Origin of the sequence: Bacteroides sp. NSJ-48 (assembly GCF_014287405.1) — a bacterium.
Taxonomy (GTDB): domain Bacteria; phylum Bacteroidota; class Bacteroidia; order Bacteroidales; family Bacteroidaceae; genus Bacteroides; species Bacteroides stercoris.
The window spans coordinates 1-47,462 of the sequence record NZ_JACOOD010000033.1; the positions used below are offsets into that span (position 1 = coordinate 1).

At 43.8% G+C, this 47,462-nt stretch carries 48 protein-coding genes, 1 tRNA gene and 1 pseudogene; 19 read left to right on the forward strand and 31 right to left on the reverse strand.

Annotation, left to right across the window (positions count from 1 at the left end; genetic code table 11):
* A partial coding sequence (locus H8S52_RS14120) for a transposase (RefSeq protein ID WP_186910056.1) occupies positions 1–571 on the reverse strand: 571 nt, incomplete at its 3' end.
* 352 nt (positions 572–923) lie between these two features.
* Here H8S52_RS14120 and H8S52_RS14125 point away from each other — a divergent pair.
* The 10 genes from H8S52_RS14125 to H8S52_RS14170 all read left to right on the forward strand — a co-directional run bounded on the left by H8S52_RS14125 (position 924) and on the right by H8S52_RS14170 (position 5,690).
* Positions 924–1,106 (forward strand): hypothetical protein, encoded by a 183-nt coding sequence (locus H8S52_RS14125; RefSeq protein ID WP_186910057.1) that lies wholly within the window; start codon positions 924–926, stop codon positions 1,104–1,106.
* Positions 1,103–1,489: a hypothetical protein gene (locus tag H8S52_RS14130; RefSeq protein WP_186910058.1), complete on the forward strand. Its 387-nt coding sequence runs from the start codon at positions 1,103–1,105 to the stop codon at positions 1,487–1,489. The genes H8S52_RS14125 and H8S52_RS14130 overlap by 4 nt, the downstream gene beginning before the upstream one ends.
* Positions 1,490–1,603: 114 nt before the next feature.
* Positions 1,604–2,002 (forward strand): D-Ala-D-Ala carboxypeptidase family metallohydrolase, encoded by a 399-nt coding sequence (locus H8S52_RS14135; RefSeq protein WP_186910059.1) that lies wholly within the window; start codon positions 1,604–1,606, stop codon positions 2,000–2,002.
* A complete protein-coding gene (locus H8S52_RS14140; protein ID WP_186910060.1) occupies positions 1,999–2,460 on the forward strand; it encodes a DUF6808 domain-containing protein in 462 nt (153 codons plus the stop codon). The genes H8S52_RS14135 and H8S52_RS14140 overlap by 4 nt, the downstream gene beginning before the upstream one ends.
* 69 nt (positions 2,461–2,529) lie before the next feature.
* Positions 2,530–3,420, forward strand: a complete 891-nt coding sequence (locus H8S52_RS14145) for an ATP-binding protein (protein WP_186910061.1) — start codon at positions 2,530–2,532, stop codon at positions 3,418–3,420.
* Between the two features lie 12 nt (positions 3,421–3,432).
* Positions 3,433–3,795, forward strand: coding sequence for an STAS-like domain-containing protein (locus H8S52_RS14150; RefSeq protein ID WP_186910062.1), 363 nt, complete (start codon positions 3,433–3,435; stop codon positions 3,793–3,795).
* Between the two features lie 175 nt (positions 3,796–3,970).
* Positions 3,971–4,339 (forward strand): hypothetical protein, encoded by a 369-nt coding sequence (locus H8S52_RS14155; protein ID WP_186910063.1) that lies wholly within the window; start codon positions 3,971–3,973, stop codon positions 4,337–4,339.
* 122 nt (positions 4,340–4,461) lie between these two features.
* The gene (locus H8S52_RS14160; RefSeq protein ID WP_186910064.1) at positions 4,462–4,857 is read left to right on the forward strand and encodes a hypothetical protein; all 396 of its coding nucleotides are present in this window, start codon (positions 4,462–4,464) and stop codon (positions 4,855–4,857) included.
* Positions 4,858–4,904: 47 nt separating this feature from the next.
* Positions 4,905–5,330, forward strand: a complete 426-nt coding sequence (locus tag H8S52_RS14165; RefSeq protein WP_186910065.1) for a GIY-YIG nuclease family protein — start codon at positions 4,905–4,907, stop codon at positions 5,328–5,330.
* A 96-nt stretch (positions 5,331–5,426) separates the two neighbouring features.
* Complete coding sequence (locus H8S52_RS14170) at positions 5,427–5,690, forward strand: hypothetical protein (protein ID WP_255470079.1); 264 nt, start codon at positions 5,427–5,429, stop codon at positions 5,688–5,690.
* Between the two features lie 47 nt (positions 5,691–5,737).
* On the opposite strand, the gene H8S52_RS19990 is transcribed toward H8S52_RS14170, so the two are convergent.
* The 3 genes from H8S52_RS19990 to H8S52_RS14180 all read right to left on the reverse strand — a co-directional run bounded on the left by H8S52_RS19990 (position 5,738) and on the right by H8S52_RS14180 (position 7,004).
* Positions 5,738–6,001 (reverse strand): hypothetical protein, encoded by a 264-nt coding sequence (locus tag H8S52_RS19990; protein WP_255470080.1) that lies wholly within the window; start codon positions 5,999–6,001, stop codon positions 5,738–5,740.
* Positions 6,002–6,324: 323 nt separating this feature from the next.
* A complete protein-coding gene (locus tag H8S52_RS19995) occupies positions 6,325–6,795 on the reverse strand; it encodes a hypothetical protein (RefSeq protein ID WP_255470081.1) in 471 nt (156 codons plus the stop codon).
* 136 nt (positions 6,796–6,931) lie between these two features.
* Positions 6,932–7,004: transfer RNA gene (locus H8S52_RS14180), tRNA-Thr, on the reverse strand.
* Between the two features lie 356 nt (positions 7,005–7,360).
* On the opposite strand from H8S52_RS14180, the gene H8S52_RS14185 reads away from it, so the two are divergent.
* From H8S52_RS14185 to H8S52_RS14195, 3 genes are read left to right on the forward strand one after another with little or no spacing between them, the layout of a single operon-like run.
* A complete protein-coding gene (locus H8S52_RS14185) occupies positions 7,361–9,880 on the forward strand; it encodes an SLBB domain-containing protein (RefSeq protein ID WP_186910066.1) in 2,520 nt (839 codons plus the stop codon).
* Positions 9,881–9,888: 8 nt separating this feature from the next.
* Positions 9,889–10,998, forward strand: coding sequence for a Wzz/FepE/Etk N-terminal domain-containing protein (locus H8S52_RS14190; RefSeq protein WP_186910067.1), 1,110 nt, complete (start codon positions 9,889–9,891; stop codon positions 10,996–10,998).
* Positions 10,995–11,321: a UpxY family transcription antiterminator gene (locus H8S52_RS14195; RefSeq protein WP_186910068.1), complete on the forward strand. Its 327-nt coding sequence runs from the start codon at positions 10,995–10,997 to the stop codon at positions 11,319–11,321. The genes H8S52_RS14190 and H8S52_RS14195 overlap by 4 nt, the downstream gene beginning before the upstream one ends.
* Positions 11,322–11,395: 74 nt before the next feature.
* On the opposite strand, the gene dnaJ is transcribed toward H8S52_RS14195, so the two are convergent.
* A complete protein-coding gene (dnaJ, locus tag H8S52_RS14200) occupies positions 11,396–12,574 on the reverse strand; it encodes a molecular chaperone DnaJ (protein ID WP_186910069.1) in 1,179 nt (392 codons plus the stop codon).
* Between the two features lie 13 nt (positions 12,575–12,587).
* Complete coding sequence (locus H8S52_RS14205; RefSeq protein ID WP_186910070.1) at positions 12,588–13,208, reverse strand: nucleotide exchange factor GrpE; 621 nt, start codon at positions 13,206–13,208, stop codon at positions 12,588–12,590.
* 339 nt (positions 13,209–13,547) lie between these two features.
* Here H8S52_RS14205 and H8S52_RS14210 point away from each other — a divergent pair, with 339 nt between their 5' ends.
* Entirely contained in the window at positions 13,548–15,164 is a 1,617-nt protein-coding gene (locus tag H8S52_RS14210) for an ABC-F family ATP-binding cassette domain-containing protein (RefSeq protein ID WP_005655156.1), read from the forward strand.
* 255 nt (positions 15,165–15,419) lie between these two features.
* On the opposite strand, the gene H8S52_RS14215 is transcribed toward H8S52_RS14210, so the two are convergent.
* On the reverse strand, positions 15,420–16,271 hold the full coding sequence (locus H8S52_RS14215) for a CPBP family intramembrane glutamic endopeptidase (protein ID WP_117907188.1): 852 nt from the start codon (positions 16,269–16,271) through the stop codon (positions 15,420–15,422).
* Between the two features lie 118 nt (positions 16,272–16,389).
* Here H8S52_RS14215 and H8S52_RS14220 point away from each other — a divergent pair, with 118 nt between their 5' ends.
* On the forward strand, positions 16,390–17,436 hold the full coding sequence (locus H8S52_RS14220; protein ID WP_005655158.1) for a leucine-rich repeat domain-containing protein: 1,047 nt from the start codon (positions 16,390–16,392) through the stop codon (positions 17,434–17,436).
* Positions 17,437–17,526: 90 nt separating this feature from the next.
* Here H8S52_RS14220 and H8S52_RS14225 read toward each other — a convergent pair whose 3' ends face one another.
* The gene (locus tag H8S52_RS14225) at positions 17,527–19,659 is read right to left on the reverse strand and encodes a Tex family protein (protein ID WP_186910071.1); all 2,133 of its coding nucleotides are present in this window, start codon (positions 19,657–19,659) and stop codon (positions 17,527–17,529) included.
* A 130-nt stretch (positions 19,660–19,789) separates the two neighbouring features.
* On the opposite strand from H8S52_RS14225, the gene H8S52_RS14230 reads away from it, so the two are divergent.
* Both H8S52_RS14230 and H8S52_RS14235 read left to right on the forward strand, forming a co-directional pair.
* Positions 19,790–21,535, forward strand: a complete 1,746-nt coding sequence (locus H8S52_RS14230; RefSeq protein ID WP_186910072.1) for a bifunctional UDP-sugar hydrolase/5'-nucleotidase — start codon at positions 19,790–19,792, stop codon at positions 21,533–21,535.
* 43 nt (positions 21,536–21,578) lie between these two features.
* Positions 21,579–21,920, forward strand: a complete 342-nt coding sequence (locus tag H8S52_RS14235) for a hypothetical protein (protein ID WP_016661247.1) — start codon at positions 21,579–21,581, stop codon at positions 21,918–21,920.
* On the opposite strand, the gene H8S52_RS14240 is transcribed toward H8S52_RS14235, so the two are convergent.
* Positions 21,902–22,090, reverse strand: coding sequence for a hypothetical protein (locus H8S52_RS14240; protein WP_005655163.1), 189 nt, complete (start codon positions 22,088–22,090; stop codon positions 21,902–21,904). The genes H8S52_RS14235 and H8S52_RS14240 overlap by 19 nt on opposite strands.
* 30 nt (positions 22,091–22,120) lie before the next feature.
* Here H8S52_RS14240 and H8S52_RS14245 point away from each other — a divergent pair.
* Positions 22,121–24,418, forward strand: a pseudogene (locus tag H8S52_RS14245) (TonB-dependent receptor domain-containing protein).
* Between the two features lie 71 nt (positions 24,419–24,489).
* Positions 24,490–25,368 (forward strand): AraC family transcriptional regulator, encoded by an 879-nt coding sequence (locus H8S52_RS14250; protein ID WP_186910073.1) that lies wholly within the window; start codon positions 24,490–24,492, stop codon positions 25,366–25,368.
* A gap of 218 nt (positions 25,369–25,586) precedes the next feature.
* Here H8S52_RS14250 and H8S52_RS14255 read toward each other — a convergent pair whose 3' ends face one another.
* The 22 genes from H8S52_RS14255 to H8S52_RS20180 form a co-directional block, all read right to left on the reverse strand.
* Positions 25,587–26,009 carry a BT0820 family HAD-type phosphatase gene (locus tag H8S52_RS14255; RefSeq protein WP_186910074.1) on the reverse strand — a complete coding sequence of 141 codons (423 nt, stop codon included), beginning with the start codon at positions 26,007–26,009 and terminating at the stop codon, positions 25,587–25,589.
* A 17-nt stretch (positions 26,010–26,026) separates the two neighbouring features.
* Positions 26,027–27,793 carry a hypothetical protein gene (locus H8S52_RS14260; protein ID WP_186910075.1) on the reverse strand — a complete coding sequence of 589 codons (1,767 nt, stop codon included), beginning with the start codon at positions 27,791–27,793 and terminating at the stop codon, positions 26,027–26,029.
* 18 nt (positions 27,794–27,811) lie between these two features.
* On the reverse strand, positions 27,812–30,049 hold the full coding sequence (locus tag H8S52_RS14265; RefSeq protein WP_186910076.1) for a hypothetical protein: 2,238 nt from the start codon (positions 30,047–30,049) through the stop codon (positions 27,812–27,814).
* 8 nt (positions 30,050–30,057) lie between these two features.
* Positions 30,058–30,618 carry a DUF3575 domain-containing protein gene (locus H8S52_RS14270; RefSeq protein WP_060385156.1) on the reverse strand — a complete coding sequence of 187 codons (561 nt, stop codon included), beginning with the start codon at positions 30,616–30,618 and terminating at the stop codon, positions 30,058–30,060.
* A gap of 9 nt (positions 30,619–30,627) precedes the next feature.
* Positions 30,628–31,323: a DUF3575 domain-containing protein gene (locus H8S52_RS14275; RefSeq protein WP_186910077.1), complete on the reverse strand. Its 696-nt coding sequence runs from the start codon at positions 31,321–31,323 to the stop codon at positions 30,628–30,630.
* Between the two features lie 33 nt (positions 31,324–31,356).
* Complete coding sequence (locus H8S52_RS14280) at positions 31,357–31,971, reverse strand: hypothetical protein (protein WP_186910078.1); 615 nt, start codon at positions 31,969–31,971, stop codon at positions 31,357–31,359.
* A gap of 16 nt (positions 31,972–31,987) precedes the next feature.
* Positions 31,988–33,070 carry a GDP-mannose 4,6-dehydratase gene (gene gmd, locus H8S52_RS14285; protein WP_060385154.1) on the reverse strand — a complete coding sequence of 361 codons (1,083 nt, stop codon included), beginning with the start codon at positions 33,068–33,070 and terminating at the stop codon, positions 31,988–31,990.
* Between the two features lie 13 nt (positions 33,071–33,083).
* A complete protein-coding gene (locus H8S52_RS14290; RefSeq protein WP_060385153.1) occupies positions 33,084–33,803 on the reverse strand; it encodes a WecB/TagA/CpsF family glycosyltransferase in 720 nt (239 codons plus the stop codon).
* 178 nt (positions 33,804–33,981) lie between these two features.
* Complete coding sequence (locus H8S52_RS14295; RefSeq protein ID WP_186910079.1) at positions 33,982–35,082, reverse strand: GDP-L-fucose synthase; 1,101 nt, start codon at positions 35,080–35,082, stop codon at positions 33,982–33,984.
* Positions 35,083–35,090: 8 nt separating this feature from the next.
* Positions 35,091–36,383, reverse strand: a complete 1,293-nt coding sequence (locus H8S52_RS14300; RefSeq protein ID WP_186910080.1) for an OmpA family protein — start codon at positions 36,381–36,383, stop codon at positions 35,091–35,093.
* 30 nt (positions 36,384–36,413) lie between these two features.
* The gene (locus H8S52_RS14305; protein WP_186910081.1) at positions 36,414–37,769 is read right to left on the reverse strand and encodes a hypothetical protein; all 1,356 of its coding nucleotides are present in this window, start codon (positions 37,767–37,769) and stop codon (positions 36,414–36,416) included.
* Between the two features lie 71 nt (positions 37,770–37,840).
* Positions 37,841–38,893, reverse strand: a complete 1,053-nt coding sequence (locus tag H8S52_RS14310) for a mannose-1-phosphate guanylyltransferase (protein ID WP_186910082.1) — start codon at positions 38,891–38,893, stop codon at positions 37,841–37,843.
* Positions 38,894–38,931: 38 nt separating this feature from the next.
* Positions 38,932–39,261, reverse strand: coding sequence for a cupin domain-containing protein (locus H8S52_RS14315; RefSeq protein WP_186910083.1), 330 nt, complete (start codon positions 39,259–39,261; stop codon positions 38,932–38,934).
* Positions 39,262–39,278: 17 nt separating this feature from the next.
* Complete coding sequence (locus H8S52_RS14320; protein ID WP_186910084.1) at positions 39,279–40,319, reverse strand: glycosyltransferase family 4 protein; 1,041 nt, start codon at positions 40,317–40,319, stop codon at positions 39,279–39,281.
* Between the two features lie 18 nt (positions 40,320–40,337).
* Positions 40,338–41,312: a hypothetical protein gene (locus tag H8S52_RS14325; protein WP_186910085.1), complete on the reverse strand. Its 975-nt coding sequence runs from the start codon at positions 41,310–41,312 to the stop codon at positions 40,338–40,340.
* 394 nt (positions 41,313–41,706) lie between these two features.
* Positions 41,707–42,312, reverse strand: a complete 606-nt coding sequence (locus H8S52_RS14330; RefSeq protein WP_186910086.1) for an acyltransferase family protein — start codon at positions 42,310–42,312, stop codon at positions 41,707–41,709.
* A 1-nt stretch (position 42,313) separates the two neighbouring features.
* Complete coding sequence (locus H8S52_RS14335) at positions 42,314–43,351, reverse strand: glycosyltransferase (protein WP_186910087.1); 1,038 nt, start codon at positions 43,349–43,351, stop codon at positions 42,314–42,316.
* Positions 43,332–44,615: a hypothetical protein gene (locus H8S52_RS14340; RefSeq protein WP_186910088.1), complete on the reverse strand. Its 1,284-nt coding sequence runs from the start codon at positions 44,613–44,615 to the stop codon at positions 43,332–43,334. The genes H8S52_RS14335 and H8S52_RS14340 overlap by 20 nt, the downstream gene beginning before the upstream one ends.
* Positions 44,608–45,327 (reverse strand): glycosyltransferase family 32 protein, encoded by a 720-nt coding sequence (locus tag H8S52_RS14345; protein WP_186910089.1) that lies wholly within the window; start codon positions 45,325–45,327, stop codon positions 44,608–44,610. Before H8S52_RS14345 ends, H8S52_RS14340 begins: the two co-directional genes overlap by 8 nt.
* A gap of 58 nt (positions 45,328–45,385) precedes the next feature.
* Positions 45,386–46,312, reverse strand: coding sequence for a DUF6625 family protein (locus tag H8S52_RS14350; RefSeq protein WP_186910090.1), 927 nt, complete (start codon positions 46,310–46,312; stop codon positions 45,386–45,388).
* 12 nt (positions 46,313–46,324) lie between these two features.
* A complete protein-coding gene (locus tag H8S52_RS20175; RefSeq protein WP_186910091.1) occupies positions 46,325–46,804 on the reverse strand; it encodes a DUF418 domain-containing protein in 480 nt (159 codons plus the stop codon).
* Positions 46,765–47,343 (reverse strand): acyltransferase family protein, encoded by a 579-nt coding sequence (locus H8S52_RS20180; RefSeq protein WP_222620326.1) that lies wholly within the window; start codon positions 47,341–47,343, stop codon positions 46,765–46,767. The genes H8S52_RS20175 and H8S52_RS20180 overlap by 40 nt, the downstream gene beginning before the upstream one ends.
* Positions 47,344–47,462 lie beyond the last annotated feature (119 nt).

Here is a 47,462-nt window from a genome sequence, read left to right on the forward strand (position 1 = left end):
TGTTCTCTGATGACTTCTCCCGGGCAATGACATCGTCTATCTGCCCTAACAGGACATGTATCTTCTTCATCAGGCGTTCACGGTTCCGCTCAACCGTTTTTCGCCAGACGAAAGTGTACTTGTTGGCTTTGGATTCGAGCTTTGTCCCGTCAATGTATTCCACATTCAGGCTGATGAAGCCTTTGGAAGAGAGAAGAAGTACGGTTTGCGTAAACACCTCGTTGATTTCCTTCTTCACCCGGTTGCGGAAACGGTTGATGGTAATAAAATCCGGTTCCTCATATCCGGCCAGCCAGATATAATGGATGTCACGGTGAAGGAGCTTTTCAATTTTCCGGCAGGAGTAGATGTTGTTCATATAGGCATACAGAATGACCTTGAGCATCATTTTGGGGTGGTAAGGGCTGCGGCCGCATTCCTTATACAGCTTTCTGAAACTTTCAAGATTCAAGCCCTCAACCAGGGCGTCAACCATGCGCACCGGATCGTTTTCTGCAATATCCTCATCAATTCTTTGAGGAAAAAGAACGGTTTGGTTGGGATTGTAAGGACGAAAATGTATCTTTGTCATAGTAAAGAACTTATGCTTAAAGATACAAAATCTTTAGGTAATAACAAAGCCCCAGCTTGTGAAAGTCGGGGCTTTGTGCGTAAAAAAAAGAAGGGGTGCATTTTGACACACCTTCTTTTAGCCGTGTGGTAGAATGTGGGTAGATTTTATAGGTTCTACTGATATTCTACTGCCATAGTTTGGCAACCCTTTCCTGGCAAGATATTCCCTACTCATAAATTTCTTGTTTACTTTCGCTGAAAAGTGATTGTAAATGAGTATATTTATCATGTTTTATTGGTTAACGCCCATGAATGTGTCTTTAACAGGATGCGTTCGTGGGCTTTTTTTGTTTAATTAAAAAAGTTCGTAGATGAAAAAGAAACTAATTGTTTTGGCTGTTGTGGTGGCCGTGATTGTAGGTCTGCTGGCTTATTACCAGTATGTACCGTTTTGGGCAAGCATTGTGAGTATCGGTGCGTTTATTGCCGGCATTCTTCTCGGTTGGAATGCCAAGGGGTGGAGTGATGAACATGTAACGGGGATGAAGGTATGATGGAGGAACTGGATAAACTGTTCAACATCACCGGCGGGATAGTCACTACTATCCTGCTTCCTCTTTTCGGTGTGTTCATGTTCTATGATTCAAAGAAGCGCAAGGCGGTTGCGGAAGCGAGAAAGGCGGAAGCTGACAACATAACCGCTTACGCAGCAGAATGGAAAAAATGCTATGAGGAGGAAAGAACTGTGGAAGCTGAATTGAATACCAAGATTGACAAGCTTTACAAGGAGAAAGAAGAAGACAGACAGCGCATTCATGAGCTTATCAAGAAGAACACTGCACTGGAAATAGAGAAAACAAAGCTGGAAGCCGAGATGGAAGTCAAGCGGTGTGATGTCCGGAAATGTGGAAGGCGGAAGCCACCGAGTGATTATTGATTCGCGGGAAGGAAGGTGTTTCGCAACGGCTCCCTTCCCTTTTTAGCACAAACTTAAAGTTTAAACAAAGGCTTCTGCAAATGTAGTGTATGTTTATATTAAATCAAATGATGTATGAAGTATTTTACGATAAAAGAACTTTGCCGTTCGACAACTGCCGACCGCAAAGGAATTGACAACAGATGTGGCTGTGATATAGAAGCCAATCTGACTGCATTGGTAGATAACGTTCTTGACCCGCTACGCGAATGGTATGGCAAACCTATCGTTGTGAACAGCGGTTACCGTTGTCCGGCATTGAATAAAGCAGTGGACGGTGCGACAACCAGCCAGCACATGAGCGGACAGGCGGCGGACATTGATACCGGAGACAGGCAACAGAATAAGCTACTGTTCGAGCATATCCGCAAGAACCTTCCTTTCGACCAGTTAATTGATGAGAGTAATTTCGCCTGGGTGCATGTGAGTTATCGGGCAGACGGTAGAAACCGGAATCAGGTACTGAAGCTATGAAAAAACTACCCTGGCTATTGGTTGTATTGCTGGCAATCGCTTGTGTGGCGGCGTGGTTTCGTCCGCACGAGCCTTTGCCGGCAGAAATCCGTACCGAAACAAAGATACAGACGGTTGTCAAACTTGATACGATTCTTATTTCTAAATCGATAGCAGTGTTTTGGCAGATATTGCCGAATGACACAGTACGTATAGGCGATACCTTGCTTCATCGCAAACGGGTTGTGTATGAAGATAGCCTGTATCGTGCGGTGGTGAGCGGATATGTAGACCCGCGGCTGGATAGTATGACTGTGTATCCAAGAATGGTTTATCAGGCAGTAACGAATGGCGTCTATCATCCGGTCCCCATTAAGTCGAAGAAGAAGCGTTGGGGATTTGGTTTGCAGGCTGGGTATGGGTATTCGGGTGGTTTTTATGTAGGGGGTGGGGTGAGTTATGATTTATGGCAGTGGTAATATTTGTTGGAATTATACCTCTCATTTCTTTTTTTATTTTTACTTTTACGGCAATTTTACAATCAGAGTATGCCAAGAATAAAAATCGGGACAAGTATCGGTAGTAATTATGAAGGATATGAACAATTGGTATCACTGTATCATCAGATGAAAGAGTATAGTGACACTACTGTTGACTTAGATTTCTCATCAAATCGTTGGTTTGAAGCTAATTTATGTGCAGTTTTGGGGTCGATTGGTCTATTGATGGAAAAAAATAGAGTCAAAATAATTTGTTCTAATATGTCTAATTCTTTAATAGATATATTGACGAGAAATGGGTTTATAGGAAATAATTATTTAGATTCATCAGATAATCACAATGGAACTGTTGTTAGTTTTCAGAGGTTTAAGCATAATCAAGATAGTGCTTTTAACGGTTATATAAAAAGAGAACTTCTCTCAAAATCAGACTTTCCTAAACATAGTGTATTGCTTGGAAAAAAAATAACTGAAAGCATTTTTGAAATTTTTGAAAATGCAAGAACTCATGGAAAATGTGAATTTATCCATACTTGTGGGCAATATTATCCACGTAAAAGCCCTGCTCGGTTGGATATAACAATTGTTGATGTAGGACAAACCATCCATAAGAACGTTAATGATTTTCATTTTCCATCAGAAGAATTTAATGCTTGTAGGGCTATAGATTGGGCTATAAAATATGGGAACACTACAAAAATAGGGAGAACTGGTGGATTAGGATTGAGTCTTATTCTTGAATTTATAAAGCTAAACAATGGGGTAATGCAAATAATATCATCTAATGGATATTGGGAATATCGTGGAAATCGAGTACGGATGAATATATTAAAGAACAATTTTCCAGGAACTATCGTTAATATTGAGTTCAATTTTGATGATAGTTGCTTTTATCAATTAAAAAGTGAGGTTAATTTGACTATGAATGATATATTTTAGTAACTTTGTGCCATGAATATGAAAGAGGAAAATGCTATATTAAAAGTTAATGAGTATACAGTATTGGATATTGCTGTATCTTCTGATGAAGGAGATAAGATTAATCAGCGTATTCATTTGCTATTGGAACGTTACCAGAAAGTAACTATTGATTTTTCTGGTATAACTTTGTTGACTTCTGCTTTTTTAAATGCTGCTATAGGGCAATTATATAATGATTTCAATTCGGAAGAATTAGCATCCCGTTTAATCTTATCTAATGTAAACAAAGAGGATTTGCCATTATTCAAGAAAGTAACAGATAGAGCTAAAGAATATTTTAGGAATGAGCAAGAGTTCTCCATGGCTACAAAAGAAATTTTAAATGAAGAGTAATTGCACAGATATTAGAAATTATTCTCCTAAGAGGATGGATAATTTCTTTTTTGACAATAATATTTGGATATTTTTGTTTTGTCCGATAGGTAACCACGACAAGAATAAACAGAAAATATATTCTTCATTTTTACAATCTGTTCGGTAGGCAAATGCTACCATATGGATAAATAGCTTGGTTATTTCTGAATTTGCGAATGTTAGTATTAAATTGGATTATAATTTATGGAAGAAAAATGAAGTAAAGCAAGTTTCGTTTGAAACGGATTTAGATTACAAACGAGCATATAGAAAAACTGAAAGATATCATGATACAGTTGCAAGCATTTGTGCTGCGATAAATCAAATATTAGCATTGTGTGAAAAATGTACAGATAACTTTAATGCTTTAAATATTCAATCTATTCTTTCTCATTTTATGGATATAGATTTTAACGACAGTTACTATATAGAGTTATGTAGACATTCTTCTTTTAAATTTGTGACAGATGATAAAGATTTTATGAATACTCCCAATGATAATATAATATTAGGCGATTTTTAAAATGATATCATATAAATAATATATTTGTCCCGACTTCCGTCGGGGCTTTTTTATTCACTTTTTATTTGATAATTCTCCCTTGGCTTTGTATTTTTGTGGAGTAACTTTGATTGTATAATACTATGAATAGATTTTTATTAGCTGCTTTCCTTTCTTTTGTTGGGATTGTATTGTTTGCTCAAACTCCGTATAAGACGTATTGTAATCTTATAGGCGATGAAAACTCACTAAAGAAGGGTGTTGTAAGTGTAAGAATTAATTACGGGCAGGAGGATTTGAAAGATAATAAGTTCGTGGATGAAAATGGGAAAGAGATAAAGTTTCGCACAATGGTTTCGGCAATGAATTTCATGTCTAAACTTGGTTGGCAATTGGAGCAAGTGTACAATCGAATTGACCAAGTTGATGGAAGCCCTATAATTATTTGGGTCTTATCGAAAGAGATTATTTCGGAAGAAGAAATAACAAAGGGATTTCAGACAAAACGGATGTATGATGCCTCTCAAGTTCATAAATAATCAAGTAAGGGTGGACTAATGACTGTTATTAAAAGAATAATCAAGAAATGGCAAAATTAGATGAAGTTTTAAAATTAGTGGGATTATACGAAAAGAAGTATCGCCACCCAAATCTTACACCTTTTTTAGTTAGTAGCAAGTATGATTTGTTTCCTGAGGAAGAGAATATGGAAAACTGCTGGCCCCAATGCTACCCATATGTCGATAGATCTGGAGTCTATTTGATAATGGACGGTAATGATAATGTACTATATATAGGTAAATCATCCGTTGCCATTGGCGGAAGGCTTGGAAGTTATTTTTGTTATGATGGTGAAAGAAAATGTCGGGTTAGAAGTCCTTATTGGAGCACGTCACCTAAATATATTGTAGCTATTGCGGTTCCATTTGATTCGGCTTTTGAATGTGCCGCTTTAGAAGAATTCTTATTGGCCAATGTACAGACAACTGATAATTCTGTTTTTCAAAGATAAAAAACAACTTTGTAGAAGGGTTGGCTGAATAGTCGTCCCTTTTCACTATATTTTGCTATCTTTACCCCATGACTTACAAAGAGGCTTTATCATAATTTGGAACGCATTAAGGATACCGCCATTGGTGCACCCGTGAAAGGGCGTTTCATAGAATCATTATTCATCGGTCCTACCGATTGGGAACAAATGACAGACTTTATGAATCTTCGTATCCAGAAAGGAGAAGAAACGGCTTTGACTGAGTTTGACAGTGCCGGCAAGAGTCTTTCTGTATATGGGGTGTCGGTCAATAATGAATTTGACGTGCCGCATTGGGATATGACTATTATGGATAATTGGGAGCTGATGATAGGTAATTGATATGAAAACCCCCCGATATGCTCGAATACCGGGGATTGCGTTTCTTCTTATCCTTTCATCATCATAACATCCGCCCGCATCTCGATGTAATCCTTGTACTTATCTGGGTTGTTTACATAGTCAATGACTCTGTTTATTGCTATCTCCGCTTGCTTCTGCTTGACTTTTGTGTAGTATCTGATTACACCTCTGCTTTTATCCGAATGCCCGAGGCAGTAATCTATAACTCCGTCCGGGATACCAAGTTCAGGGGCAAACTGGGCAAAAGTCTTATGGGCGGAATAGTAACATAGCGTTTGTTTAATGCCCAAATGTTCTTTAAGTTTCTTTATGCAGAGATTGATGTATTTTTGTAAATTAGAGTAAGTATATGAATACCCTAAATCTAATATACCTTTCTTGTTTATATACTTATTTATGATGGGTTATGTATTGGTATTGTTATATTCCCTTTTCCTGTTTTTGAGTGAATTGTTTTAGTTCTTTCGTAAGTAATGGTATCGCCACTTAAATTAATGGAGAGTAAATCTTTTAGATTAATTCCGCAAAGGTAAAAGGATAGTAAAATCATATCTTTTGCCAAGTTTATACGTTTTCCTTCAACTTCTGTATTCTGTATCTTTCTGAATTCATCTCATTTTTTAAAGTGTTCAATAAGTAACGTATTAATGGCGGAAATAGGTATGTCACCTTCTGCTTTTGTGAAGATACGTATAGTTTCCTCATTCATTTTTGCATAACTATTTCGTCCCTCTTCTTTAAATTCTGAAATACGACTTTTCCAAAATTCTATAAAAGATATGTGTGTAGGTTTCTTCTTTGAGATGATAACTTGTTTTATTTGTAAGGCGGTAAGCCATTCTTTGTTTTCGATATTATCATATTTCTCTTTGAATTGAGGAAAGACAAACTCAATTCTTTTGTTCATCGTATTAGCATCTTTACGATAAACAACTTTTCCGTTGTCGAATTCCGCAATATCGTTGATAAGAAATTCAGTTTTGATGTAAGCCCTTTTACTTTCTTGTGATATGCAGACCAATACAGGAAGCCTGCCATCGCTTTCCTTAATGGAATTTAAAACTGTTAATCTGATTGTTGCCATAGCTAAATAATCAAATACAATTCCACTATACATTTTTGAACAAATATATTCGTAGAAATGCTGTTTTTATTCGCACGACGGCTTTAAAAAGGGAAAAACGCTGATTATTTATTTGACAATCAGCGTTTTTGTAGAGAGCCGCTAGCCAGACTTGAACTGGCGACCTACGCGTTACGAATGCGTTGCTCTACCAACTGAGCTATAGCGGCAATGGGTTTTCGATTACGAGGTGCAAAGGTACATCTTTATTTGAATTTGCAAAAAGAATTGCCTGATTTTTTAGAAATATTTCTGTCTGGCATTTTTTCTATATTTGTGTATTTATCGGAAATATTATGGATAAAGCCGTATGGTAAAGACGTTTAACTCTATTGGATGATTGGAAAAGTACCGTTTGGTATAAGTGGTGTTTGTGGCAAAATATCGGTTGTATTGAAGTCCGGAATTAATTCTTTTTCCAAAACTTCAAAAGGAAATAAATGTATATTATGAAAATAATGTATTACCTTTGTCCCCAATTAAAAACATTACTAGATAACTAAAAGATTAATCAAAGATCTTACTTATGCGTAAATTTATACTATTGTGTTTGTTGGTATTTACGGTATCAAGTGTGGTATTTGCCCAACAAATGACGGATGAACAAGTCATTCTGTACGTGCAAGAGGCTCAGAGTCAGGGGAAGACACAACAGGAGATGTTGGTTGAATTGATGAAGAAAGGAGTCACAAAAGAACAAATCCAGAGAATACAGTCTAAATATTCAGGCAAATCGGACGGAAGCTCTGAGGAAAATGCCAATTTCATGGGAGAAGCGAACTCCCGTTTACGTACGCAGAAAACTTACGAGAACAAAAACAAGAATATCTCTCAGAATGAATCAGGCTTGGATAATCTCGGTTCCCAAAAGCAAAGTATTAAAGGGTTGCGGGCGAAATCGGCCCAGCAACGCAACGGATATGGAACGGGGTTGAATAACAATGGACAGCCGGGTTATGGTTATAATGGTCCTAAAAGCGCGGAAGACACTTTTACACAACAGATTTTCGGACATAATATTTTCGATAACGAATATCTGACTTTTGAACCCAATATAAATGTGGCAACGCCCGACAATTATCGTTTGGGGGCGGGCGATGAAGTTATTATTGATGTTTGGGGAGCTTCCCAGACTACGATTCGCGAAAAAATCTCGCCTGAGGGTACTGTGCAAATTGCAAAGTTAGGACCGGTTTATCTGAGTGGAAAGACCGTAGAGGAAGCCAATGATTATTTGAAACGCGAATTTGCCAAGATATATGCCGGTGTTACGGGAGAAACTCCCAATACGCAAATAAATTTGACGTTAGGCGAAATCCGTTCCATTCAGGTGAATGTTATGGGTGAAGTTGTCGTGCCGGGTACTTACACCCTCTCTTCATTCGCATCAGTTTTCCATGCCTTGTATTGGGCCGGCGGAGTAAATAAAATCGGTAGTCTTCGAAGCATAAAAGTTATACGTGACGGAAAGACGGTTGCAGATTTGGACATCTACGATTTTATCATGGAAGGTCGGCTGAAGGATGATATCCGTCTTCAGGACGGTGATGTGATTCTTGTCAATCCTTATCAGACTCTGGTGCAGATATTGGGTAAGGTAAAGCGCCCTATGTATTATGAAATGAAGCCTACGGAAACAATCGGAACGTTGCTGAGATATGCCGGCGGCTTTACGGGCGATGCGTATAAAAAAGCCATCCGTCTTGTACGCAAGAGCGGACGCGAGCATCAGATTTTCAATGTGGACGAAATGGATTATTCGGTATTCCGCCTGGAAGACGGTGATATGCTTACGGTGGATTCCGTTCTCAACCGTTTCAAGAATCGTGTAGAGATTCGCGGTGCTGTTTACCGTGAGGGCTTGTATCAGCTGAGCGGAGAGGTGAATACCGTGAAACAGTTGATAAAGAAAGCGGAAGGTGTACGTGGAGATGCTTTCCTAAATCGTGCCGTAATCAATCGTGAACATGAGGATTTGACGCGCGAGGTTATTTCCATAGATTTGAAAGGCTTGTTGAAAGGTGTGGTTGCGGACATTCCTTTGCAAAAGAATGATATACTTTATATTCCCAGCATTCAGGATCTGAAAGAAGAGCCTACGGTGACTATCCATGGTGAGGTTGCTGATCCGGGTACTTATCTTTATGCCGACAAGATGACCATCGAGGATTTGGTCTTGGAATCGGGTGGCTTGCTTGAAGCGGCTTCTACAACGAAAATAGATGTATCGCGCCGTATTAAATCTCCCAAAAGCACGGATGACAGTAATATTGTAGGCCAGACATTTACCTTTGACCTGAAAGACGGCTTGTTGATAGGAGCGGGGAGCGAGAATTTCTATTTGGAACCTTTTGATGAAGTGTATGTCCGTAAAAGCCCTGCTTATCGCAAGCAGAAAAATGTGGGGATAATAGGAGAGGCATTGTTTACCGGCACTTACGCGTTGTCCAAGAAGAATGAACGTTTGAGCGACCTGGTCGCTAAAGCCGGTGGTGTTACATCCGATGCTTATGTAAGAGGAGCCCGTCTTATCCGTAAAATGTCGGAGGAAGAGCTTCGCAGAAAGGAAGATGCCACCCGCATGGCTATAAAGGTCGGTGCAGATTCAACTACTTTATATGTATATACGGTAGGTATTCATCTGGATGAGGCTTTGAAAAATCCGGGTTCTGATTATGATATGGTCTTGCGCGAGGGGGATGTATTGTTTATTCCTGAATATGTAAGCACAGTGAAAATCAACGGTGCCGTGATGTATCCTAATACCGTACTGTACAAAGAGGGAGAGAACAGCCGTTACTACATCAATCAGGCGGGCGGATATGCTTCGAATGCCAAGAAGCGCAGTGCTTTTGTAGTTTATATGAATGGTACCGTATCCCGCATACGCTCCGGTAGTAAGACGGCAATCGAGCCCGGGTGTGAGATTATCATCCCGACTAAGGATCCGAGTAAGCGTATGAGCGTGGCCGAAATGGTAGGTATGGGTACTTCTATTGCCACTTTGGGCACAATGATTGCTACTTTGGTTAATCTCTTTAAGTGATAAGGACAATGGACGAAGGTAAAATACAAAAGTCTCCGCAAAAACCGGAGGAACAGGAAATTGATTTGATTGAGTTGGCTCAGAAAGTGTGGGCCGAGCGTAAAAAGCTTTATAAGGTATGCGGTATTGCGGCAGTGATTGGCTTGATTGTAGGATTCAGCATTCCTAAAGAGTATTCTACGGAAGTGACATTGGCTCCCGAGAGTGCAAGTAAAATGAATGCCGGAAGTATGGGGGCATTGGCTACTATGGCTGGCATCAACTTAGGCGGTTCTGTCGGAGAAGATGCCCTGTCGCCCGAACTGTACCCCGATATCGTTAAGTCAACTCCTTTTCTGCTGGAGTTGTTTGATGTAAGGGTCAAAGACCAGAAAGGCAAAATAGATACGACCTTATATGCTTATCTGGATAAATACCAGCGTTCGTCATGGATGGGTGCTGTAATATCTGCGCCATTCAAGGCTTTGGGTTGGACCTTGTCTTTATTCAAGGATAAACCGGAGAAGAAGGAAGGAAAAATCGATCCGTTCCACCTGACATTGGATGAGGCGAAGGTGGCGGATGCTTTGAGTAAGCGTATCTTGGTTACGATTGATAAAAAAACAGGGGTTACAACTTTGGAGGTTACTATGCAGGACCCTTTGATTTCGGCTTCGTTAACTGATACCGTGATGCATTGTTTGCAGAATTATATCACAAATTACCGTACCAATAAAGCCCGTCATGATTTAGCTTTTACAGAAAAGTTATATAAAGAAGCAAAGGCGGATTATGAGAAAGCTCAGAAAAAATATGCTACTTTTGCTGATGCCAACCAGAATGTGGTTCTGTTAAGCTATCGTGCTGAGCAGGAACGTTTAAAAAACGAGGTTGAGCTGGCTTATACTGTTTATACCCAGGTTTCCGGACAATTGCAGATGGCAAGAGCCAAAGTGCAGGAGATTACTCCGGTATATACGGTTGTGCAACCGGCTACGGTTCCTTTGCGTGCCGCTAAGCCTAATAAGATTATGATTCTTATAGGTTTTGTATTCTTGGCAGGAGTGGGATGTGTTGGCTGGATATTATTTGTGAAGGATTTATTTAAAGATTGGAGAAAAGCAAACAAAGCAATATGATGACTAATAATGATATGAGTCGTTGGTGTGTTCTGTATACGGTGCCAAAGTCGGAACGTAAATTAGTGCAGCGCCTGCATGCAGCAGGATATATGGCATTTTGTCCTATGCAAATCGTATTCAAGAAGTGGAAAGGACAGACCAAAGAAGTGTTTGCACCTCTGTTCCCCGGCTGTGTTTTTGTAGAAGAAGCGGCGGGTGTGGAGCTTTTTATTGCTTCGCAGGGTGGTGTATCTTTCTTACTGGACGCTGAAGGTCAGAAGCTGTTTGTTTGCGCCGATAAAGCAGAGTTGCCGACAAAGTTTGTTCATTTGTTGAAATAGAGGATACCTTCTTCCCGGCATAAAAAAAGCTACATTCCAAATGTAGCTTTTTTTATGCCGGGAAGCATTGTTTTTTAATCAAACAAACTCTTGAACTTCTTGAAAATCTTCTCCTTGATAGAAGTATTCGGCTTGAAGTTATCCGACCTTTCCATTTCTTCCAGCGCTTTTTTCTCTTCCTTATTCAGTGTTTCGGGCACATATACGCTGACATTCACCAACAGGTCTCCGGTTCCGTATCCGTTTACGTTAGGCAGTCCTTTGCCGCGCAGGCGGAGAACTTTACCCGGCTGTGTACCCGATTCGATTTTTACCTTAACCTTGCCGTCAATGGTGGGTATTTCTACCGCACCGCCCAATGCAGCTGTCGGGAAACTGAGCAACAGGTTGTAAATCAAATCATTCTCATCGCGAATCAGTTCCTTGTCCTGCTCTTCCTCTATGAGAATCAGCAGGTCGCCCGGTACGCCGTTGTGTTTGCCCGCATTGCCTTTACCGCTCATGGAGAGCTGCATGCCTTCGGCTACACCGGCAGGAATTTTCACGGTAACGACTTCTTCGCCGTAAACGATACCTTCGCCTGCACATTCCTTACATTTATTCTTGATGACCTTGCCTTCGCCACCACAGGTAGGACAAGTGGTACGCGTCTGCATTGTGCCGAGGATGGTCTGCTGGTTGCGGATTACCGTACCGCTGCCCTTACAGGTAGGGCAGGTTTCCGCACCGCCGTCTCCTTCTGCACCGGTTCCATGACAATGGCTGCACGGTACATATTTTTTCAGTTTGAATTTCTTTTCGACTCCGGTAGAAATTTCCTTGAGGTTCAGCTTTACCTTTACGCGCAAGTCCGAACCGCGATAACGGCGTTGCTGTGCACCACCGCCGCCAAATCCGCCGAACCCGCTGAAACCGCCGCCGAACCCACCGCTGTGTCCGCCGAATATATCACCGAACATGGAGAAGATGTCGTCCATGGACATGCCGCCACTGAAACCGCCGAACGGTCCGCCGTTGCCGGCAGCGCCACTCATTCCGGCATGGCCGAATTGGTCGTAACGGGCACGCTTGTCCGGATTGCTTAATACATCGTATGCTTCTGCCGCTTCTTTAAACTTCTCCTCGGCTACCTTGTCACCGGGGTTTTTGTCGGGGTGATACTGGATAGCTTTCTTACGATAGGCTTTCTTTATCTCCTCAGCCGATGCTGTCTTTTCGACTTCCAGAACTTCGTAATAATCTCTTTTTTCCATATAACTGTGTATGTTATTCTCCAACCACTACCTTGGCATGGCGGATTACTTTGTCGTTTAGTGTGTAACCGGTTTGTACGCAGTCCAGAATCTTACCTTTCAAAGCTTCGTCGGGAGCCGGAATTACGGCAATGGCTTCGTGGTAGTCCGTGTCAAGCGGTTGTTCTTTGGTTTCGATTACTTTGACGCCGTTCTGGCCTAAAACTGTCATGAACTTGTTGTAGATGAGTTCTACGCCTTCTTTTACGGCAGCTACGTCGGTGGCAGTTTCCATGTTTTTCAGGGCGCGTTCAAAGTCGTCTACGATAGGAAGGATGCTGCTGATGCTTTTTTCTCCGCCGTTCAGGATGAGTTCGGCCTTTTCTTTCATCGTACGTTTACGGTAGTTGTCGAACTCGGCAGAGAGACGCAGGTACTTGTCTTTCTGGTCTTCAATCTCAGCGTTGGCCTTTTCCAGTTCCTGAGCGAGTTTTTCTTCCTCTATCAGGGCAACTTCTTCTTCTTTCTCTGTTGTTTCTTCACAAGTTTCGTCTTGAGCGTCTTGTGCTTTTAACTCTTCTTCGTTGATGTTTTCTTTTTCTTTAGAGTCCATATTGTTATGCTTGTTATTCTTGTAAAATGATTTTGCTTTCATTGTTGTTAAGGGTTTAAGTTAATATGATACGGTTTTAATAGCAAAAACTTTGCCAAATTGACGGCTTTTGCCAAAAACGCTGCAAAGGTAATATTTTTATGTCAGATTGACAGCGTAATGTGCTATAAATAGAGCGCTAACCTTGTGCGGACAGTAAGTTAACTCGATAGGTTGCAGTCAGTTACCTTTGTTGTATGTATCGGGTTAACTTCATATCATGCAATAAGTTAACTCGTTGTAAGCTGTTTTACCGTATTATTTCGTATCTTTGTACCCGCAATTTGCAGAGTTATAGGTATTAAATTGTAAGTAGTACATAATAAAACAGTAAATATAAAGATGATTACAGTCTCGAACGTATCGGTTCAATTTGGTAAAAGAGTGTTGTTTAATGATGTAAACCTGAAGTTTACAAGTGGTAATTGTTATGGTATAATCGGTGCCAACGGTGCCGGAAAGTCTACTTTCCTGCGTACTATTTCGGGCGATTTGGACCCGACAACGGGGTCTATCATGCTGGGACCGGGCGAGCGCCTGTCCGTATTGAGCCAGGACCACTTCAAGTGGGATGCTTATACGGTGATGGATACCGTGATGATGGGGCACACCGTGCTGTGGGACATTATGAAACAGCGCGAAGAACTCTATGCCAAAGAGGACTTTACGGACGAAGACGGTCTGAAGGTATCCGAACTGGAAGAGAAATTCGCCGAACTCGACGGTTGGAATGCAGAAAGCGATGCTGCCGCTTTATTGAGCGGACTGGGCATCAAGGAAGACAAGCATTATGTGCTGATGGGCGAGCTGAACAACAAGGAAAAAGTACGTGTCATGCTGGCGCAGGCTTTGTATGGCAATCCGGATAACCTGCTGCTGGACGAGCCTACCAATGACTTGGACATGGAAACCGTAACCTGGCTAGAGGACTATCTTGCCAATTTTGAACATACCGTTCTGGTAGTGAGCCACGACCGTCACTTCCTCGACTCCGTTTGTACGCATACGGTGGACATCGACTACGGAAAGATTAACCTCTTTGCCGGAAACTACAGCTTCTGGTACGAGTCCAGCCAGCTTGCTCTCCGCCAACAGCAGAACCAGAAGGCTAAAGCCGAGGAGAAGAAGAAAGAACTGGAAGAGTTTATCCGCCGTTTCAGCGCCAATGTGGCGAAGAGTAAGCAGACTACCAGCCGTAAGAAGATGCTGGAGAAGCTGAATGTGGAAGAAATCAAACCGTCGTCACGTAAGTACCCGGGCATCATCTTCACTCCCGAACGCGAACCGGGCAATCAGATTCTTGAAGTAGCCGGACTGACGAAAACGCTGGAAGACGGTACGGTGCTGTTCCGTGATGTGAACTTCAATGTGGAGAAAGGGGATAAAATCGTGTTCCTTTCACACGATCCGCGTGCCATGACCGCTTTGTTCGAGATTATCAACGGAAATATGAAGCCGGATGCGGGAACTTTCAACTGGGGTGTTACGATTACCACCGCTTATCTGCCGTTGGACAACACCGCTTTCTTTAATACGGATTTGAATCTGGTTGACTGGTTGAGCCAGTTTGGCGAGGGCAATGAGGTATATATGAAGAGTTTCCTCGGCCGTATGCTTTTCTCCGGCGAAGAGGTGCTGAAGAAAGCAAGCGTACTGTCGGGTGGCGAGAAGATGCGTTGCATGATTGCGCGCATGCAGTTGCGTAATGCCAACTGTCTCATTCTGGATACGCCGACCAACCACCTTGACTTGGAATCCATCCAGGCATTCAACAATAACCTGAAGACCTATAAAGGAAACATCCTGTTCTCGTCTCACGACCACGAGTTCATCCAGACTGTGGCAAACCGTATCATCGAGCTGACCCCGAACGGCATCATTGACAAGATGATGGAGTATGATGAATACATCACTTCCGACCACATCAAGGAACTGAGAACAAAAATGTACAATAAATAATGATTAGCGATTAGTGATTAATAGCGTGTCAAAACAAAAAAGCGTTTGTTATTTTCAGTAGCATTCCCTTATTTGTTGCTTTATTAGGCGCATATTACACGGATTTATTTTATTAGGGGTAATATTACCAATTGCTTTTGGTAACATTACCCCTTATTCTTTTTCCCGTGAATTCCGTGTAATTCCGTGCCTAAAAGAAATCCTCAAATTACATCCCACTCCCGTCCCTAAACACTAACCGCTAATCACTAACCCCTATTTTCCGTGTATTTTTAAAATCAATCCTGTTCCCACTACCATCAGTACTGTACAGAGTATGGAGCCTTCAAAGCCGAAAGCGCCACCGTTTATCAGATTGGCTTCGGGCAGCCGAAGGGCCAGCAAGCCGTTGCAGAATTTATTTCCACTGACCTCATAGCCTAATACCGGGCCTTGTATCCAGTTCCAGAACCAGTGTAGAGCTATCGGGAAGCAGAGGTTGCGTGTGTATATATAGGATGAGCCTAAAAGGATGCCTGCCAGAAGTATGTTGATAAAAGACAGAAAGTCGAAGTTCGGATTGCCTATATGAATCAAGGAGAACAGGGCGGCGGAGAGGAACAAGGCACAAAACTTATTCACCCCGCTTTGCAGCAGGCGTTCCAATACAAATCCCCGCAATGCCAGTTCCTCTGTCACGGCTACCAGCAGGAAGAATACAAGGCTGATCAGTAAGGAAGAAGGATTGAATGCCACTCCTGCAATCTCTACCGCACCTGCCCACAAGGATATGCCGAACCCTACTGCATAAAGAACGGTTGCCAGCAGTATTCCCGACAGCCAGTCCTTCCAACGCATCGTTAAAGAGCGTCCGAGCCCTTCCAGTGAAAAGCCGCGTAAATGCCATACTATCCATGCGGAAAGGAATACGCCTGCCAGCATCAGCGTCTCGCTCAATATGAAATAGGACATCGTATCGGCCTCTTCCTTTCCTAACTTCAGCAATACGGTTGCGAAAGGGACGCTTATTATTGTAATGATGATGACGGCAAGCGCGGCGAATGAAACAATGTCGATTGCCGCTTTTCCAAAACGTTTGGCTTTGGATTCATTTCCGATGGTTTCCATGAAAAAAATAAGTTCGGTTAATTAATATCCGACAAAAATAGCAATAAAAAGAGAAATCATTATTCACGGTTGGCGCTTTCTTCTTATATTTGAAAATTAAATCAATCTGACACAAAACATGAACCTGAAAAAGATACTTTTAGTAGCCGGACTGGGCATTATGATATCGAACGTCTCCGCCCAGACTTCCAGGAGATATACTGTTGCCAAACCCGGTACTTTGGTGGAAATGCTCACCGAAGAAGAAGCGAACGAGATTACCCACCTTGTCCTGCAAGGCAAGCTGAACGCAGTGGATTTCCGCCACCTGCGCGATGAATTCAAGAAACTGCAAATACTGGACATCTCCAATGCATCCATCAGCATGTATGCCGGAAAGAACGGTACGCATCCCGACCGCTTTTACATCTATCCCGCCAATTGCATCCCGTCCTATGCTTTCTGCAAGCAGCTTGGCGACAGCACTTTTGCCGGAAAAACATCCTTGACGGAGGTAATCCTTTCCGACAAGACCAAGAACATCGAAGACGGCGCATTCAAGGGATGTACCAACCTGAAGATTTGCCGCATACGCAAGAAAACTCCCCCCAACCTGTTGCCCGAAGCTCTGGCGGACAGTGTAACAGCGATATTCGTCCCTCTGGGCAGCAGCGATTCCTATCGTCGCGGCAAACGGTGGGAGACATTCGCTTTCATAGAGGGCGAACCGGTAGGAGCTTTGGTGCAGATAGCCACCATGGGCAGCCTTGCCAGCGAACTGCTTCGTGCAGGCATACAGCCCAAAGATGTGAACTTCCTTACGGTAGAAGGTAAGATGGACGAGGCGGACTTTACGTTGATACGCAACTACATGCCCAATCTGGTGAGCGTGGATTTGTCCAAGTGCAATGCCACAACTATCCCCGAATACACGTTTACCCAAAAGAAATACCTGCTCAATATCAAACTGCCCCATGGCTTGAAGAGCATCGGCCAGCGTGCGTTCAGCGGATGCGGACGGTTGTGCGGCACCTTGGAACTTCCTTCCGGTGTAACTGCCATAGAGTACGGTGCATTCATGGGATGCGACAATCTTCGTCATGTCCTCGCCACCGGCGATAAGATTACAACTTTGGGCGATAACCTTTTCGGCAATGACAAGGACAAGCTGATATATAGGGATTAGGGGTTAGTGATTAGTGATTAGCGATTAGCGATTAGCAGGCTGCGCACTCACACCGCAAGGCACTAATCCCTAATCACTAACCCCTAATCGCTAACCGCTAACCCCAATCATCGTCAGTTGTATACGTTTCCGTTCGGTATCTACACTGAGCACCTTTACGCGTACCTGCTGATGGATGGATACAATCTCATTAGGGTTTGATACATACTTCTGCGCAAGCTGGGAGAGGTGTATCAAGCCGTTTTCCTTGATACCTATATCGACGAAAGCGCCGAAGTTGGTGATGTTCCCCACGATGCCAGGCAGTTCCATGCCTATGCGCAAATCATCGATTGTACGCACGTTCTTATCGAATTCGAACACTTTGATAGGTCCGCGCGGGTCACGCCCCGGCTTCTCCAGCTCTTGCAGGATATCCTTCAAGGTCGGCATTCCGACGGTGGGAGAGAGGTAGCGTTCCGGCTGTATCTTCCGACGCAGTTCCTTGTCGGCAATCAGTTCGGCCACGCTGCATCCCAGGTCCTTTGCCATCTGCTCCACGATGTGGTAGCTTTCGGGATGCACCGCCGTGTTATCCAGCGGATTCCCGGCATCCGGTATGCGCAGGAAGCCGGCACACTGCTCAAAAGCCTTTGCGCCCATGCGCGGAACTTTCATCAGCTCCTTGCGCGATGCAAATGCTCCGTTCTCGGCGCGGTAGTTCACGATGTTCTGCGCCAGTTGAGGGCCAAGTCCCGATATATACGTCAGCAGATGGCTGCTTGCCGTATTCAGGTTTACGCCGACCAGGTTTACACAGTTCTCCACAGTCTGGTCGAGGGATTTCTTCAGTTTGCTTTGGTCTACGTCGTGTTGGTATTGCCCCACGCCGATGGACTTCGGGTCTATCTTGACAAGCTCCGCCAGCGGGTCCATAAGCCGGCGGGCGATGGACACGGCGCCGCGCACCGTTACATCATATTCCGGAAACTCATCCCTGGCTATCTTGGAAGCGGAGTAGATGGATGCACCCTGCTCGCTGACAATGAAAATCTGCACTTCCCGGTTGAACGTCTGCCGTTTCAGGAAATCTTCCGTCTCGCGGCTGGCAGTGCCGTTGCCCACGGCGATGGCTTCGACCTTATAGGCCTCTATCATCTTCTGCAGTTTGGCAAACGCCTCTTTGCTTTGGTTCACCGGCGGATGCGGGTAGATATTCTCGTTGTGCAGCAGGTTGCCCTGCGCATCCAGGCACACCACCTTGCAGCCAGTGCGGAATCCGGGGTCTATCCCCATCACCCTTTTCTGCCCCAGGGGCGATGCCAGCAGCAACTGCCGCAGGTTTTCCGCAAAGACGCGGATGGCTTCATCGTCGGCACGCTCCTTGCTTTGCGCGGCAAACTCGGTCTCGATGGACGGTTTCAACAGACGCTTGTAGGCATCCTGCACGGCTTCCGCCACCTGCTTCCCGCAGGCGTTGTTGCTCTGTACAAACTGCCGTTCCAGCCGTTCCACACACTCCTCGTCGTCGGGGCTGATACTCACCTTGAGCAGACCTTCCGCTTCGGCGCGGCGGATGGCAAGCAGGCGGTGCGAGCTGCATCGCTTCAGGGGCTCCGAACAGTCGAAGTAATCCCGGTATTTGGCGCCTTCCTCCTCTTTGCCTTTTATCACTTTGGCGGTCAGCAGGGCTTGGCGTGCAAAGGTATTCCGCAGCATGTTGCGGGCGCGTTCGTTCTCGCTCACCTGTTCGGCTATGATGTCGCGCGCACCTTTCAGGGCATCGTCCGTATCCTTTACATCGCCTTTCACGAAGGCGGCGGCACGCTGTTCGGGATGAGGCTCGCGCTGGAGCATCAGCAGGGTAGCAAGCGGTTCGAGTCCTTTCTGGCGGGCGGCTTCCGCACGGGTTTTCCGTTTGGGCTTGTAGGGCAGGTAGATGTCTTCGAGGGCGGTGCTGTCCCACGTGTCGTCAATGCGCTTTTGCAGTTCCGGGGTCATTTTCCCCTGTTCGCGGATGGTGGCGACGATGGTCTCCTTCCGTTTCGCCGTTTCCTTCAGTTTTTCGTAATGGGTACGGATGGATTCTATCTGCACTTCGTCCAGTCCGCCTGTCATTTCCTTGCGGTAGCGGCTGATGAACGGGATGGTTGCTCCGTCGTCGAGCAGGGAGAGTGTCTGCTCGATTTGTTTTTCCGATATGCCGAGAATGGCAGCTATCATGCTGTGAAAGATTTGTGTCATGTCAGCTTCTTTTTTTGATAATGAGCGCCAAAAGTACGAAAAACAATCTTTCCCTACCGCCTTTTTGTGAGTTTTATTATATCTTTGCGCCGTTTACACATTATATGTTATACATTAACAGAACAACGAAATGAAAAGACTGACCTGCTGTCTTGCGTGGATGTTCCTGCTGATTGGAGCAGTTGCCGCGCAGGATAAAGAAGTAAAACTGAAAATAGTACAGACCAGTGATATCCACGGTAATTTCTATCCCCACGATTTCATCCTTCAGCGGGAGGCTGCCGGAAGCCTGGCACGCGTGCACGCATTCGTACAGAAAGCGCGCGAAACCTATAAGGACAACCTGATTCTGCTGGACAACGGCGACATCCTGCAAGGCCAGCCCACCGCCTATTACTATAACTACATCGACACGGTATCGCTCCACGTAACCGCCGATATGCTGAACTTCATGGGCTATGATGCCGCCAATATGGGCAACCACGATGTAGAGACGGGACGTGCCGTTTTCGACCGTTGGGCAGGCGACTGCCGTGCTCCGGTGCTGGGCGCCAACATCATCGATACCGTTACGGGCGAACCCCACTTCCGGCCCTACAAGGTGCTGGAGCGCGACGGAGTGAAGATTGCCGTCCTCGGCATGATAACGCCCGCCATTCCGGTGTGGCTCTCCGAGAATCTGTGGCGGGGACTCCGTTTTGACGACATGGAAGACACCGCCCGCAAGTGGATGAAGATAATCCGCGAAAAGGAGCGTCCCGATATTGTAATCGGTATGTTCCATGCCGGGCAAGACGCCTTGCTGATGGGCGGCAAATACCGGGAGAATGCCTCGCTGGACGTAGCCCGCAATGTTCCGGGCTTCGACATCGTGCTTATGGGCCACGACCATGCCCGCGAATGCAAGAAGGTGCAGAACGTGGCAGGCGACTCCGTACTGGTGATGGACCCCGCCAGCAACGGCATCGTGGTGAGCGACATCGACATTACCGTGACCCTGCGCAACGGCAAGGTTACGGACAAGCAGATTGACGGCGTGCTCACCGAAACCGCCCCTTACGGCATCAGCGGTGAATTCATGGAACGCTTCTCGCCGCAGTACGCCACCATTCAGGATTTCGTATCGAAAAGAATCGGACGCTTCACGAAGACGGTCTCCACCCGTCCCGCCTATTTCGGTTCTTCCGCATTCATCGACCTCATCCATACCTTGCAGTTGGACATCAGCGGCGCCGAGATTTCATTGGCGGCTCCCTTGTCCTACGACACGCAGATTAAGGAAGGGGATATTTACGTGTACGACATGTTCAACCTCTACAAGTACGAGAACATGCTCTATACCATGAAACTTTCGGGCAAGGAAGTACACGATGCCCTGGAGATGTCCTACGACCTATGGACCAACCGCATGACTTCGCCCGACGACCACATCCTGCTGCTCCGCGACCAACCCCGCGAAGGCGCTGCGGACAGGGCTGCCTTCAAGAACTTCAGTTTCAATTTCGACTCCGCCGCAGGCATTATCTACACGGTAGACGTCACGAAGCCGTGCGGCAGTAAGGTAACCATCCTCAGCATGGCAGACGGCACCCCGTTCCACATGGACAAGATGTACACGGTAGCCCTGAACTCCTATCGCGGCAACGGCGGCGGGGAACTGCTGACGAAAGGTGCGGGCATCTCCCAGGACGAGTTGAAGGAGCGCATCATCAGCTCTACCGACAAGGATTTGCGCTATTACCTGATGCAATACATCGAGCAGAAGAAGGTAATCGAGCCGCGTGCGCTTGGCCAGTGGAAATTCATTCCGGAGGAGTGGGCTGTTCCCGCTTCCAAACGCGATTATGAATTTCTGTTTGGTGCAAATCGAAATTAGTATTACCTTTGCCGTCCCTAACTCAAGAAACAAACCGTAAGACGTGAGAGGAATAAAAAGAACCATATGCGCATTATGCTTGCTGGCGCTCTTCGTGGCGTACCAGGCAAGCATAACGGCGTTTACCCACGTCCACTACGTCAACGGGGTGCTGATAACCCACTCGCACCCTTTCCATAACCAGCATTCGCACTCCACCGACTCGCTGATTGTCATCGGCCTGCTGTCGCACTTCAGTTCGGACACACCGGACTGCTGCGAGCTGCAACACCCGATGCGCTCTCTGTTGCAGGTGATGGAAAGCGAAACCGATACGCCCGTCATAAAGGGAAAAGCGTGTCGGATGCCCTCTCTCCGCGCTCCCCCTTATTCCGTTACCCTTTGATAGTGTTGTACCAACGCCTGGTATGCTCCATACCAACGTTGGGTATTCGTTGTACCGATGCTTGGTATTCGATGTACCAATCTTTGGTACTCGCCGTACCAATGTTTGGTATCCGTCGTACCTGCCTTTGGTACTTGCCGTACCAAGTACCGGTACAGAATTGGTATCATTAAGTAACTGAAATAAAAGCGATTATTCAAATGAAACAAATTATATTGGCGTTGATGCTTGCTGTGGCAGGTATCGGTGCAGCCGTTGCCGCAAACCCTATCAGGGAAGGCAACATGATTTCCGGCCATGTTCTTGTAAAAGGTTCGGAAGAGAATATACCGTATGCCACTGTTTTGATTGTAGGCAGCGGACAGGGAACAGTGTCCAATGAAGAAGGCTAGTTCGAGTTCAAGAACCTGCCGGCGGGCAAATATACGTTGCGCGTATCCGCCGTAGGCTATAAGACACAGGAAAAGGCAATTGAAGTAAACAAGGACTTTACGGCGGTGGTGCATTTCCAGATGGAAGAGGAAAGCTTCATGACCGATGAGGTCGTGGTGTCCGCCAACCGCAACGAGGTGAGCCGCAAGGCCGCTCCCGTGGTGGTGAATGTGATGAGCGCCAAGCTCTTTGAGATGGTGAACTCCACCGACCTTGCCAAGACGCTCAACTACCAGTCGGGCCTGCGGGTGGAGAACAACTGCCAGAACTGCGGTTTCCCCCAGGTGCGTATCAACGGTCTGGAAGGTCCGTACTCGCAAATCCTGATAAACAGCCGTCCCGTCATCAGTGCGCTGAGCGGGGTATATGGGCTGGAGCAGATACCGGTGAACATGATCGAGAGGGTAGAGGTGGTACGCGGCGGCGGTTCGGCGCTGTTCGGCGCCAATGCTGTGGGCGGAACTATCAATATTATCACCAAAGACCCCATTAACAACTCCTTCCAGGTGTCGAGCATGTTCTCCAACATGGACGGCAAGTCCTGGGAGCAGTACATGGGCGGGAACGTATCCCTGGTGGCCAAAGACAACTCCTATGGCATCGCCCTCTACGAAAGCTACCGCAACCGCAATCCGTACGACCGTGACGGCGACGGTTTCTCCGAACTGGGCAAGCTGAACATGAACACCTTCGGCTTCCGCGCCTACTACCGTCCCACGCATTTCAGCCGCATCAACCTGGAGTATCACACCACCAACGAGTTCCGCCGCGGCGGCAACAACTTCGACCTTCAGCCCCACGAGGCGGACATCACCGAGCAGACCAAGCACATCATTAACAGCGGCGGACTGAGTTACGACCTCTTCTGGCGCGAGTATAAGCATAAAATCTCCTTGTACGGCTCCATCCAGCACACCGACCGCAACAGCTACTACGGCGCACAGAAGGACATGAACGCCTACGGCAAGACGGACGACCTGACGTGGGTGGCAGGCGGCATGTACGTGGGCAACATGAATAACTGTCTTTTCGCCCCCGCCACCTTCACGGGCGGATTGGAGTATCAGAACAACTCCCTGCACGATGTCATGACGGGCTATCACCGCGATATGCAGCAGGATGTACGCATCGCCAGCGCCTTCGTGCAGAACGAGTGGAAGATGAACGTACTGACCATGCTCGTCGGCGCCCGTTTGGACAAGCACAACCTGATAGACAAACTGATATTCAGTCCCCGTGTCAACCTGCTTTATAAGCCTACCGAGGACTTCCAGGCGCGCCTGACGTACTCCACCGGTTTCCGTGCCCCGCAGGCCTACGATGAAGACCTGCACGTCACCGCAGTAGGCGGCGAAGGCGTGCAAATCAAGCTGGCGGACAACCTGCGCGAGGAGCGTTCCAACAGTTACAGCGGCTCGGTGGACTGGACCGCCCACCTGGGACACTGGCAGGCAAACATCCTTGTAGAGGGTTTCTATACCGACCTGCGCCACGTATTCGTGCTCGAGGACATCGGCAAAAACGATGTGGGCGATGTAATCAAGGAACGCCGCAACGGCAACGGCGCCCGCGTGTACGGCGCCAACCTCGACGCCAAGATTGCTCACGGCAAGGAAGCGCAGCTCCAGTTGGGCTTTACCGCGCAGCGCAGCCGCTACACCCGCGAGGAAGTCTGGACACAGGTGGACGGCAAGGATCTGACCACCAAGCGCATGCCCCGCACGCCCGACTATTACGGCTACTTCACCTTCTCGTCCGCTCCGCTGAAGAATTTCGACTTCTCCCTCTCCGGCACGTATACGGGCAAGATGATTGTACCGCACTATGCCGGGTACATCGCGGAAGACCGCATGGAGACCACGCCCCAGTTCTTCGACCTCAACCTGAAGCTGAACTATACCTTCGTGCTGCACGACCATATCAAGTTCCAACTGAACACCGGTGTGCAGAATATATTCAACAGCTTCCAGAAAGACTTGGATAAGGGCGAGTTCCGCGATGCCGGTTATTTCTACGGTCCCACGCAGCCGCGTACGTTCTTCATCGGCTTTAAAATAATGAATTAGGATAACATTCACGATTTTTAAACCAATAATTCCGTGAATAATCCTATATTTGCCGGCAAAGCGCATGAATAATGAATACAAAACAGATACGCAACGTTGATATCTCCGGTATACAACACCTGCCCATGATTGACTTTATCGGCAATGATTTCGCTATTTTCGATAATATAAGGGACATCCCTTTCACGCCATATCCAACGCGTCTGAACGCTGCCTGCTTTGCCGTCTGCCGGAAAGGCTGGTGCAAGCTGAACATCAACTTGCGGGATTATGAAATGCGTGAAGGGATGCTTTGCATCATCCTGCCCGAGCAGATTGTGCAGCAGGGCGAGCGTTCCGATGATTTTTCAGGCAGCTTCATAGCCGTGTCCCGCGACTTCATGGACCTGGTGATACCCACGATGCAGCAACTGTTTCCCATGTTCTTCATGATAAAGGAGCGGCCTTGCATCGCTGTCACTGCCGACGAGTTGCAGGCGTTCGAGGAATATCACTCTTTCCTGTGGAGCAAGGTGAAGCTGAAGGACAATCCCTACCGCAAGGAGATTACGCAGGGATTGCTGATGGCGCTGTTCTACGAGATATACGACATCTATCAGGGACATGCCGTGAAGGAGCGTACTCCCAAAAGCCGCAAGGAAGATTTGTTCGAACGCTTCATCCGGTACGTGTACGAGTTTTACAAAGAGGAGAGGAGCGTGTCCTTTTACGCAGACAAGATGTTCCTTACGCCCAAGCACCTCTCTACCATGGTGAAAGAGGTGAGCGGAAAGACGGCGGGCGAGTGGATTGACAGCCTCGTGATTCTGGAAGCGAAAGCCATGCTGAAATTATCCGAGCAGAGCATTCAGGAGATAGCCGACGAGCTGCACTTTGCCAATCAGTCTTTCTTCGGCAAATACTTCAAGCATCACACCGGCTTTTCGCCCAAGGAATACCGGAAACAGTAATATCCGGCAACCTCCCGGTTCCGGCAGGCAAATAAAAAACCGGACAGCTACGGCAGGAATCTTTTCCTGTGCTCCGTGTGCTGCCCGGTATTTTTTTAGTGTACCCTAAAAAACTAACCTTTCTCTTTCAAAAACTAATTTACTCTATCGTTTTCTAAATGACGTTGCAAATTTAAAGAGTTATTTTAAGGTACTGTTTGATATATATCAAAAAAGGATTATTTCCTGAACCGGCTCCAGAAACTGCCTCTCTTTTGTTGCGGAGTTTTATCGGTATCGCGATACAGCTCCTCATACGTCAGCTTCTCCTGAACCATGCGGTAGATGTCTCCCCAGTCGGGCAGGCCGCCCAGGTTGCGGTCGTCAATGAAGAGGTCCGCTTTCACCTTGCGCGAGAAGCCGTGATGGGCGGCATCCTCTTCGGGATAGTCCCGGTTGACGGCATAAAACTCCACGCCCCGTTCCCTGCACCATTCCACGGCCTCGTCCAGCAGCTTTCCTTCACGTACGGTCCACAGTATCAGGCGGTGGCGGTCTTTGATCAGCATCTTCAGCGTATCGGTGGCAAAAGGGATTTCGTTCCCTATTTTAGGGTAGCGGTGCTCTACGATTGTGCCGTCAAAATCAATGGCGATAGTCATGATGCTTATGTATTGCTTTAAAAACGGTAACTTGTTCCTATGGAAGCTCCTAAGACAAACGTATATTCTCCGCTTGTGTAGGTACGTGCCGAAGGAGTAATCTTGCCGTTATAACCTCTCAGATACTCTTCCGCAAAGATGCTCCAGCGGTCGTTCAGCTTGAAGCTCTGTTGCAGACCGCCCTGGATGCCGAAGTAATTCTTGTCTTCCATTTCGTGGTGCGTATAGACGATACCGGCAAAGGCGTTGAGGTCGAATATGCGGTTTTCGCTATAATTGCCTATCATGTTGGTAAGGTTCAGCATGTAGTCGGCGGTGACAGACAGCGGATACACACCCCCGTGCTGATAAGCATACCGTCCAATCTCGATGCTTCCTCTTACGGTAGACAGCGGAGTGTACTGGCGTCCCACACCCAAGCTTATCTGTTGTCCCAGCATATCGGGAATATCCTTCATCTTCACACCTGCGGTGCGCATGGGGAAGTTGGTTCCCACGGTGGCATACGCAAAGTTATAAGGCTGGAAGAAGCCGCGTCTGGCATCGAAGTCGGCCTTTCTTCTACGGTACTGTACACCGAACATCACGCCTACATTCTGCATGTGTCTGTCCTGTGTGATGCCGCTCTTGAACGGTTGCGTATAGAAGCTCTTGCTGTATCGCGCCTCGCCCGTAATACCGATTTGGTCTGACAGGAAATATACCAGTTGCATAGACCCCGTAGGACCGTGGAATGTACGAAGCTTCTTGGCATAGTCGCTGCTTCTGTGCGCCAGTGCTCCGAATTCGTAGCCGGCGGAAAGGTTCACTTCCAGTCTCGGGTCTTCCACACTCGGCGAAATCAGTGTATTCAGGTTCACCAGCACTTCCGCTCTGCCGCCTCCATACACTTCCTCGCTCTTGAAGTTGTCCGAATTGAACGTATAGTGGAAACCGCCGAAGCCGCTGATGCGCCATCCCAGCGGCATGAACCATTTACCTATTGCCAGTGAAGCGGCAGGACCTAACGTCTGTAGTCCGGACAGATTGTTGCGCACGGGCTTTCCGAAATCACCCTGCGTACCGATAGCCGCTTCTATGAACATATTATCGCCCATATCTTCCGATTTCATCCTGATGGGAAGACCGGTAAAGCGGTAGGTCAGTCCGGTGTACACGCCATATCCCACGTCATACCGTTTGGGGCAGTCCGCACCGTCTATTCCATCGGTATAGAGGTATAGTTTGGGTTCCACATACCAGTCCCAGTTTCTCGACAGATGATAGCGTGCCTGCAAGCCGCCGTGCACTCCGCCGGCTATCTTGGCATCCATACCGTTGCGCTTGCTCACATAGCCGCCTATACCCAATACGGTATACAGGCTGATGTGTGCGCCGCTTTTGTACCCGCCGATATAATCGGACAGGTTGAACAGGTGGTCCAGCTCGATGCCGCCCTGTTTCAGCTCGTCGTTGAAGCCGCCCAGCAGAGACACCCGGTAGGAGTTGAATGAACTTACATCCTTAGTCAGGGCAATCCCGCCGTTGAACCATGCCGGCAGTGAGGAACTACCCCTCAGTTTGTTCACACCGCCCATTACCGACAGGGAGAAATTCTTGCCCGGCTGGCTGTTGTTCACTTCTCTTCCCTGCGGGATATACCGTTTCTGCAATACATAGTCCATTGCATTGAAAGGCCTTTCGGTGCTGTCCTTCTTCAGGCTGTCGTCCTGCGCATGGAGCATTTCCGGCATTGCCGTACATGTGCAGATGCACAGTGCCGGAATCATATATTTCAATTTCATTTTCAATCCTTATTATGGTTATAGGTTAGACATATCCATAGCTGCCTGTATGATATCCTCGTTAAATTCACCGTCGTTCTGTGCGGTAGCCACGAAGCTCTTGTCGCGTTTGAAACATTCGGACAGGGCAGTCACCGTATTCATGAACTCTATCTCACCCTCTCTGGCAGACAAGGTCGCTTTGAAGTACCAGGTCAGTGCGCTGTCCTGCGGCAGTTTGGCAAGCGAAGCCTTGGCAGCGGCGTTGCCGGCGCGGTTATCCAGCGCCATGTACATCACCACTTCGTTCTGAGGAGATGAAGCCTTGATGGTTTCAAAAGTCTTTTGTGCACGTTCTTTTTCTTCCGGAGTCGTTCCGCCCTGGAAGTAGCCGCCCAAAGCCCATGTATAGGCTTTCAGCAGGTCGAATTTGCTGTCCTCCGGCAGAATCTTCACCAATACGCTGGCGTGCTCGAAGTCTCCCTTCTTGATGTACATGCACAGTTGGTTGGTCACCACTTCCAGCCGGTTCACGATTTCCGTACGGCTTCCGTCGGCATTCATGCGCGAATAGTCGGTGGAGTGGATGCTCAGGTCTATCAGCGGTTCCAGTATGGAAGTATCCACGGTATCCCTCTCCAGGTAAGAAGCCGCCAGGTTGTTGCCGGCAAGCGCCCACGGATGCTTTTGTTCCAGTGATTCCTCGTAGGCGCGGCGGTACAGAGCTTCCAGTTCCTTTTTATCGGTTATCAGTTGGAACAGCTTCCAGTATTCATAGCGTGTGTAATCACCTTTCAGACCTTTTTCTTTGTACAGTGCCATAACTTCCTCGTCAGTCGGTTCACGGTACACCTCATAAAGGCAGTTATAGTTCACCACGCGCAGTTCGTCCAGATAAGGCACGATGACGGTGGGATACCAGTCAAGCTGTTTCAGCGCTCGGCCTTGTGCCTCTATGCCTTTGTTCTTTGCCAGAATTTCTTTCACCTTGCCGGCTTCCGTACTTTTGCCGTCGCGTTCCAGCAGTTTCACCACTTCTTCCCACGAAGCCACTTCGGCATGCGGGTTGCGGTAAACACGCTCCAGAATATATCGTGGCAGTGCAGATGTAATTTCCTGTTCTATCTTTCGTACACGTCTTTCGGCAAGGTTCAGGTTACTGTTGTAATGACCGTCCGGAGAAGCCGTACCTATTACGTGGAACTCCTTCAATACCGTACCCGGAGATTCGGCTATCTCTTTCAGCTTGTTTCTCAGCATGGCAAGGCTTTGCGCATTTTCGGGTGTGTCCGTCAGTTGGTCGGAGTTGATGAGGAAAGACAGTTGTATCTTGTCCGATGTATTTCTTTTCTCTATCTGCGCCCTTTCCTTGTGCTGCAACGGATCCATCTGCTCCGAGAAGAGGTTGTATTGCAGGAACTTCATCGGGCGTTTGGTCTGACACGTATTGATTTGGTATGTTCTGGAGTTCGACGCGCTGTAATCTTCCAGGTTCACGATGGCAAAGCAACTGTAGTTCCGGTTGGGGTCGGGCACAATGATGGTATCCGTCCAGTCCAGGTTCATGGCCCTTGTAGTCAGCGCTTCCGCTTTGATGTACGGACGCAGCGGGTCACGGTCCATGTCATAGCCCATTTTGCGTTCCTGCGTCAGGGCATATTCCTTGCCGTCGTATACGGACGGGCGTGCAAAGGTCACCGTATCGTTCGTTTCGCAGTCCAGTACGTACGGCTGTATAATCAGTCGCGAGAAGCGGTTGCCGAAGTAAGGAGGCAGTTTGAAGGTATTGTACGGAATCAGCATGTTTCCGATCATCTTCGGTGCTGTCGGCTCCGGTTTCAGAACCAGCCGCATGGCGGTTACGGTCACACTCTCCAGCATCACTCCTTCGTCGATGCTCACATCTATTTTCATCTGATGTCTCACTTCCTTCAATACCGAGGGCGAGAGTCCCACTTTGAAAATCAGCGCACCGTTGTCCGGAACCAGTATCTCATAATACCCGTTCTCGTCGGTGGTCGTTTTCCCTTCCTGGTCCAGCAGCAATGTTTTCTCCTGGTCGTTGCTGTCCAGTATCTTCTTCATATCCTCGCCCACGGCTACGGTCTTGGCGGCATACACATCCACCGTCACGTCCGAGAAAGGCACTTTCCGGTTTTCGGCAATGTTATATACGGTACCCGATACCTTCACCATTTTCTGCGCCCAGGCAGTGCCGGTACCGCATCCCGCCACAACCAGAAGCAGGATCCATATTTTCAATCTTTCAGTAATCATTCTCCGTATTATTTAAAAATGTAAGTACACGAAATTCCCAGTCCCATGGGCATCACCTTGTGTCCGGTGGTGTTGTAGTCTCCCGGTGCCGGCAATCCCTTCTCGTAGCGTTTCTCCCTGTACCACATCAGTGATATTCCGGCGCTGAATTCTATGTTGAAGCGTTTGCCCAGCGGCAGTACATATCCGTACACCATTCCCGGGCCTACGGCATCGCCGAAGTGGTGTGTATCCGAGAACGTGGCGTCATACCTCATGCCCTGTATGCCCAGGCCTATGAAGCTCTGCACCATTGCCCGTCCGCTCACCCAGTATCTCACTTGCGCTTCCGCACCTTTGATGCTGCAATCCAGCGGGTTCTGGTCAAGGCTGTAGAAAGCTCCTGCCATAACGCTGGTCCGGTTCGATGTCACCAGTTCTAGCGAGAAGTTCGGAGTCAGGTTTCCCCAAAGCAGTGCGTTTGTTCTTCCGGCAATGAGCTGTGCCTGCGCATTACTTGCCGTGCATGCCAGTACAGCTATCACTATCAGCCTCGCCCATATACTTTTCTTTTTACAATCTTTTGTCATACGAATCTCTTATTTTTGTCTCTGACTGTACTTGTTTCTGATAGAGCTGAAGCGGTACACGAATCCTACGCGTATATCGCTCACTACGGGGTAGGGCAGGAAATGCCTGTCTCTGCTCTTTGTACGTATCAGGTGGTTATCTTCATATTTATATTTGTCATATTCGGCATAGGCTGCTCCCACACTCAGACCCAGGTCCAGGTCTATTGCGCCCTGTTTGCATTTGTATACGGGCAGCTGCCATCCGCCGGTCAGTCCGGCATGGAACATATCGCCGGCGATGCCTTTTCCCCATGCTCCGGCAAACTTGCTGTATCCGGCATAGAAGCCCCAGTAGTAGGTACGCCAGAATTTGGGAATCTTGGACTGTCCTGTCTTTACGGTAAAGGAAGGTTTGGCATATCTTTTCACTTCCAGTCTGTAATCGTTGATTTTCATCTGTATGCGTTCGTTCATACTGATTTTGGCATTGCCGTTCCATTTGGCGCCTATGCCCACTACCCACCGGTTGTCGGTAGAACTTGAAAGGTCAAATTCCACTTTGGCATTCGGCAACAGCAACAGCCAGTCCATTGCATTGGTTTCAAACGCCCACCGTTCTTTGGGCGAAATCTTTTCGGAGGTTTTCTGTTGGGCGTATGCTCGGACGTTTATCGCGCCCAGCATCGCCAGAAACAGAAACAGTACCTTTGTCCTATTTGTCATCAGTTGTCAATGTTTAGTTCTATATTCTGTATATCAGAAGTTGTAGGTCAGTCCGGCAGTCAGTGCTACCGCACCTTCACCTTTCTTTCCGCTGGCGCATCCGTCCAGCTTGTCCCCTACGAGATTACCTTTTAGCTCGACATTGATGTCCAGATGTTCCGATACCTTAAAGCGGTTCAGTACACCTACGGTAAGCACACCTGTGGTGGTATTCAGTCCGGGAGCGTTGGCCACACCGCCGCCCACCAGCGGAATGAGGCTGTATGTACGTTCCTCGTCCACACCGCACCACCAGTTCAGCACGTCCACCATGATGTCGGCATGATACATCATGAAATTCCATGATTCGCTTCTACCGTTCATGGCTTCGCCCGAAGCGTGCATTCCGCTTATCTGCAATCTGGCGCCTAATACGGGAGTAATCCATTTACCGCCGCTTACGTCACCCGTAATGGAAATGCGGTTTCCGAACTGTGCATGCATGTCATAGTCGCCTACGTATACTCCGGCTCCTACCGAACCGCTTACAAACCATTTCTCATTGGCCGGATAGGCCTCCATTTTGCCTTGTGCGGCAACGGTAGTCCCTGCCGAAGCAAGAACTACCGCTGCCAGTATCCAAGGTCTTAGACTAAAAAAATGTTTCATTATTTCGAAGTAATTGTTATTCTGCCATTTGGGCTTTCAGGTACAGCTTTTTCGCGAACTTCATATCATGTTCCACCATGATTCTTACAAGTTCCGGGAAGCTGGTCTTTGTCGGGTTCCAACCCAGCAGCGTCTTGGCTTTAGTCGGGTCACCCAGCAGTTGTTCCACTTCGCAGGGGCGGAAATATTTCGGATCCACTTCCACCACTGCCTTTCCTGTTTTCACATCGATACCTTTCTCGTTCACGCCTTCGCCTTCCCAGCGCAGTTCTATGCCTGCTTCCTTAAAGGCAAGTGTAGCAAACTCGCGTACGGTATGCATCTCTCCGGTGGCGATAACGAAATCTTCCGGTTTGTCGTGTTGCAGGATAAGCCACATACATTCCACATAGTCTTTGGCATATCCCCAGTCGCGGCGTGCATCCAGATTACCCAGATACAGCTTGTCCTGGAATCCCTGTGCAATGCGTGCGGCAGCCAATGTAATCTTGCGTGTAACGAAAGTCTCGCCGCGGCGTTCGCTCTCATGGTTAAAGAGGATACCGTTCACGGCATACATGTCATAGCTTTCGCGGTAGTTCTTCGTAATCCAGAAACCATACTGTTTGGCTACGCCGTAGGGACTGCGCGGGTAGAACGGGGTAGTCTCTTTCTGCGGCACTTCCTGCACCTTACCGAACAGCTCCGAAGTAGATGCCTGATAAATTCTTGTCTTCTTCTCCATGCCCAAAATGCGCACGGCTTCCAGCATACGCAGCGTACCTACCGCATCGGCTTCCGCCGTATATTCGGGTACGTCGAACGAAACTTTCACGTGGCTCTGTGCGGCAAGATTATAAATTTCATCCGGCTGCACCTGCTGTATGATGCGGATGAGCGAGCTGCTGTCCGTCATATCTCCATAGTGCAGGTTCACCAGGCGGTCTTTCTTCATGTCGCGTACCCATTCATCCAGGTACAGATGTTCGATACGTCCGGTATTGAACGAAGATGAACGGCGCAATATACCGTGAACTTCATAACCTTTGTCAATCAAAAATTCTGCGAGGAACGAACCGTCCTGTCCGGTAATACCGGAAATTAATGCTACTTTTTTCATTTTGTGTATTTTATTAATTTGATATTTTCTCTTTTAATAAGTGTCCCAGGAAGATAGTATTGCCTATGATATATCTTTTCCACATTCTCTTGGGTTCCTTGATGAGCCGGTAAAGCCATTCAAGGCTGTGTTCCTGCCACCATAAGGGGGCGCGCTGTATATTTCCCGCAAAGAAGTCAAACACAGCGCCGATGGTGCCGATCGGACCTTTTACATCCAATTCTTTCAGATGTGCGTATGCCCACTTTTCCTGTTTGGGGGCAGTCATTCCCACCCATAGCAAATCGGGCGTTACACGGTTCACCGCTTCTATCATCCGGCGGTTATCCTCTTCGGAGAATTCCGCTTTATAGGGTGGGGAATAGGTTTCTATCCGGATATTGGGATACAACCCGGCGGCTTTGGCCTTTATTTTCTGTAAAGTACCTTCGCTACTGCCCAAAAAGAAGCAAGTACCGCCTTTCGCGTTCAGTTTTTTCATTTCGTACTGAAACAGGTCCCATCCGGCAATGCGCTCTATCTTCTCATGCCGCAGCAGTTTAAATGCCAGTACGATACTCGCTCCGTCCGGAATCAGCGCATCGCCTTTCAGCAGAGCTTCGGCAAAGGCGGCATCTTTCCGTGCGGTATTGTAAGAATGTGCATTGATGGTGTTAATCAGCAGTTTGCCTTCCGGCAACGTGTCAAGTTCACCCGGGTGTCCCAGCAGTGAAATTGTTTTCAGTCTTAACATGTATGATAAGGAATATTTGCCGTAGAGTACGCTACGCTACTGCCTGTCACATAAGCGATTGTTACGGACAGGCAGATAATATAAGGAATGTTTCTCCGGCAAAATTAAGTCAAATGTATTTGATAGCCAAGAAAAAAATGAAAAATGTATAAATTTATCATCTTTTTCCTGGCTTTTCTCAATCTGTCCGGTGATTGATGCAGATACCTTTCAGATACCATTCGTACAACCGGTGTATGCCTTCGTCTATCTCCACCTTATGATGCCATCCCAGATTGTGCAGTTTGGTTACATCCGTCAGCTTGCGCAGCGTGCCGTCCGGTTTGCTTGCATCCCATCTCAGTTCGCCCTTGAAGCCGATTTCCGCCATGATTTTTTCCGCCACTTCCCTGATGCTGAGTTCTTTTCCGGTTCCCACGTTGATGTGGCAGTTGCGTATCTCTTTCGAACCTGCGGCATACGTATCCTTGAAGTCTACGTTCAGCAACACATGTACGCTGGCATCCGCCATTTCTTCGCTCCAGAGGAATTCGCGCAGCGGCTTGCCCGTGCCCCACAGCGTAACGGCTTCCGGCGTAATACCGAATTTTGCCAGCTTTGCCAGTATCTCCTCAGCGGTGCAGCTTCCGTTCACACCCTCTACCGGGCGCAGGTCTATATCCTTGCGTACGGCATCCCAGTTGCCTTCGTTCAGGCATTTGGCAAGGTAAATCTTACGTATCATGGCGGGCAGCACATGGCTGTTCTCCAGGTGGAAGTTGTCGTTGGGTCCATACAGGTTGGTAGGCATCACCGCTATGTAGTTCGTGCCGTATTGCAGGTTGAAGCTTTCGCACATTTTCAGTCCGGCAATCTTGGCAATGGCATACGGTTCATTGGTATATTCCAACGACGATGTCAGCAGCACTTCCTCTTTCATCGGCTGCGGAGCTTCACGCGGATAGATGCAGGTACTGCCCAGGAAGAGCAGCTTCTTCACGCCGTGTCTGAAACTTTCACCAATCACATTCTGCTGTATCTGTAAGTTCCGGTAGATGAAGTCCGCTCTATATTGCAGATTGGCCATGATGCCGCCCACATGGGCGGCAGCCAATACCACGGCATCCGGTTTCTCTTCATCGAAGAACTTCTTTACAGCAACTCCATCCAACAGGTCCAGCTCCTTGTGGGAGCGGCCTGTCAGATTAGTATATCCTCTTTGCAGCAGGTTGTTCCAGATGGCGGAACCCACCAGTCCGTGATGGCCTGCTACAAAAATCTTAGCGTCTTTTTCCAACATAATTTATATTATAAACCTTTTGATGCTTGTTTACTCTCTTTCACCTCACTGCGGCGTGCCTTTTCAGTATAGCGCAGTTCTTTTTCAACGGTCATATCCTTGCCCAGACCATACGTATGCAGTCTTTCGGGTTCTATACCCACTTTCACGAGGAATTTCTTCAAGGCTTCAGCACGTTTCAATGTCACCTTCTTGTTTATCTCTTCTCCACCTGTATGGTCGGCATAGCCGTAAATGTCAATCTGCACTTCCGGATTCTCTTTCAGTGTTCTGGCAATGGTGAAGAGTTCGCGTGCATACTTGTCCGTATCCAGTTTCCACTTTCCGCGTTCAAAGTACACGGCGGGCAAGTCTTTCGGGAAACCTTTGCATACCACTACTTCCGGAGATTTTTCAAGCACTTTCTGTTCGATGTAGATAGTATCGTGCACCACTTTCGTAACTGTCTTTGTAGCGCGCTTCCACATAGGCAGATAGCCCGGAGCGTACATGATGTTGTCTTTCTTTCCGCTCTTTCCATTACCTATCTTCCATACCAGACCTACTTGCGCGGTAAACATCGTATTTCTCTTGCAGTTACAGATGGTTTTGATGCCGTCAAATTTGTTGTTGTTAATCCACATCATGCCGCCTTTCAACTGGGCGTCCAGATGTTTGTTGATGCGGTAACGCAATGCTACATCTCCACCCAGTCCCAGATTGACTTTATTGCTCAGCTTATCTGCAAACCGGTTTCCACAGCCTTTTTCTTCCACTTCGGTTGAGAATTTCTGCATGTATATACCCGGAGCTACCAGTAATGCCCACCGGCGATTGCCATCGCTGCGTCGGAACAGGTTAAACATATTCACTTCAAAATTCAGTCCGAAGTTCCACATTGTGATGTCACTGCGCAGCTCTTTGTAGTATTTGGCTCCTTCCGGAAAATCTACATTGTAATAGGTTTCCGCATTCGGCATGAGGATGAAGTCGTCTTCATAATCTCGCGAACCGGCTTTGTTGGCGGCATAGTCCACAGACAGCCGTATGCCGAACAACGGATTGAACTGGTATCCGCCTTGCAGTCCTACCATTCCGCCCCAATAACCGTTACCTTTGGTTACGGAACGGAAGTCTCCTGCAAAAAACGGAACACCGCCGTTAATACCTATGCTCCACCGTGAGTAATCATTGTACAAAGCTTTTTTGCTGGGATAATCCTTCCAGGGATCATCCACTTTTATTGTTTCTTGAGCCGAAGCATTCATGCCGGATAAGAATATAAGGCATGAAGCGGCTGCTATATTCTGTAACAATTTCATAATACTGTACTTTTTAAGTGACTGAATCAGTTATTTTTTTAGCAGTTCGATGCAGACATATGCCGGTTTTCCGTAGAAATATCCATTTTGGTTAGCCTGCAACTGTACGATTACTCTGTATCCCTCAATGGAAGTAATTCCATTTCCCGGATTCAGATGCTGTTTCATGAGTATTCTTCCGTCAGTTGTTATTTCTATATAGCTGTTCATATCACTGGCGGGTTTTCCACTCTCATCATAAATAATTCCGAGAGAATATATTACATTCAATTTTTGGGCTCCGTCATTTTTGGGACTTGCCTTTACATCATCGCCTTTAAGTATTTTTTGTGTCTCTTTGATTTCTACCAACTCGTTTCCTAAGTCTTCTACATCAGCAAGGATGTTACGTTGGTAGGTAATGTCATTAAAGTTGCTTAAGTCCAGACCAGTGGCAACATTTACCTTAGTATTACCTTGAAAGAAATCATAATCCTTGTTGCCATCCACTACTTTTCCAGGAGAGAAGCGTACTCCGTAATATCCACTCTGGCAACTGTTTCCGTCTGTTGCGTTTTCATTGAATACAACGGCTACCTGACATGCTAAATCTTTGGCACCAGAACTTGGCAATCCTTCCACTTCTGTGGCAGAAGCTGTTACCGTCAATGTTGCTTCATCATATTTTTCTACTTTTTCTACGGTAAACTCCGGACCTGCTTCCGCACTTCGTGTCACGGGAGTCACTTTTCGGCTGTCTATTGAAATAACATCTTTTTGCTCTATCATTTCATCTATTACCGATGCAGGCATCACTTTTACATTAATTTTCAGGGTATACTTGTTGCCATCTTGTATCAGAAGAACGCTTTGGTTGTTGAAATCTGGAATAATATCCATCTTTTTGATGCGATTGGCAAGTTCATCGATCTTGTCCTTCAATGCATCAATCTGACTTTGTAAATCGTTGATATTGTTTTCCAATGTATTGATTTTGCCAGTCAAATCTTTTTCCAGCGTATCAAGCAGTCCCTGGAATTTATTTTCCAGTTCTGTTAACTTTTTAGCCAGTTCCTCATCGGTAATGCCTTGATTGCCGGTTATGTTATCTATCTGGTCTTGCAGTCCTTTTATTTTATCGTTCAAATCATTAATCTTATCTTGCAGTTCGTCCTTGGCGGTTTCCAATGCCTCTTTCAGTTCTTTCAGCTGTGCTTCGCAATCGACATCGCAACCGCCTCCATTGTTTCCGTTCTGTAAATCCTCAATTTGCTTTTCGATAGTAGTAACCCTCTCTTCAAGACTGGTTATCTGCTCTTTAAGTTCGGTATAACTGTTTTCTCCCGCTTTCAGTTGATTACGGATGATTTCCAATTGACCGTCATAATCTTTTTGACAGCTGGTCATTAAAAAACAGCTGCTTCCTGTTAATAGTAGCATGACTATAAACAGAAACATTTTAGAATTTCTTTTCATAACTAATTTTGTTTTAGGGTAAAACGTTTAATATTTTGTTCTTCTTTCAAGCTACATACCAGCAGTGCACCGTTCCGTTCGGCAATGATATAGTCGTCCAGTCCTTCCACTACTACTTGTTTCTCTCCGGAAGTGTGTATAATACAGTTACGGCAGTTGTGCAGACTGATGTCATTCCCCACACCTGCATTTCCGTGTTCGTCCTGCGGTAGCAGGGTTCTTAGCGAACCCCAGCTGCCCAAATCACTCCAGCCGAATTCAGCAGGCAGTGTATAGATGCTTTCCGCTTTCTCCATTACAGCGTAGTCTATGGATATTTTCTCACAGGTAGGGAAGAGTCTTTCTACAGTGTCAGCCTCTTGTGCTGTGTAGAAATCCCGGCTCATTTTGTCCATAATAGCAGCCAGGTCCGGAGTAAACTTGCGTATGGCATCGGTTATGGTATCCACGTTCCACACAAAAATGCCGGCATTCCAAAAGTAGCTGCCGTGGGCTACGTATTCTTTGGCAGTCTTCACATCCGGCTTTTCTTTGAAGGCGTCTACCTTGTATATTTCAGTACCGCTAATCTGTTCTGCAGCCTGTATATAGCCGTATCCGGTTTCCGGACGGCTGGGTTTGATGCCTATCGTTACAATGGAGTTGTTTGTGGCGGTAAAATCGAGTGCGCAGCGCATTACCCGTTGAAATTCACCGGTGTTTATCACCAGCGCATCCGACGGAGTTACTACGATATTTGCCTGTGGATGCTGTTTCTTTATCTTCCAGCAGGCGTAGGCAATGCAGGGTGCTGTATTGCGGGCAGTCGGTTCTGCCAGGATGTTGCATTCGGGCAAATCGGGCAACTGTTCTTTTACAATATCCGTATATTTCTCGCTAGTCACTACCCAAAAGTTTTCCATTGGGCATAGTGGTGCAAATCGCTCTACGGTAAGTTGTATCAGTGACTTGCCGCATCCCATTACATCAATAAACTGTTTGGGATATTCAGGTGTACTCATCGGCCAGAATCGGCTTCCGATGCCGCCTGCCATGATTACAATATGATTTTCCATCTCTCTTTAATAGTAAATTTTGATAATGTATGTTTATATCAATGAATAGCACAACCTATGGTTATGATTTCAATGTCCGTAATTGCTTTTAAAGAATGCAGGGTATTGGCAGGTATGCTGATAAAGTCTCCACTGCCACACGTTATCTGTTCCTTGCCAACTGTCATACTTGCATCTCCTTTTTGAAACAGGAAGAATTCTTCCATGGTGGGGTGTAGGTGCTCTTCTGCTGCTTCTCCGGCTTTTAACCGGGTTACGGCAATTTGGGTGAGGGGAGTGGATGTTTCCTGATTGTTTAGTAATATCTGTTTCTCACCGATACCATGGGTGGTGGAAATAGGAATGATATCAATAATCTTTTTTTTCATTAACTTATCCTATCATCTTATGATATGAGCTTCGTATAGAGAGTTTCAATTTCTTTATTTATGGTTTTTATATTAAATGTAGTATTAGCCAAATGAATAGATTCCTGCGAAAGTCTATCACGTAGGTCTTTATCACGGATAAGTCTTTCTATTTGTGTTGCTAAACCGTCAATATCTCCAGGAGAAAAGAGTAATAAATTACTTCCTTCTTTGGCTATATCAGGTATTCCTCCTACTGGGGTTGTAATAACAGGAAGCCCATAACTCCAAGCATCTAATACTGCCATAGGAAACCCTTCTGCATAACTCGGAAGACAGAATATACTGGCTTCTTTAAAGGCTTTATCTTTTGCAGAACCATTTATCCAACCGAGGAAAATTGTTTGTCTTTCAATGCCAAGTTCTTGGGCTAAAGTTTTTCCTTTTTCAATTTCTCCATTACCGGCAAATACTATTTGCCAATCTGGATATAAAGAAGATATTTGAGCGAAAGCTTTTATCATATCTGCATATCCTTTGCGAGCATTTACGGTTCCGGCATAAAGTATTTGTTTTTTCTTTTGATACTTGTTGCTAAGCATTTCAGTGGTACATGGATTATAAATCACTTGTACTTTATTTCCTAATTGAAAAACTTGATTGACATTGTTTTTCCACATTTCTGATAAAACAACGACAACATCTGCTTTATTAAAGAGATAATGATAAATTTTTTGATATTTACTGTTGATAGTGGTTTCTGGTGAAAAGGCATGAAAATGTACTATTACTTTTTTTCTCCAAAGTTTAGCCCACCACATAAACACACATTTTCTTAAAGCAGAAGGAGGCTCACTTGTGTGTATATGTATTAATTTACAAAATGGGAGAAAATATAAAAATTCAGAAAATCCTTTTATAAAATACCATAGTTTACTTTTTCTATTTCTATCAATATGTGTTTCAATCCATTTGCAATGAAACTTTTTCCACTGTTCACCAACTTCGTGAGCTTTTATTACAGCAGTAATACCACCTCGTGTTTTTCGTGAGGTAGCTATAATAAGAACTTTATTCATATTGTCCTATGTTGTTTATTAGTGAAACATTACAACACTCATTTTTTCATAGCATTTTTTCATACTAAAATTTAAAGTCGACTCGTGGTAATGGGATGATTGGATTGCATTTATAGCTTTTATCCAGTCATCTATTGTATTTACAACATGAAATTTTTGCACTCTTTCTTTCGAATGATAAGGATTATAAGTTATTATTAATGGTTTATGTAATCCTTCTGCATCTGTTATGGTTGAAAGTCCCACACAATAATTAAGTTTGTCTTTGCGTAATGGGCAGACTAGTGCTTTGGCATTAGCCATAGCCGATAATATTTGTGGATAAATATCACTACTGTTTTCCGTTACTATTACCTCAATATTAGGAATTTGTTCACATAGTTCGGGTAATTGTTCAAAGTTGTTTCCAGCATGACTTTTACATGTAATAATTTTTAATGGTGCGCCTGTCTTTTTGAAAGCTTCTATTAATGTTTCGAAATCTCGTTGCTCTTTTCCTGTTGATATAAATGTGTTTCCCTCATGTGGTTTTATTCGAGAGAAAAAAGATTCATCAGCTCCCCAACCTGGTACTGAGCATTTTTCTCTTTGTATATATTGCCCTTCAATGCTTTCTTGCATTGTTAGTTCTGATAAAAAAAACAAGTGTTTAACTCCTTTTAGTAGCAATTGATAAACTCTTTGTTTTGCCCTATTGCTTGTATTTGGTGCATGATGTAAATAAGCAAAAATTGGTATTTGTATTCTGTTGAAAGCAGCAAGTAATAGTAATAGTTTATGGGCTTGTAAATTGAGATTTGGAATAAAGATAATATCGGGATTATATTGTTTGATTAATTTTAAATCATTAAATATGTTGTATCGTTCTTGTGTCCATATTACTTCATGTCCTTCTTCTTCCATTTCACATGCTCCATATAACCAATGAGAGGGATTTTTACCTTCTTTCCATAAATCGTGATTATGCGGTGTACCGATATATAATATTTTCATACTTTTTTATAAATTGTATTGAAATAATTTAGTAATAATTTCCATATCCATTTACGGGGTTGGTCTATTAATATAGCAAAGGTGAAAAGGAGTATTATAAAGAATGCTATATGAATAGTAAAATTAATTAGCGATAACTCTTTAAACCATGTACCTATCTGTTGATAATACCAGTTGGCGATATTTCCTGCATCATGTATAAGATAGATAGGTAGTGTAGAACTGGCTATAAAATTGATGATAGGACAATAACTGATATGGAGATTGGCAAAGAATATAAATATATAAATAGAGCCAATTAAAACAAGAGGTGAAGAATAAGATGTGGCTAATTTTATTCCCCATTGTGTATCTTGTAAAAAATAAAATAGTATCAATGTGATACATAAAGTTATTAAATACCCCCCCCTGGTTTATATAGATTGATTATATGTTTTTTTTGTAATGAATTCCCAATATAATAAAGCAAAATGAAATGCAAGAGACTGTATCCGGAAGCGTTAAAGTGTCTATTGAGAAAAAAACCATAACCTATATCGAATAGTAATAATATTCCTAAACCAGCCCAATAGTCGTGTCGATTAAGAGTAGATAATAATTTATTCAATAGAGGAGAAATAAGCATGAGTAATACATAAATATCAATAAACCATCCTCCGCCTGATACAAAGCCACAGAATGGCTTGAGTATCCATTCATATATTGGATGTTCTATGTTTAGAAAAAATGTATCACAACATAAATGAAATAGTTTATAGAAAGCTATAATCCACATTAACGATAAAAAAGATTTCCATGATAACCGGATTCCAAAATAGCCGGAAATGATAACAAATATGTTTACTCCAAATATCACAGGTATATATAATATTGAAAGTATTGTTTGAGGTACTATTTCTGTTGGGGCAATTCCATGTATAAAGATATGATATATTACAATCATTCCCATGGCAATGATTCGTAATAGTTCTATATTGGATTTACGTTGTTGCAAAGTCATTTTAAATATTTTTTATCTTAAATATCAAGTTCATAAAAAAAACAGCTTTATATTTTATTAAATATAATATGAAACAATGACTTTTGGGCATTTGATAAATTGGATAATTATTCCATATATCTTTCCAAATATTATTTTTGCATATTAGCATGATTATCTTTTTTTTCTTTGCATAGGTTAAACTACTACAGCATATTTGTTTAATATAGAAACGTACATAACCTATAAACATACGGTCAACACGTATATTAACCTCATCAATTAAACCATATTTTTTAGTACGTTGTATTATTTCTTCACGTATTTTTAGAAAGAAAGGAAACCGATCTGTTCGTATTTTTTTGGACAAAGAATTTGTATTGTTATAATAGTAATAAAAGGTTCGTGGTAATAAACAAATACATTTAACATTACATAATATATCAATATGCCAGATAAGGTCTTCACTAATGAATATACGTTCGGATTCGAATCGTAAATTATGCTTAACAATTATTTCACGTTTGTATAAAGCTATTTTGGCAGACATTGGGATTTCACGATCTTTGTTGGCAGAAGGTTCTGACGCAATCATGTTTAGTAGATATTGTCTGATTTGTTTAGTATCATGAATACTTTTTTTCTCTGCGGGTTGTGACATCGGGGTTATCACCCCTTCTTGATCAACTGTTTGAATACCTGTAAATACTATATCAGCTTGTTCTTCTATTGCTGTCTTGTACATAGTTTCATACATAATTCCGTCTACATAATCATCAGAATCACAAAAAGCAATATAATCGCCGGTCGCTACTTCTATACCGCTGTTACAAGCCATTCCTAAACCTGCATTTGTTTTATGTATAACTTTAATGCGATTATCACGTTGTGCATATTCATCACATATTTGCGGACAATTATCTGGTGATTCGTCATCTATTAAAATAATTTCTATTTCTCTTAAAGTTTGATTTAAGAGAGAATCTATACATCGATTAAGAAATTTTTCAACGTTATATATGGGAACTATAATGGATACTTTAGATGTCATTTCTTGCATATTTGTTAATAAAAAGCTTTTGTTTGCGTTTTTTTATACCAGTGAAACATAGACCGAAAAGAATAAATGTGAAATAATAATTCGAATATGGTATAGCGTTATACCACATGAAAATATAGGATACACAAGTCATAAATAATCCGATTGATGACCAATATTTAATGACAATATCCTTGGCATTTCGATAGTGTCTATAAAAGCGATAAGCCATACAAGCATAGAATGATATGAATAGTATGAAACCAAGCCATCCTAGCTCTAATAATACATACGAAAATGTGAAAAAAAAATAATAAGTTGGATGATATACATCCGCCAAAGGTGTTTTAAATAGTTGTGATTGTGTTAATGAACCTATACCATTCCCTATTAAGAAAGCTTTGGGATCTTGGAAAAGAATAGTTGAACTTCTTTCTATACAAGTATTTCGATTAAAACTCAATAATTGGGTCTTTCCAGATTGAAGTGCATAATCATTTTCAAGGTATTTATTTACTTCTTCACTGTCAAATGTAGACTCTATATAATTTTCATCATAGTAAAATGAAAGCATAAATTTAACAGTTGGTATTAGAAAAAAATAAGCTGCCATTAATACTATAACTTGTTTTATATTGAATTTTTTGAATAGTACATAACCGCTATATAGGGTGAAAGGTAATAACATGTAGAGTAATTTGATTTCTGCCAAAACACCTGATATAAAACAGAAACCAAATATTATTATAAATTTTTGTATAGATAACCTATGTTGAAAGTATTCTATTTCAGAAATAAAAGTAATAGCTATAAGATAGATCGCAAATTCTCCATTACCACTAAATGTTCCTCCCATAGCATCTCCGGTTTGTCCTAAGCTTAATTCTATAACTACAAAAATCATATTCCATAAAATGGATTGATAAAGAATTTTTCTTCCCCACACTATATCTTTGGGTCCAAAATAAAGCATAATCATATAGGCCATTAAACCATAACGAAAAAATTGCCTAGCTCCCCATAATGTAGCAGCTATTGGTGTGGAACTTACGAAGGAAGAGATTATACCTAATATTAATATAAAATAGAAAATTGATACTACTGTTTTGCCTACATAAGATTGTAGGTTAAATTGGCCTTTGTGCGGTTTATCTAGAAATAGAAGGGTGAATAATAAAATGTCTGGTATTAGAGTTATTAATTGATTGTTCCATATAAATCGATTAATTAAAGCACCATAAATAACCCACACAATTGATAAGTGTAGAATATTTTTTTTATCCATGTTTTAATATGCGTTTTAGCTTAGTTACCCAATACCCTTTCTTCATTTTTAATTTATCAGACCAACTCATCCAAGTAGCTGTATAGTGATGAATAGTTCTTGTATTATTACTTATTTCGCATTTATTGGAAAGGTATTCTATCGGACAAAAATATTCCCAAGGATAAATGGTCATATCGTTGAGTTGTAACGGCGATTCTGAAATTTTTAATCCATGCTTTTTTAGTACATTGGTGGTTATAGGGACAATAGGAATTTGTTGTAAAGTTCCATCTGGTAAAATATAATGATTGTGTTCATAATAGTCCATGATTTGGCGTATAATAGGATTCCCAGCTTCACATGCAAAGCCCAATCCAGGATTTACATTGATAGCTGCGTGTGGCGAATTGATATTCTTCTCAAAAGCCATCCATGCTCCTTTTTCTAATATATCATAAATGGGACGAATCATTTCCACATCTGTATCAAAATATACTCCTCCATTTTCATAGAGAATCTTTAAACGGGCATAGTCACTGACATAAGCATATTTTTTCTTTTCATAAGCTTCGGCTGTAAAATTAGTGCAATAAGGATTAAAATTATTTTCATCCCATTTAATGATTTTAAAATCTGGCATGTATTTTTGCCAACTATCTACATAATTTTGGTATTCGGCAGGTATTTGATTTCTACCGAACCAACAATAGTGAATAATTTTAGGTATCATGATGTTTCTTATTCTATATATTTTTATTTATTGGTAAAATAGATAGTGTGATATAACATTAATTTTCACCTTTCACTTCTTTGTGGTTAAATATAATTTTTTTATAACTATAATTGGGGAGATTATTTTGTACACCCATATTAATTTTCCAATATCCTTCTTTCCAATAGTATTGAGTATCTAACCAATCTGTTTTCTTAAAGAAAAGAAAATGAAGATAAGGAAGCTCTCTGCTTCGATAATCAAAAATTTTGTGATATTTTAGGTCATAAACCCATTCTTTTGCAGTACCATTTTCTGGATCTGCATGTGGACTTGTCCAGTATTCTCTGAATAGGCATTTTCTTGTAAAAATAGGATTTAGTAAATCAAGTGCAGTGAAATAATGTATACCAAATGGTCTTAAGAGTAATTGATAAATACGATGAATGTATTTAATATATGGATTTACTAATCCAGACCATGCATTTTCATCTAATGAATAATGCTGCTTATCTGTTAGTAGTTTTTGCCAATTTTTTATTTTGAAGCATAATGTACGCCAATATTCATTATTTTTACAAATAGTAAAATGGCCGGCTATATGATAATTGTGGGTTGTTACTAATTCGTATCTTTCTAATATCTTGTCATTTACTATCATGGACAGGTCTCCATATACAAGATCTAAATCTCCAAATCCCCAAAAATCGTATTTCCTTAATTCTTCTTGATGTATATATCCTATAAAAGGTTTTAGGTCTGTAAGTTTATAGCTACTTTCAATAGAGTAGTTTACACCGAGGTTACATTCGACTAGTTTGCAATAGTTCTTAAAACTTATTGTAATAAACTTTATATTTGGATAACTGTATTGGGGGATTTTACAATCTGTATAGATGATAAAATCTATGTTAGGATTTTGTCCACATGAATAAAAATATAATTCGATCCACTCTGGCCATTTGCCAAAATAAGGTATAATCTGTGCAACTTTATATTTCATAATTATTATGTATTATTTACCAAAAAGTAATACTCCAAGTAGTTTTATCTTTGTGGTACATTTTATTATATACCATGATATAAATGTCATAAATATGGCTATGAATATAGATGTTATATATCCTATATGGTTATTAGGTAATTGTACAAATCTATTTAAGGCAGCTTCTACAAGTAAAGATTGTAACATATAAATAGATAGTGTATTTTGTCCTATGTTTTGAAATAATTTTAAACAATTAGTGGCCGTATTACATTTAGCTATATATCCTAAAGACATGAGAAATATGGAAATACTGACTCCGCCTATAAATCTAATGATGAAAATATGCCAATTATTAGAATAAAATAGAACATTGAACAATGATTCAAAATAATTGTTATTTGTAGTATAGTAAGGAATAAATATAATAAATAGAAATACGCATATGATACTGATAGCTTTGTGTAAATTTATGTAATTTTTAGGCTTTTTAAGGGGGGGGAGATACACGCACTGAAGGCAAAAATAGAATAGGTATATAAAGATAGTGACATAAGTTCAGATATAATTTTGTTACCTATAAAAATGAGATTAAAGCATATGAGTATAATGCAACCTATATACAAACGCATCCAATTAGACATTTTTTGTAAAAACTGCCATAATAAGTAGGTAATGAGATAAGCTTTTATGAACCAAAGAAAATTAGTTAGCCAACCATTAACAAAGGTATAAAAGATGTCGTGTATTGGTAAGTCTATTATTTTATTTATACCTAAATAGAATAATGATAAAATGATAGTCCAAGTAGTGTATGGGATGATGAATTTTCGTGTAATAGACAGTATAAAAGACATATTAATTGTTTTATCTTTTACAAAGTAACCACTAATCATTAGAAATAAAGGAATGTGAATAGTATATATAATCCCTATTAATGGATGGTAGTAGCCACCTTTTATGCAATTATTTATAATATGTCCTAATATTACAAGATAAATAGCAAATGCTTTTAATAAATCCATCCAAGAAGAACGAACAACAGACATTAGACATTATATAGATTAATTTGTTATATGACTCATTTTGTGACTGATTCTAAAGTTGTGTAATCCACAAGCAATAAGAATCACCATATCTTCGAAACCGAATTTATGGCATCTGAATC

What these genes read in the sequence shown, in the direction of transcription:
- H8S52_RS14125 (WP_186910057.1), top strand. Translation starts at nt 924, where the DNA reads ATGAAAAAGAAACTAATTGTTTTGGCTGTTGTGGTGGCCGTGATTGTA.
- H8S52_RS14130 (WP_186910058.1), top strand. Translation starts at nt 1,103, where the DNA reads ATGATGGAGGAACTGGATAAACTGTTCAACATCACCGGCGGGATAGTC.
- H8S52_RS14135 (WP_186910059.1), top strand. Translation starts at nt 1,604, where the DNA reads ATGAAGTATTTTACGATAAAAGAACTTTGCCGTTCGACAACTGCCGAC.
- H8S52_RS14140 (WP_186910060.1), top strand. Translation starts at nt 1,999, where the DNA reads ATGAAAAAACTACCCTGGCTATTGGTTGTATTGCTGGCAATCGCTTGT.
- H8S52_RS14145 (WP_186910061.1), top strand. Translation starts at nt 2,530, where the DNA reads ATGCCAAGAATAAAAATCGGGACAAGTATCGGTAGTAATTATGAAGGA.
- H8S52_RS14150 (WP_186910062.1), top strand. Translation starts at nt 3,433, where the DNA reads ATGAATATGAAAGAGGAAAATGCTATATTAAAAGTTAATGAGTATACA.
- H8S52_RS14160 (WP_186910064.1), top strand. Translation starts at nt 4,462, where the DNA reads ATGAATAGATTTTTATTAGCTGCTTTCCTTTCTTTTGTTGGGATTGTA.
- H8S52_RS14165 (WP_186910065.1), top strand. Translation starts at nt 4,905, where the DNA reads ATGGCAAAATTAGATGAAGTTTTAAAATTAGTGGGATTATACGAAAAG.
- H8S52_RS19995 (WP_255470081.1), bottom strand. Translation starts at nt 6,795, where the DNA reads ATGGCAACAATCAGATTAACAGTTTTAAATTCCATTAAGGAAAGCGAT.
- H8S52_RS14185 (WP_186910066.1), top strand. Translation starts at nt 7,361, where the DNA reads ATGCGTAAATTTATACTATTGTGTTTGTTGGTATTTACGGTATCAAGT.
- H8S52_RS14190 (WP_186910067.1), top strand. Translation starts at nt 9,889, where the DNA reads ATGGACGAAGGTAAAATACAAAAGTCTCCGCAAAAACCGGAGGAACAG.
- H8S52_RS14195 (WP_186910068.1), top strand. Translation starts at nt 10,995, where the DNA reads ATGATGACTAATAATGATATGAGTCGTTGGTGTGTTCTGTATACGGTG.
- dnaJ (WP_186910069.1), bottom strand. Translation starts at nt 12,574, where the DNA reads ATGGAAAAAAGAGATTATTACGAAGTTCTGGAAGTCGAAAAGACAGCA.
- H8S52_RS14205 (WP_186910070.1), bottom strand. Translation starts at nt 13,208, where the DNA reads ATGAAAGCAAAATCATTTTACAAGAATAACAAGCATAACAATATGGAC.
- H8S52_RS14210 (WP_005655156.1), top strand. Translation starts at nt 13,548, where the DNA reads ATGATTACAGTCTCGAACGTATCGGTTCAATTTGGTAAAAGAGTGTTG.
- H8S52_RS14215 (WP_117907188.1), bottom strand. Translation starts at nt 16,271, where the DNA reads ATGGAAACCATCGGAAATGAATCCAAAGCCAAACGTTTTGGAAAAGCG.
- H8S52_RS14220 (WP_005655158.1), top strand. Translation starts at nt 16,390, where the DNA reads ATGAACCTGAAAAAGATACTTTTAGTAGCCGGACTGGGCATTATGATA.
- H8S52_RS14225 (WP_186910071.1), bottom strand. Translation starts at nt 19,659, where the DNA reads ATGACACAAATCTTTCACAGCATGATAGCTGCCATTCTCGGCATATCG.
- H8S52_RS14230 (WP_186910072.1), top strand. Translation starts at nt 19,790, where the DNA reads ATGAAAAGACTGACCTGCTGTCTTGCGTGGATGTTCCTGCTGATTGGA.
- H8S52_RS14240 (WP_005655163.1), bottom strand. Translation starts at nt 22,090, where the DNA reads ATGATACCAATTCTGTACCGGTACTTGGTACGGCAAGTACCAAAGGCA.
- H8S52_RS14250 (WP_186910073.1), top strand. Translation starts at nt 24,490, where the DNA reads ATGAATACAAAACAGATACGCAACGTTGATATCTCCGGTATACAACAC.
- H8S52_RS14255 (WP_186910074.1), bottom strand. Translation starts at nt 26,009, where the DNA reads ATGACTATCGCCATTGATTTTGACGGCACAATCGTAGAGCACCGCTAC.
- H8S52_RS14260 (WP_186910075.1), bottom strand. Translation starts at nt 27,793, where the DNA reads ATGAAATTGAAATATATGATTCCGGCACTGTGCATCTGCACATGTACG.
- H8S52_RS14265 (WP_186910076.1), bottom strand. Translation starts at nt 30,049, where the DNA reads ATGATTACTGAAAGATTGAAAATATGGATCCTGCTTCTGGTTGTGGCG.
- H8S52_RS14270 (WP_060385156.1), bottom strand. Translation starts at nt 30,618, where the DNA reads ATGACAAAAGATTGTAAAAAGAAAAGTATATGGGCGAGGCTGATAGTG.
- H8S52_RS14275 (WP_186910077.1), bottom strand. Translation starts at nt 31,323, where the DNA reads ATGACAAATAGGACAAAGGTACTGTTTCTGTTTCTGGCGATGCTGGGC.
- H8S52_RS14280 (WP_186910078.1), bottom strand. Translation starts at nt 31,971, where the DNA reads ATGAAACATTTTTTTAGTCTAAGACCTTGGATACTGGCAGCGGTAGTT.
- gmd (WP_060385154.1), bottom strand. Translation starts at nt 33,070, where the DNA reads ATGAAAAAAGTAGCATTAATTTCCGGTATTACCGGACAGGACGGTTCG.
- H8S52_RS14290 (WP_060385153.1), bottom strand. Translation starts at nt 33,803, where the DNA reads ATGTTAAGACTGAAAACAATTTCACTGCTGGGACACCCGGGTGAACTT.
- H8S52_RS14295 (WP_186910079.1), bottom strand. Translation starts at nt 35,082, where the DNA reads ATGTTGGAAAAAGACGCTAAGATTTTTGTAGCAGGCCATCACGGACTG.
- H8S52_RS14300 (WP_186910080.1), bottom strand. Translation starts at nt 36,383, where the DNA reads ATGAAATTGTTACAGAATATAGCAGCCGCTTCATGCCTTATATTCTTA.
- H8S52_RS14305 (WP_186910081.1), bottom strand. Translation starts at nt 37,769, where the DNA reads ATGACCAGCTGTCAAAAAGATTATGACGGTCAATTGGAAATCATCCGT.
- H8S52_RS14310 (WP_186910082.1), bottom strand. Translation starts at nt 38,893, where the DNA reads ATGGAAAATCATATTGTAATCATGGCAGGCGGCATCGGAAGCCGATTC.
- H8S52_RS14315 (WP_186910083.1), bottom strand. Translation starts at nt 39,261, where the DNA reads ATGAAAAAAAAGATTATTGATATCATTCCTATTTCCACCACCCATGGT.
- H8S52_RS14320 (WP_186910084.1), bottom strand. Translation starts at nt 40,319, where the DNA reads ATGAATAAAGTTCTTATTATAGCTACCTCACGAAAAACACGAGGTGGT.
- H8S52_RS14325 (WP_186910085.1), bottom strand. Translation starts at nt 41,312, where the DNA reads ATGAAAATATTATATATCGGTACACCGCATAATCACGATTTATGGAAA.
- H8S52_RS14330 (WP_186910086.1), bottom strand. Translation starts at nt 42,312, where the DNA reads ATGACTTTGCAACAACGTAAATCCAATATAGAACTATTACGAATCATT.
- H8S52_RS14335 (WP_186910087.1), bottom strand. Translation starts at nt 43,351, where the DNA reads ATGCAAGAAATGACATCTAAAGTATCCATTATAGTTCCCATATATAAC.
- H8S52_RS14340 (WP_186910088.1), bottom strand. Translation starts at nt 44,615, where the DNA reads ATGGATAAAAAAAATATTCTACACTTATCAATTGTGTGGGTTATTTAT.
- H8S52_RS14345 (WP_186910089.1), bottom strand. Translation starts at nt 45,327, where the DNA reads ATGATACCTAAAATTATTCACTATTGTTGGTTCGGTAGAAATCAAATA.
- H8S52_RS14350 (WP_186910090.1), bottom strand. Translation starts at nt 46,312, where the DNA reads ATGAAATATAAAGTTGCACAGATTATACCTTATTTTGGCAAATGGCCA.
- H8S52_RS20180 (WP_222620326.1), bottom strand. Translation starts at nt 47,343, where the DNA reads ATGTCTGTTGTTCGTTCTTCTTGGATGGATTTATTAAAAGCATTTGCT.